A 43,324-nucleotide genomic window follows, 5' to 3' on the forward strand; every position below is an offset into this window, starting at 1 on the left:
GACCGCGACCACCGCGCGGCCGTGCCTGCCAAGGCTGTGTGAAGAAAGGTCCGGCAGCGGCAGGCTGAAATACGCCGCGATGTCGTCCAGCCGCGGCTCGAACTCGGCCTCCAGCCCGGGATGGACGAAGACCAGCCGGTGTCCGGGATCGGCGAGCAGGGGGCGAGGGCTGAACCAGACGTCGTCGCGACCTCGCCATGCGACGCCACTACGCACGGCCTTGCGCGCGGCGGCGAGTTTGCGCTCGGTGGGCTCGACCACGGCCAGCTTGATGCCGTGGCCGGTGGGCACCGGGTCCGGCTGGTCGAGCAGTTCGGCCAGCCGCTCCGGGCTCTCGGCGGACAACCGCAGCACCCGGATCGGCTCGCGAACCACCACGGGTGTGGCATGAGCGTCCTGTTCGAGGATCACGTGCGCGCTGATCCCGCCGAAGCCGAACGCGTTGACCGCCGCGCGCCGCGGACTCCGCCCCTGCCAGGGCCGGGCGGTGCCGATGGTGCGGAAGCGGGTTCCGGCCAAGGCCGGATGCGGGTTGTCGCAGTGCAAGGTCGGTGGGAGGACACCGTGGTGTACCGCCAACGCCGCCTTGACCAGCCCGGCCATTCCGGATGCGGGCATGGTGTGGCCGATCATCGACTTCACCGAGCCGATCACCGTGTGCTCACCGTTCGGCGAGCCGAAGACCTCCCGCAGGGTTTCCAGTTCGGCCGCGTCTCCGGTCGGGGTGGCGGTGGCGTGGGCCTCCAGCAGCCCCAGCGCGCCCGGCTCGGCCGGGTCCAGACCGGCCGCGGCCCAGGCCCGGCGGACCGCGCGGATCTGGCCCACCGACGCCGGGTGCATCAAGCTGACTCCTCCGCCATCGCTGGCCACGCCGGTACCCCGGATCACCGCGTAGACCCGGTTGCCGTCCGCCCGGGCGTCGGCGAGGCGCTTCAACGCGACGACCGCGGTACCTTCGCCGATGAGCAGGCCGTCGGCGTCACGGTCCAGCGGCCTGCTGCGTGCCGTGCGGCTGAGCGCACCCAAGCCGTTGAAGACGTTCCACAACGTCGCGTGGTGGCCGTGGTGCACCCCGCCTGCCAGCACGAAGTCGCAGCGGCCGCTGGTCAGTTCGGTGACCGCGTGGTCGACCGCGATCAATGAGGACGCGCAGGCCGCGTCGACGGTGTAGGCCGGGCCGCCGAGGCCGAGCCGGTTGGCCACCCGCGAGGCGGCGAGATTGGCCACCAGTCCGATGCGATCGCCCAAGGACTCCGGGCCGAGCCGGTCGAGATAGGCCGAACGCACCCGGGCCAGGTCAGCTGGGGACACATCGGGGAGCAGCTCGCCGAGCGTGTGCACGAGCTGGTCCGCGACGGCGGTGCGCTGGTCGATGCGGGCAAGTCCGGGGGTGAGGTAGCCGCCCCTCCCGAGGATCACCCCGGCCCGTCCGGGGTCGCCGATGGTGCGCTCGCCACCCGCGTCGGTCACCGCGGCCGTGGCGACGCGCAGGGCGATGAGCTGGTCCGGCTCCGTGCTGTCGAGCGCGGCGGGCATCACGCCCAGCGCGGCCGCGTCGACCGTGGCCAGCTCGCCGAGGAAACCACCCCGCGAACCTCGGAACTCCGGCATGCCGTAGCCGTCGGGCAGTTCGGTGATGGCGTCGACGCCGTGGGTCAGGTTGTGCCAGTAGGTGTCCAGGTCGGGTGAGCCGGGCAGCAGGACGGACATGCCGACCACGGCCACGTCGTTTCCGGTGCTCACCGGTGGCCCGCCGTGTAGAAGACAGACCGGATCGAACGGTCGCCCCAAGCGAGTTCGCGCAGCAGGGAGGCGGCGCCTTCTTCGGGGTCGATCAGGTCGACGCCCTGGCGGGCGTAATCGGCGGCCAGCTCCGGAGAGACCATCCCACCGAAGTCGGGATCGGGCGCCCACGGTCCCCAATGGACGGTGAGGACGCGTGTGCCGTGCTCCTCGGCCCAGCGTGAGCCGAGGAGCTCGATGGCGTCATTGGCGGCGGCGTAGTCGATCTGTCCCCGGTTGCCCAAGGAGGCGATGCTGCCGAACAGCACCACGAATCCGGGCGCGGTCGGCAGAGTGCCCAGGGAGTCCAGCAGGGTACGCGCGCCGTCGACCTTGGTGGAGAAGACCCGGCGGAAGGAATCGATTCCCTTGTCCGCCAGCAACTTGTCCTCGATCACGCCGGCGGCGAAGACCACGCCGTCGATCCGGCCGTACTCGGCGTGGGTCTGTTTGGCGAGGCCGGACAGGGATTCGTGGTCGGTGACGTCGACCGAGACGTATTTCGCCTCGCTGCCGTGCGCGCGGAGTCGCCGCAGCGTCGTCCGGATCTGTTGTCGTGCCAGGAACCGGCGTGCGGCCTGATCGATGCCGGCGGGGTCCCGGAGCCCCGTTGTCGCCAGTGCGGCCCGCGCGCCGGCGAGGTCGGTGGCGGTGAAGCCCACCGGTTCGCTTTCGGCGGTGAGCTCAGTGCGACCTGCCAGCACGAACCTGCACCCGCTCGATGCGGCGACGGTGTCGGCGAGCCTGGCGGCGATCCCGCGTCCGCCGCCGATCAGCAGGAGCACTGAGTCCGGGCCGAGGCCGGCGGTGTCCGGCTGACCACCCGTCTGGCCCATCCCGACGGCTCCGAGGCCGGCCGGTGAGAGGACGCGGGTGGTACGCCGGGCACCGACCCGGGCCACCGGACGTCCGTCGTCGACACGCAGTTCGGTGACGACGTGCTCGGCGAGCGCCGCGTCCGTCTCCGCCGGGTCGGTCTCGACCAGCCGGGTCAGCGAGGACGGGGCCTCCAGCGCCAGCGAACGCATGAACCCGCGAAGACCCAAGGCAGCGGGCCTGTCCGGAGCCGCGACGGCCACCACCCAGCGCAGGTTCGCCGCCGCCCGCATGAGCGGGAACTGCTCCGGCAGCACGGGATCGTCGGCGGCGAGGGACAAACCGCCGAGGTGGATCAGCCCATCGACGTCATCCAGGCTGTCGGTGACGGCCTGGGCTTTCGCGCCCTCGGCGGCCAGCCGGTCGCTGAGCGCCGTCAGCTGCCCTGGTGTGCCACCCGCGATACCGAAGGTGTGGCCGGACAAGGCGACGACGGGTTCCGCCGGTGCGTCGGCCTCGGTGAGCACGAACCGGCGCGGCGCCGCCTTGTGTGGTGCCGGTGTGTCGAGTGCGGAGGCGGGAGTCGCCGCCGCATCGCCGCCGATCCGGTCGTCCAGCCACCGGGCGATGGCGGACGCGGTGCGATTACCCGTCAGTTCTTCGACCGCGGACGAGTCGAACGGACCGTGGTCGGCATACCGGTTGGTCAGCTCGCCGATGAGCTCGGTGCGCTTGATCGAGTCGATCGACAGATCCGCCTCCAGATCCAGATCCGGCTCGATCATCTCCACCGGGTAGCCCGTGCGCTCACTGATCAGCGTCGTCACGGCGGCGAGTGTGTCGCCATCGTGGGCGGCGACGGTGCTTGCCGGATCCTCGGTCACAACCGGTGCCGAGGGTTCAGTCAGCGGTGGATGAGCGGAATCCTCCGGGACCGCCCCGAAGTAGGCGAGCATCGCGTCGCGCGGGCCGGTGACCAACTCGCGAACCGTGCGCAGATAGTCGGTGACCACCTCGTCCCGTGACAAGCCACCGGTCCGGTGTGCCGGGCCATGGAGCCGGACCCGCTTCGGCGGTACCGGCCCGCCCGCGACGAATTCACCGTCGGCCGTGCGCACCGCTTGCCCGTCCACAGTCCACTGAGGACGTTTCGCCGGTTGGTCGCCTGGTTCGGTGGCGCCACGCCCGCGCAGCAACGCACGCGCGTCCACTGGCACGCCGCAGACCGCCAGCCGGGCCAGAGCGATCAGCGCGCCGGTCAGGCCACCACCGGCTCGTTCGAAGTGGACTGTCTCATGTGGACGATCGTCGAGGGTGGCCGCGACGAGGCTGCTGAGCACCGTGCCTGGGCCCGTCTCGACGAATATCCTGGCGCCGTCGGCGTACATCGCCTCGATCTGCTCGGAGAAGCGCACCGGAGCGCCGAGCTGGGCGCCCAGTTCTGTCCGGATGGCCACCGCATCGCCCGCATAAGGTGCCGCCGTGCGGTTCGACCACACCGGCACTTCGGGGCGCCGCAACGGATACCCGGCCAGCATCTCCTCGAACGCCGGACCGGCGGCCGCGACCAGAGGGCTGTGGAAGGCGCACGCCACCGGCAGGGGCTTGGCCTGGATCCCGGACCGCTTCAGCGAAGCCATCGCCTCGGCGATCGCTGCCGTGCCGCCGGAGATCACCACCTGCCTGGGGGAGTTGTGGTTGGCGATCACCACGCCGGTGCCCGCCAGCAGTTCGGCCACCTCGGCCGCGTCGGCGGTCACCGCCGCCATAGCGCCGGGATCGGCTCCCGCGGAGCTCAGGATGGCGTTCGCGCGTGCCAAGCTGAGCTCGGACAACTCACGTGGGCTGAAGACTCCTGCCACCGCCAACGCGATGAGTTCGCCGTAGCTGTGTCCGGCGAGCATGTCCGCCGCGACCCCGGCCTTGGCCAGAAGTGCGTGTACCGCCAGGCCCGCGATGCCGAGCGCGGGCTGGGCAACGCGGGTGTCGCGTAGCCGTTCCCGCTGCCGCCGCGCTTCTCCCTCGGTGAACGCGGTTCCCGGATACATCGCCGCGGCGACGTCGGCGGCGTCTCGCAACAGCTCTTGCGACTCGGGGAACGCGACGAACAGGTCGGCCGCCATCCCCACTCGCTGGCTACCCTGCCCTGGGAACAACAGTGCGACCTTGCCGCCTGGCCGCTCGAAGAACACCTGGTCGCCGCCGCGTCCTGCCTCGGCGTCGTCGAGTAGCCTGGCCAGCTCGGTCACGTCACGGGCGACCACGGCGATCGCCGCGCGGCCGCGGAACCGGCCGGCCGCCGCGGTGGCCAGGTCACGCATCAGGGCGCCGTCGGACCGTTCGAGCAGCTTTCGCAGAGCGACTACATCGTCCTTGCCTGCGAACAGAAAGAGCTCCGTGGACCACTGGTCGGCGCCGTGACGAGGGTCCGGCCCGGCGTGCCCGGCCAGCACCGCGTGGTAGTTCGTGCCGCCGAAACCGAACCCGCTCAGGCCGGCGACCCGGGTTTCGGCAGGTGCGGCCCACGGCAGCGGTTCGGCGGTGAACGCCAGTGGCCCGGACGGCCCGGTCCACGCGTCGTTCGGCTCGGACAGCAGCGAAGTCGGCGGCCGGGTCCCGGTGTGCACCGCCAGCGCCACCTTGATCAGCCCGGCGATCCCCGCGGCGCATTTGGTGTGCCCGATCTGCGACTTCACCGAACCCAGCACGGCGGATCCAGGGGACGCGCCCGCCTCCGCGAACACAGTCTCCAAAGTGGACAGTTCGGTCCGGTCGCCGACCGCGGTCCCGGTGCCGTGCGCCTCCACCAGACCCACCTGCGCGGGCGAGAGCCTCGCGTTCGCGTAGGCACGCTGGAGCGCGCGGCGCTGCCCGTCCGGCCGTGGCGCGGTCAGCCCGAGGGAGCGGCCGTCGCTGGACCGGCCGATCCCCTTGATCACCGCGTACACCCGGTCGCCGTCGCGCGCGGCGTCATCGAGGCGCTTGAGCACCACGCACCCGACGCCCTCCCCGAGAGCGATCCCGTCGGCGGAGGCGTCGAACGCCTTGGACCTGCCGGTCGGTGACAGAGCGCCGACTCCGTCGAACAAACGGTAGTCGTAGACGCCGTTGTGGGTGTCCGCGCCGCCGCACAGGACGAGATCGGCGACGCCAGTGGTCAGTTCGCGGCAGGCGGCGTCCAGCGCGGCGAGCGATGACGCGCAGGCCGCGTCGACGGTGAAGTTCGCGCCGCCGAGGTCTAGCCGGTTGGCGATCCTACCGGAGATCACGTTGGCCAGGACGCCGGGGAAGGTGTCCTCGGTGAAGTGGGGCAGCTGGGTGTCCAGCTCGGTGGGTACGTCGGACAGATAGGACGGCAACATCGAGCGCAGCAGGACCGCGTTGGACAGCTCGCCGCCGGACTCGGCACCGAAGATCACCGCGGTCCGCTCGCGGGGGAAGGCGCGCCGGTCATAGCCCGCGTCGGCCAGTGCCAGCCGCGCCATCTCCAGCGCCAGCAGTTGCACCGGTTCTATCCGGCCCAGCGATGCCGGCGGGATCCCGAATCGCAGCGGATCGAACGGGATCCGCGGCAGGAAGCCGCCCCACTTGGACGTGACGTCCTGGTGGACGGTGCTGTCCCAGCGCTCTGTGGGCACCTCGGTCACCGAGTCGGTGCCTGTGAGGATGTTCCGCCAGTATCCGGCCAGATCGACGGCGCCGGCGAAGACCCCGGACATGCCGATGATCGCGATGTCCAGTGGCGGCGGCGCCTGCTCCCGCGTTTCGGCAGCCGTGACCTGTCCGGCAGCCCGATCACGGAGCAGGGTCATCGCTCCGCTGGTCACCTCGGCGTGCAGATCCGCGATGGTGGTGACGGCCTCGCGCAGGACCGCGACCTGCCCGGCCATGAACAGCCCCTGGCCGAGCTGTTCGACCTCGTCGACCTTGACCAGCTCTCGGCCGTCACGTCGCAAACCCTTGCTGGCCACCCGGAGCCTGCCGATGTTCAGCTCCTCCAAGCGCTGCCACACTTGGCGCTCCGGAACGCCCTCGCCGCTCAGTTCCGTGCGAACACGGTCGAATTCGGTGGTGAACGGACTCGGCACACACCGGGTCAGGTGCCCGGGCGCCGTCTCCAGCACCGCCGTCCGCCCCGCTGAGACGACCTGCCGCTGGAAGGCCGGACCCACTGCCCCGGTGGCGACCGCCTCCGCGGTGAACAGATATGCGGTGCCCATCAGGACACCGATGGCGACTCCACGGGCGGCCACCGGGGCGGCCATGGCCGCGACCATCGCCGCCGATCGGGCGTCATGCACGCCGCCTGCGAAAAGCACCTCGATCCCGTCGCCGGGATTCCCGTCGAGGTGGTCCAGCAGAGTCGTGATCTGGCTTTGCCACAGGCAAAAACTCGACCTCGGGCCGGTGTGGCCGCCGCACTCCGCGCCTTCGAAGACGAACCGGCGCGCACCCGCCGACAGAAACTGCGCCAGCAGCCGTGGTGAAGGTACGTGCAGGAATGTGGCGATGCCGTCCGATTCCAGCTCGGCAGCCTGTGCCGGACGGCCACCGGCGATGATCACCGCGCGCGGGCGCAGTTCACGGATGACGGCGAGCTGGGCCGCCCGGGTCTCTTCCGGAGCGAAACCGAGAATGCCCGCGCCCCAAGGCCGATCGCCGAGCAGGTCCGCCGCCGAGGTCATCATCTCGCGGCTGCGTTCTCCGTCGGCCAGCGCCAGTGCCAGGAAAGGCAGACCGCCGGCGTCCGCGACCGCCGCCGCGAAACCGGGGACGTCACTGACCCGGCTCATCGGGCCCTGGACGACGGGGACCGTGATCCCCAGCCGTGCGGCCAACGGCGAGCCGGGCGCCAGGATGCCCGCTGGATCGGCGTTCGCCATGTCGTCCATTGCTGTGTGCAACGCACGTACCAATGCACCTGCCGAGCCGTAGCGGCGGGCGAAGTCCGCGGCGAGCGAGCCGTCCTGTCCGAGGGGAACGAGACCGTCGCCGAGGCGGGTCGCCACGTCCTGCTCGTCGGTCAAGGCCAGCAGCTCCGCCGGGACGGGTGCGAGACGTGACGACAACACGCGATGTCCGCCGAGCACGATGGTCTCGGACCCGTCCATCACCCGGACCGCCTCGGCCACCGCGGTCTCAGGCTCGGCGTCGTCCAGCAGCACGAGCTGGCTGTCGAGCACGACTCCAGCGGCACCCCCGCTCAGGGCGGCCACCGCCGTGTGCGGGCCGATACCGCCTGCCGCGTACACCGGCACATCCACCGCCGCGACGAGTTGCTGTAGAAGCACGAACGTGCTCAGATCACTTATCCGGCCACAGGATTCATTGCCCCTGGCCACCAGTCCGGCCGCGCCGGCGTCGATCGCGGCCCGGGCGTCGTCAAATCCGGTCACCTCGACCAGCACCCGTTTGCCCAGCGCTGCGGCCTCGTAGACCGCGCTCAACTGAAACCAATCCAGCACGACGGTCGTGACCTGCTCAGGAAGCTCACTGATCGGGAACGCGCACCGTGCGCCGATCCGGACGCCGAACGGGGCGGTCGTCCACCGCTGGACCCGGTCCAGTTCCGCTCGGGCGGGGCGATCCCCGCTCACGAGATCGAGCACTCCCGTCGCGCCGGCCGCGGCGAACGCCGAGACCAGCCGCGCACCCGGCCTGCCCGGCGGGGAGATGCCGATCACGGAACTCGGCGAACGGAAAACGGACACGCGGAACCTCCACGACCAGAAAGGACCAGGGGAACAGGAGAGTCGATAGCCCACCCACAGCGGGTAATGAGGACGTGCTCGGTCATGTCCGTTTCACGGGACAGTTCCGGCCGACGCGTAGAGAACTAACAGTCCAGTCACGTCCTGTCAATTCGATCGACCTCGACCGAGGGCAAGATCACGCTGAGCCGCGACTGTTATTCCATTGTGGACAGTGGGGCCTGTTGGCAAACGAGGGAATGCAAGGGTTTCGCTAGCGCGAAGTTCTTCTGTGTGCGTGGAGGTGCATCGGATCTCGCCCTGTATCGCATTGGCGGAAAGTGTGAAAGAGGCGCGTGGCGATCTTGCCTCAAATACTTCCCATTCCTGTCCTTTTGGTCTCGAACGTCGAGGCTTGTGGCGTGTTCGGGATTTCTGTTGCGCCATTCAGGGAATGCCGGCCGGAACGTGGGCATACTCTCGGTAGTCCGCTCCCTATCAGGTGACCCTTGTTCAGTTGATCTTGGCGTCGCTTGGCGCCGCGAGCCGCGATGCTCTCTGTCGATCATCCGGTCAAGTTCAGACGAGGAGCGACCATAGATGCACCGTGGGAAGATCACTTCGGCAGTCGCTGTCGCCGTGCTCAGTGTGGTGGCCTGTGTGACGGCGCCGGCGGCCGCGGCCGCCGACGTGGCGTGGGCACCCTGTGCCGAGGAATGGCTCGGCGGCTTGGAGTGCGCCACCGTCGAGGTCCCGAAGGACTACGGCGACCCGGCGGCGGGCACCATCACGATCGCGATCAGCAGGCACAAGGCGACCGATCCGGACCGTCGCCGTGGCGTCCTGTTCACCAACCCGGGTGGGCCGGGCGGGGCAGGCCGCTGGCTGGCCGCCGACTACGCGAGCCAGCCGATCGCCGCGGTGTACGACATCATCGGCATCGACCCGCGCGGCACCGGGGCCTCCACGCCTCTGCGTTGCGACGCCACCCGGCCGACCGGTTCGGTGATGCTGCTGAGCCGTCCGACGGACGACGAGCTGGGACTGTTCTCTTCGGTCGCGCACGACCGGGAAGTGGCCTGTGAGAAGGGCGGCGGCGACTTCCGCAGGTTCGTCACCACCGCCGGCACCGCGCGGGACATGGACGGGATCCGTGCGGCGCTGTCCGAGGAAAAGATCAGTTACCTCGGTGTTTCGTACGGCACATGGCTGGGCGCGGTGTATGGGCAGCTGTTCCCCGGCCGGCTGGACCGCAGCGTGCTCGATTCCTCGGTCGACCCGACGAAGACCTGGTACGAACAGTACGACGACAACAACAAGTCAGTCGAGTTCAACTTCACCCAATGGGCGCAATGGGTCGCCAAACGCAACAGCGCCTTCGGACTGGGCAAGACGCCCGAGGACGTGCGCGCCGCAGTCGACGCGATCTCCGCGCACGTCGCCGCCAACCCTGGCTTCGCGGGCATCATCAACCGTGATGACTTCGACGCGGCAGTCGGCAAGTTCACCCGATACCGGCCCTACTGGGCGGCCTTCGCCGAGAACATCAGCGCCGTCACCGCCCAACGGAACGGCGCTCCCGCCGACCCGGACCTCGCCACCGCCAACACCGCGACCGGCCGGATGATCGAGAACGAGGCGAACGAACCCGACGAGAACGGCGTGTTCGCGACCGCGACCTGCGACTGGGAGACCCCCACGGATCAGGAGACGTACTACGCGGGCATGCGCCGGTGGCGCGACTCATTCCCTTACGGCGGAACCGTGGCGTCGATGGCACCGACCACCTGCGCGTACTACCCGCACCAAGGCGAGGCGGAGGTGAACATCGGGGCGCGGCAGTACCCGACCGGTCTCGTTCTCAACGCCGACGGCGACCCGCAGACTTCGCTGGTGTCGGCCAAGAGGATGGCGACCACACTGGACGAACCACTGATCACGGTAACCAACGAAGGCGCCCACGGCGTCTACGGAATGACCGATGTCCGCGACGACAGCGTCGCGCGGCCGAATACCTGCGTCGACAACCTGGTCAACGCCTACCTGATCGACGGCACTCTGCCGGACGGCGATCAGGTATGTGCGACAAGCAATCCTGCCGCCCACATCCCGGCCGACGGCACGCCGATCACCGGCACTCCCGCGGACGAACCGGATCTCGCCGCGCTCGCCAAGCGACCGGCCGAACATCCCCGGTACGGTCACTGACCGCGACGCCGCCGTCGCGGACGACCTCGCAGTCGGCAAGAGGCACCAAACCCTCTCTGACGAGTTCGTCGAAGGTCGGAGACGAAGGCCGAATGCGGTTCTCGTGATCGACGTTGGCGACCGGCAGATCCTCAGTCTGCGGCGACGACGCCGCGGATCACGCTCGCGCCGGCGAGCCCTGCTTCGTGGTGTGGCGGACGACCTCTCTGTAGAGCGGCCGGTGATGCACGATGCCGGTGTCCCCGACGAAGATCGTCGCCCGTAGACCCGGCCCGCCGAACTGAAGAACACCGGACGACCACGAACCGGACAACACGGTGGGGACTTCCCGGCGGCACGGAGGAATGGGGATCCGGAGTTCCGCGATGTCCGGTTCGGGTGCGGTGATCATCCGGTCTCGAGGAGACGCTCCTTCACTCAGATGACCGCGCATCTGCGGTCCGCCGTGTGGCGGAGCAGATCATCGTGGTAGGCGCTCGGCGAGGCCAATTGCGTATGGCCTCGCCGAGCTACGGCTTCCGAAGGGATCTCCGGGAGTCACACACTACGGGGAGATCCATATGACCATAACGGAAGGTCTTACCTTCGAGTCGAAATTGAGTAAGCCTGCCCGGGTGAGAATTCCTGGGCAGGCCGAGGATCGACAAAGTCTTCTTCCGGGAAGTGCAACTGCCGCGAGGCATGGTGGTCCTTGACGGCCGGGGTGTCATTCGCTCGGTGATATGATCGTCGATTATTCCGGAGGTCTATCGCTCCGTCGTTTGCGTCGATGCTTGCGGTTCACCTGTGGTGGTTCAGCTGAGGGTGTGCTGTCAGGAGGGGGTCCCGGGTTCCGCTGGGAAACCTCAGAGGTCCGTACATCGTGCAGGATCTCCAAGACCCGACATGCGCGTTCGAAGTCCGCTTTGGTTTTGGCTTTGAGCGCCCGCCGGACTGCGTTTCGCTCGCTTCCTGCCCGCATCAGACTGGGTAAGATTGGCGCCAAAAGGCGAATCAGCTGGGCAACTACGCCCACTGCGACGGCGATGGTCGCGGGAACGGTTCCCGACTCGATGATTGTTCGAAAAACATCTTGCACGGCCGGCTCCTGCCGCTTTGGGCGGGGAGCACGCGTAGGCCTATGTTGGCGCGAGAACTCCTCCGCGAATGACTGGGGAATTAGTCATTCGCGCAGTGTTCGGTCCCCGAGGCGTGTGTCCCGAGAACAGCAAGAGATCATCTGGAGTCCGTGCGGCCGCCGAGGGCTTTGGTCGACGCGCTAGCTGCAACAGCCCACGTCTTATCTGGCTGGCAGGGTTGGCGCGTTGCCAGAGGCGAATCAACCGTTGCAAGAACAAGCGCAACGCCTCGAACTGCCTTAACCGCCGTCGTGCCGCGCTCACCGTCAGCACAGCCAGTGCGGGAGACGTCGCAGCCTCCGTGCCGCTCGAATCCCTGACGGCAGGGAAGGCGAGTTGGAAAAAGATCCACATCTTTAGCGAGCGAAGGCGTTTCTCCGCGTTGGGCCGAAGTGGCCCGCTATCCGGATCCCAAGCGCGATTGAAAAAGTCCGAGTGGAAGTGCTCAAGGTGAGCAGCTTTCTCCGGGGGCGCTGAGGCGATGTCGACGTCAAGGTCGACGATAGGGCGAGCAGGCGTCCCGAACTTTCGGATAATTGACCTGGGTGTGAAATGTGCACGCAGGCACGACTCGACGAAATTTGCCGTCTTTCCGGTGCCTGTGCCGCTGTTGAGCAGCGCCCTGTGGGATGGGTGCTCGGATGCGGCCATGCGCCAAGTATGCCAGACACGATCGGCAACTCGCTGGTCGCGATCGGCGAGCTTCCCTGGCGTATGCACCCCGCGTTCCCTGCTCAACGGGAACACCGGGCGGGCGCGGACTCTTCGAACTGCTGGCCTCTCGCCTTGTGGAGGAAAGCCCGGGCCGGTGTCGAACAAGTGCTAAAGGCGACTCCGCCATTTGGCGAGGCTGTCCCGCACAGCGTTCGTGTGCGGGTGAGCGGGTCCCAGGACGCGATGGTAGTCCGCGAGTAGTTCGTCGAGCTCCGTGACAGCGTCCGAGATGTCGCCCGCTTTGGCGCGCCAGTATGCGAGGTTGTGGCGTACTGCGAAGGTATGCGGGTGTTCGGGGCCGGATATGCGTACCCGGTCTTCGAGTAGTTCTTGGAATCCGGCCACAGCCTTTGAGACCTCGCCCCCTTGGCCTTGCCAGTAGGCCAGGTTATGACGTGTGGCCAAAGTGCGGGCGTCGTCGGGTCCGGATACCTGGGTTCGGCTGGGCAGCAGCTCCAGCAGTGCGGCTGCGGCGCCCTGAGGGTCGCCTGCGTGGCCTCGCCAGTACGCGAGGTTGTGGCGAATGGTGAGCGTACTGGGATGTTCGGGCCCGAGGATGCGGATGTAGTCAGAGAGCAAGGTGCTGAAGGCTCTCTCGGCGCCGTAGGGATCGCCTGCTCTTCCGCGGCGGAATGCGAGGTTGTCTCGAGTGCTGAGCGTGTCGGGATGTTCCGGTCCCAGAACGCGCAGACGATCCTCGAGCAGCGTGCGGAAAGCGGTGACCGCCCCAGGCTGGTCACCTGCTTCGCCCTGCCAGAACGCCAGCTGATGGCGGGCCGTAAGACTGTCGGGATGATCGGGGCCGAGCCGCTCTGTCGTGGCTGTGATCAGCGTGCGGTGGTAGTCGATCGCGCTGACGACCTGTCCGGCTTCACCGATGCTGCGCCCCATGCGAAACAGGACGGGGTGTGCTTCCCCGACAATGAGACAGTCTCCAGCCGCCACAATGAGCTGATCAGTGTTGTCGCGCAGAACGGTGGCGAGCCCGGTGTCGCGATCGACCTCCGGCCACGTTTGTGTGAGCGCGTCGGCCAGGGCTCGGCTGACTATGCTCAGCTGAGCGGCTGCGAGGGTTTCGCGGACAGCCCGCTGGACAAGGGCGTGAACGCGCACGCTGGCGTGGGGCTGCCGCTGATCGAGAGCGAGCAGACTGAACCTGTGCAGGGCCTCCAGCCCGCCCGCCACGGTCTCGGCGGTGATGTCCTGTTCCAGCAGGGCGGAAACGTAGCTCGTGACGGCGTCGGTGGTGAAGACCATGATCGGGATACCGGCCGGGTCCAGCAACGACGCCAACTCCAGGACCGGCAGGGCGAGGCCGGCGGGGTCAAGCTGGTCGGCGGCCTCGATCGACAACGACCAGGTCACGGCCACGGTCTTTTCGTGTTCGTCAGGCAGGTCCCGGTCGGTCGGGAGGACGTCCTGCAGCGTGCCCCGTCGGTCAGCGAGCCGTGCACGGTAGGCCGCGCAGGCCAGCAAGGGTTTGTTGATCAGGTAGGCAGCGGCCTGGGCCAGCGCCAGCGGTAAATACCCCAGGTCGTCGGCGAGACCCGCGAGGTCTTCGGCCCCGGTGCGGGCGTGGTCGGGGAGTTTGTCCGTGAGGTAGTCCATGGCTTCATCGGGGGTGAACAGGTCGACGTCGAGGACCTCGCGGCGGTCACCACGCAACGCGGCGTCGCGGCAGCGGGTGGTCACCACAACCTGCCCGGCCGCCGAGTGCGGTGGCCACAAGCCGGTCAGATGGGAGGGGTCCTGCACGTCATCGAGGACGACCAGCCACGGATCGGAGGTTTCGGCCAGCCATTCCAGCAATCGCCGACATGCCTGATCGGGCGCGATCGGGTCCTGGCCGAGCAACTCGACGGCGACATCGGTGTAGCCGGCGGTGATGGCATCTCTGGTGCGGGCGGAAATCCACACCAGCAGATCCACCTCCTGGTTGTCCCACACAGTGTGGGCATGGTCCGCGGCCAGCTGGGTCTTGCCCACCCCGCCCAGCCCCGTGAGCACACTGGCCGGCGTCGTGGTGGCGGCGCCGGTGAGCACCGTGGTACCCCCACCTTCGATCGAGCGGGTCAACGCCGCCGCGACGGTGCGGCGCTGGAACGCGCCGGCCCGCGGCGGCACCGCGCCAAAACGTCGTCGCCGCCGCTGTTCAGGCGGGGCGGCAGTGCCTTCGACAGGCGGGCACGAATCACCAGGTGAGCCCTGCTCCAGCGCGAAGACCAGCGCCTCGTGCCGGTGGCGCCACTGTCCGAGCAGCATGTCCTGCGGCGGCATCGTCAACTTCTTGGTGTGCCCCACGTGGACGCACGCGGTTACGAACGCCGCGACCCGCTCCCACGGCGGAACCCGGGTGAAGTTCCCGGCCAGCAACCTCGACACCGTCGTCTGCCTGAGCTGCTCCGGGTCTTGCCTCTGCAGATCGGCCTGGGTCGCACCAGCCAGAGCGAGCAGCTGCTTGAGCTCGTCGACGAACCGAACCCGCGGATCCACCGTCACCCGTGTTGCCCCCTTTCTGAAATCTCACCACGATCCACCCGCGTGCGACTCGGAAGAATGGCTCTGACCAGCGAAAACATTCGGGTTTGTCCCGCCTTCAACCGGAACGCCTTCCCACCCAGTCCGGCAGTCCATGGTGGTCACCAGCAGGCCTGCCCACACCCTCGACCACAAAGGAGCACATCATGCCCCGCATCCGCTACCACCGACCTCGCCCGTTGGTCCACGCCGTTCTCGGCGGTGCCCTCTCCGGGATCACCCGCGCCGTGCTCGACTGGATCCTGCGCACTTTCACTCCCTAAGCAGGGGGACGCGGCCGGCCGGGCCGCCGTTACAGCAGTTCGGCCGGTCCCTGCCACCCGGGACCACGGGCCAACGGGGACCGTCGGCCCGCGGTGAACGCGCAGCAGAAGGCCATCACCTGCCGCGCCACAGTCCACCAAGACACCCGCGGTTCGGCAGGCCCCACGAAGCATGCCGGGCCGGGCGGCCGCATGCGATGGCTGTCTTGAAGCGGCGAGGGTTCCCCGGCGCCACGGGAAGTCGCCGGACAGAAACAGCGACCTCCCGTGGTGAGGTGCTCCGGGCGCGATCTCCGTCGCGAGGTGTGGCGTATGCGCTTCGCCAGCCGGCAAAATGTTGCAGCCAAGTGCAGGCGAGCGGAGCAGGACATGGACGGAGAAAGCTGGGCGGGGCAAGGCCACTTCCCTGCTGGGAAAGGCACAGCGCAGCTTGACGAGCGCATGACGGCACCGGGGGAAGGGCCTCCGCTCGGCGGCATCGACCGGCCGCGTAATGGACACGTCGGCGCCGATCTTGCCAGGTCGGCCATGGAGGACTTCGTGGTCGAACGGCAGCTCCTCGTGTGTGAGGTCTGCTGGCTGGTCGGGCGGGAAGTACGGGGTCGGCCGCACGTGGCTTCCCTGGTTACTGCGGCCACACGACGATGCGCGGCTCTGATATCTGCTCGGCGGACTGTGGTCAGGGAACGAGCCGATCAGGAAGTTCGGCGAGCGACTCGATCACCCAGTCAGCGTTCTTGCGGACGATCGGGTCGTTCGCCCATAAGTATCCATACGGGCCGCGGCGGATCAGTGCCGTCCGCAAACCAGCCATGCTGGCCGGGACTACGTCGTTGTCGCGGTGATCGCCGACGTAGAGAATCTCGTGTGGCTCGCCCGGCGCGAACTCGGTAACCCTTTGGAAGAATCGTGTGTCCGGTTTCGCGACTCCCCACTCGCCCGACGTCGCGAGAGCATCGACGGGTAAAGCAAGTCGTCGAAGGAGCTCAGCGGCACGGTCGGTTTGATTGCCCGCGACCCCGATCCAGTAGCCCGCATTTTTCAAGGCCGTCAGTGCGGACCGCACGTCGGGGTACAGATCCGACTCCTCGATCCGTTCGCCAACCCCGGCCTCTTCCCGCAATTGGCGCTCGACGGCTAGATCGAACCCAGGGCGAATGAGCTCGAACGCCTCAGCGTTGTTCCGACCGGTTGCCGTGAGCGCGCCGACGAGGCCGGACAACGTGTTCAACGGAACGCCTACCCAATCGGCCCAGGCACCCCACTCCCGGTCGTCTTTGATCAACGTCTCCCCGACGTCAAGCACCACGGAGCGGATCACACTGCTCCTACCTTCCGCTGATCGATCGTCCACCATCGACTACCGGCTCGCCACCTGCCCTCGACGCTGCGTGTCACAAGGCATGGCAGGATGCCAGCCGTACCTATGCTCGACCCTCTATCCGGCGCGTCGTCGCAAGGCTGCGGACGCGGATGGCTGCCGTACAGCGACCAACAGGACTCAGTCGGCACCCAGCCCGACGATTACGCCGGATAGTCGAGAATCCGCCGGACGCGCACCCGCTATTTTCGACTGGTCAAGGGACTCTTCCATACGGTTCGAGAGCTGTTCGTGGTGTGCCTGGCATGGGACGGCGGCGATTCGCAGGTCATCGGATTCGGCGTGGAGCCGACCGCGATGCAGGCCCGGTTTCAGGGTTGGCTATGATCTTCGACGAGTCAAGGCGCGTACGTTCTCCGTCGCTGTCACCGCTGACCACGCCAGCTGTGTGACGATGTCGACCAAAGGTCCCTGCGGTCCCGCGTAGTAGTGGTTGAACACATCTGATGCCGGTATGTCTCTTCACGCCGGGGTGTGCGTGGTAAACCCCGCGGAATAGGTGAAGACCATGCCCAAGGACAGTCACTCCGCGCGCCGCCAGGACGCCAAGCTGCTGAGCCTGCTCGCGGACGTGTCCTACAGCGAAGCGGTGCAACGTCTCGACGGGGCCCGCGGTGCTGAACTCGCCGATGAGTCCCGCTGTCTCGTTGAGGAGCTACACCAGGCCGCGCGCGCCCGTGCGGACGTCAGCGGCCAGTCCGTGCGGTCTGCCAAGAGCACCCTGTTGTGCGAACGTGGGTTGCTGCCGGCCGACAGCGCGTTCCCCGTCCTGCATGCCGATACCTACGAATGGTCGGAGCTGCATGGCGCCCACGTGAAGTGTGAACGCCAGCTCGCCGATGTGACACGGGCGCTGACGGGGGTCGTGCTGCCGCCGCAAGCCGGACAGCCGGAATACCGGCTGCGTTGCGTGCTGACCTCGCCAGCGCGTGGACGCCAACTCGGTGAGGTCGTGACCTTGGACGGTCGCCGGTGGAGTTTCGACCTCAGCCCTATGCAGGTCGGAGCACCTCGACGCGCCCGGTGCAGCGCCGATCGTCCCGTGTACACCAGCCTGACTCTCCCCACGGACATTCTTGTGCCGGTCTCGACGTTGCGACGTCGGCGGCTGATTCCCGCGCGCACTCAGGCCCCGATCGCGACGCTGCGATCTCTGGCCGGCAGGACCATGCCCTTGTACGCCGCCACGGATGCTGTCCCGATTCCCGCAACGACGCCGCAGCAGGCAAAGGCGATTCTCCGTTCACGTACCTGTTCGACCTGTGGCATTACCTCCAGTGAGCCCTTCCGGATAGCGCGCGACGGCAGGCACTACTGCACGGCGCACTTCGACGCCGCGATGAAATGTGTGGAGAACGCCGAGCGTGCTCGTGGACGGGCGGTGAGCACGTTGTGGGCACAGCAGGTCCGGCGGGATCCGTCTGCCGTTCTGCTCATGCTGTGTACCAACGACGGCAGCCTCACTGTTCGCATGGAGGCCATAGAAGGCGCGGTGATCATCAACGAAGTCGTACCTCTCGCGGACATACCGAGTCAGATGGATGTGCTCTTCGACGAAGTGCGACCTGACCAGCTTCCCGCTTGGGTGGGGGCGGCGGTGGACAACGGTTGGCTCGGTCGTCGACTCATCGCGGCGGTGACCAGGGGCGCCGACGAGAAGTTAGTTCTCTTGATGAACGGCTTCGACCGCGGCCGGAGGCGGAGTTCTTGCGGCAGGTCGGACTGGCAAGATCAGTTGTACCGGCGCTACGGCATCTGGAACGGTGACGTCCGGCCCGAGCCGGGTCGATTCGAATTCCTGGAGCCCGAGTATCTCGACTCCGGAATCCGGCGTAGGAAACGAACCAAAGAGTTCGACCCGGCCGGGGTCATCGCTGAAATGCGCGCGATGCTGGCTGCGATGGCCGACGAGACGTTGACCGAGGCGGAAACCGACCACGCTGAACGGTACCTGGCGAAAGAGCGTGGTCCGGGCCGTTCCCCGTTCGATCGTCGGTCCGACCGCGCCCCGCTCGCGTCGGGGCTGATGCGGGTATTCGGTGCCAAGAGGGCCACCAGCGACTAGCGCCGATACAGGGACGGGTCGGCGCGGTTCTGCGCGTTCCTGTATATCGGAACTGCTGCCGCTGCTTGCTTGGGCTATTCGCGTTAATCGGTTTACCCGCTAGCGGAGGTGCATTCATTCGAGTCGTGGTATATGACGTGTCGAGTAGCAGCCTCCAGGAAATACCTTGGCCGTCCGTCGGTGGCGTTCTTCGCTGCTGTGGCTTCGATGTCACGGAGCCACAGCAGCGAGCCTTCAATGCGGAGGTCGCCGGCTTCGGTCAAAATCTCGATCGCTTGGCGCAAGGCTTGCGCCGCGCGTTCCCGCTGGCCGGAGAGTCCAGTGACTCGACCATCATTTCGAGGGGCTGGACGAGGTGGTGGTCGGAGAATTCGCGGGCGACGTAGAGATCGGCCGCGTTGTTCGAGGTCGATCGCTACGGCGTGCTCACCCAGTTTCTGCCGTGCCTCCGCCGCGCTGTGGAGCGCGGCGGCTTCTGCCGTCGTCTCGCCGGTTTCGCGCCGCAGCACCAGCTGGTGGCTGGCATGTTCCAGCGCCTCGTGATAGCGGTGTCGCGACTCGCGAAAATTGGCGAACCGTTGACACGGCACCTTGAGTTCTAGCGGTAGGTCATGATCGGTGGCGGTTCTCGGTGCGGAGCGCATCGTCGATGCGGTGTTGTGCGCGGAAGAGTTCGATGGCGTGGGCTCGTACTCGGCTTGCTTCGGGGGTGTTGCCGCTCGAGTCGAGAGCGTCGGACAGTCTGGCCGGCACGACCATGTCACCCAGTGTTCGTGGATGCGTGCCGATGTCTCGTAAGGCCGTTTTCGGGTGAACGGTTTCGACTCGACCGATGCCCGCATGGGCGACCACAGGTGTGCTGGGACCAGCCCTGGCCAACGAGCTCATTGATCTCGTCGGCTGTGTCGCTCAGGGGCCGACGGTATGCGACAGATCCTCGCTGACGCTGAGCGCCCGGCCGCGCGCTGAGATCGATCGGTACCTGGTCGCGCCACCCACTGCGCGGCCAGATCCTGTGGGTGCTGCTATACGCAGGCTGCCTCCTGCGCCGGAGAGATACGTCAGACCCGGCTGATAGGGGCGGCTGTTCTCCTTAGGCGGTCCCGATTTCGGCGGCCAGGGCGGTGAGGTTGGCGCGGGTTCCGGGTTCGAGCGTGCGGGCAAGGGCGAAGATGTCGCGGCGTAGCTCTGCGCGTCCGGTGGGATCGGGTTCGCCCCGCTCCCAAGCAGCGCGATGATAGTGGCACTGCTTGGCCAGTGCGCTGGTTCCGGAATCGGCGCTGGCGGCCGTGACTGTGCTGGTGAGTGTCGATGGGATGTAGAGCGTGATTGCGCTGATGGGCGCGTCTGTGAGTCGGCGCAGGCGTTCACCGCAGGCTGCTGGGGCGGCGATCTGCGTCGCGAAGGCGGTCTGGGAGAGCCCGACGCCGTTGACGTTCAGGCGTTGGTGGAGCTTCTGGAGGATCCGCTTGCCGTGGAAGCGTTCCTGCTGCTTTCCAGCAGCGACGATGGCCTCGACGTCGTTGCGGGCTCGGTCGGTAATGCTGTCGGCGTTACCGACGCCGAGTTCGCGCAGGCGCGCGGCCCATGTGGCGCTTTTCCTGCTGACCAGGGCATCGAGGTCGGTGCTGTCGAGGAGTTCGTGCGGCTCGATCTCAAGACGGCCGATGGGCAGTTGTTGCTTGATACGCAGCCGCACTTCGTCTTCGATGCGTTCATCGGCGATCTGGGAGAGCAGCGTTCGCACGTCGTCGGGGGTGCGCGCGGGCGTGGATGTGCCGAACGGCTTCAAGACCTCGTGAATTGCGTCAGGGTCGAGCAGCAGGTTCTCGATCATCGCGACCACCACAGGCGATGACGTGGTCGTCGCCTGTGGTGGTGGAGCGGTCAGCTGTCAGTGTATTGGTCCTGGACATAGTGGACGTGGTGGCGCCGGGAGATGTTTGACAGGTTCCGGACATCGTTGACCTGAACGGCCTTGCGACGGTCCATCATCGCCCGGTGACCAAGGCGACGGATGATGACTTCGATGATCGGGCTTGGCGGGTCGAGCACCGACGGCGGGCGGTGATGGAGGTCCGTGACGGTGTTCCGATGGCGCAGGTCGCTCGGCAGTTCGGAGCGTCGCGGCAGTCGGTGCACTCGTGGGTCAAGCGGTACGAACTCGAGGGCGTTGAGGGGCTGGTCGAGCGGTCACGCAGGCCGAAGAGCTCGCCGACGCGGCTGGCGGCCGAGGTCGAAGCCCTGGTCTGCGAGCTGCGTCGGTCCCATCCGCGGTGGGGCCCGCGGCGTATCGTGTACGAGCTGGGCAAACGTGGCGTCTCGCCCGTTCCGGGGCGCACCACGGTGTACCGGGTCCTGACCCGCAACGCGCTGGTCGAGCCGCAAGAGCAACGTCATCAACGCAAGTACCGGCGTTGGCAACGAGACGCCCCCATGCAGCTGTGGCAGCTCGACATTATGGGCGGGGTCTTCCTGGCCGACGGCCGCGAATGCAAGCTGGTGACCGGTATCGACGATCACTCACGATTCATGGTGATCACCCAAGTCGTCGTCGAGCCGTCCGGCCGGGCTGTGTGCCAGGCGTTCACCGACGCGATGGGCCGATACGGAGTCCCGTCGGAGGTATTGACGGACAACGGAAAACAGTTCACCGGACGGTTCACCAAGCCGTTCCCCGCGGAAGTGCTGTTCGAGAAGATTTGCCGAGAGAACGGCATCACCGCCCGTCTCACCAAACCGCGGTCCCCGACGACGACGGGCAAGATCGAGCGGTGGCATCAAAGCCTGCGCCGGGAGCTGCTCGACAACTGCGGGCCGTTCGATTCGCTGCAAGCGGCCCAATCCGCGATCGAGGCGTGGGTCTATGCCTACAACCACGACCGACCGCACCAGTCCTTGGACATGGCCACGCCCGCCACGTTGTTCCGCCCCGCTCAGACGCTCACCACCGTCGTGGCCCCGGACACGGTCGTGCCGCCGGAAACCGCGCGTGCTTCCGCTGCCGGCGAGCCGGATGCGGCGGCGGTGGAGTTCGAGATGGTCATCTCGCCGGGTGGCCGGTTGTGTTTGCCCGGCAACCAGCAGGTCAAGTTCAGCCAGTCGCTCGCCGGACGTCCGGTGACCGTCTGGGCTGATCACCGCAGCATCCACGTGGTCCTCGACGGTGAACTGATCCGCACCCGCCCGTCACGACTGTCGACCGGCGACCTCACGACTCTCCGCTTGCGCAGCGCCCGGCCAGCCGGGCCGGAACCCGGCACCGCCGCGGCTTCCACCAGGACAGCAGCGAGTGAGTCTGTCATCGAACTCGAGCGGACCGTCGGCCGTGACGGCTATGTCAACGTCGGCGGGCAACGCATCCTGCTCGCCGCGCACCTGGCTGGTCAGCAGGTCACCCTGCGCCTGGACGGCCACCTCCTACACGTGGTGGCCGCGGGCAAGCTCGCCAAGACGTTGCCGTCACCCATTCCGGCCGAAACTCGCAGCTCTCTGCAGGGAGCACGCGTGGCGTCCTCGCCGCTGCCTCCGCCGCCGGCGCCGCCGCTTCGCGCGGTTCGGAAGGTCCCCGCGGACGGCATCACCATGGTCGCTGGACAGCGTCTGCGCGTCGGCCGCCCGCACGCGGGAAAGACCGTCACGATCGTCATCGAGGACACCGTGTTCCGGGTACTGCACAACGACATCGAGCTGTCCACTCATACCCGCAAGAGCGCAAAACCGATCGGAAAACTCCGATCCCACTCCAACGGCGTCGCTACCTAAACTCCACCGTCAAAGAACTTGTGGAACCGTCAAGCATGTCCCGGAGCCAGTCAACCATTTCCTGGAGCCAACCTGTCAAAGAACTCCTGGGACCTCACATTGACACACTGCTGTGCCGATTGCCTGCATATGGCGGCTGGAGGTGCCGCGGCAGCACAGTGGTCACCCGGTAGCGCTGAGACGATCACTTGCTTGAGGCCGCAAGCTGCAGCACGTGAGGGTCGAGATCGGTCAGGTACCGATAGCTCTGAGGAGGCCTGAAGCCGGTCTCGGCACGCATCGTGGCTAGGCCGGAGGTTTGCGAAGTAGATGTCGAATTCGGTCCTGTCGAGGGTGACCGCGAGACGATGCCGTTGCCAGATCCGGTTCGGTGACGCTGTCTCTACCCCAGCCAACGTTGCGACACCGACCACCGCCATCACGGGGGAAGCGGCGTACAGCACCAAGCTGGTACCTGTCGGTGCCTGGAGGCGAGTCCGGCGAAGCTCGATCGTTTTCGAGCCATCCAGAATAGCTTCAGCAAATCGCGGTCTTAAGGACAACACCAGCGGCCGCGGCCCGGCGTCTCCTGTCGCCGTCGTGCGGGTCGTCCTGCGTTCGCTCACGGGGCGGGAGACTCTCGGAGAGGTCAGACAGAAGGGGTCGGTGGCGCCCGTGTTGCAAAACGGCTTCGTGTTAGTCGCGCTGTGGCCGTTGGCGCTGGCCTAATGGCGTTGCCCCAGCGAGTAGAGCCCGGCGAACAGGTCATTGTCGATGCGAGTCGGTGCCAGCGGAATCCGTGGGCCGCCAAGGGTTGCTCGCAGCTGCTCTGACTGGTGCCGGCACAACCGGGGGAAGCTCAGTTCGACTGCGGTGACCAGTGTGTGAAGGGGGCTGGCCGCGAACACCGCGGTGGCGACGAGCGGGATGGTGCCGCTGAACACGGCAGCCCACTCATCCCGAGAAAGAGGCGGTCAGTCCGAACCTGCAACTTGGCGAGGTCGACGAGAATCGAGCGCGTACCACGCCGTGCGCGCACAGGCCGAGGCCCTGGATCCAGAGGTCTGGCTCGGTACTGTTTGTCTGCCGGGTTCCGTCCGGCACCGGATACCGTCGACCTCGACGGCGGAGCGTCGCCGGACCCGGCTGAGCCGGGTGGCATCGAGGTGCCGAAGATCAGCTTCATGGGCGTTCGAACGGTTTGGCCGCTCCAGTCGCTGGAAGCGCGCCTTTCGTCATGACGGCCGGTCGGGCGGAGTGGCGGTTATGCCCTTGCCTGAATTTCCGTGCGCAGTGCGGTGACTACTGCCGTCGCGACGACGAGGTGCATGAGCATGAGACCGACGACGTTCGCGATGGTCGCGCCCAGGGTGAGAAGCAGTACGTCCGGGATCCATGTCAGGGCGAGTGCTGCTGGGACGACCACGCGCAGCGCTTTCGGTGCGCGCCGGGCGATGAGGGTCCAGCCGAGGGTGCCGGCGACGATTCCAACGACGGTCGCGGGAAGGTAGATGGCGGGGGAGAGGCCCATTGCGACGCCGCCGTCGTCGAGCCGGGCGGCGATCAACGCGATCACGGTGTTCGCGACGGCGGCCGCGAGCGTGGCCAGGCCGAGCCGGAGGGCTCGGGACGAGGTATGGATGGTTTCGGTGATCATGGCAGGCTCCTTTGGGTTGCGTGTGCAACTCAAAGTGTAGATTGAGTTGCGTGTTGAAGTCAACGATCGTTTGAGGAAGGCTGTCGGGGTGGTGAATGCGAATGGTGACCCGGTGCGCTGGCTCGACGACGACCAGCGAGGGGCGTGGATCAACCTGGTCAAGGTCCTGCTTACGCTGCCTGGCGTGCTCGAAAGCCAGCTCCTGCGTGACTCCGACCTGACGCTGCTCGGGTACATGATCCTGGCCCGCCTGGCGGTGGTCCCCGAGGAGAGCCTGCGCATGAGCGAGATCGCCGAGATGGCCAATGGGTCCCTCCCGCGCATCTCGCATGCTGTGGCGCGGCTCGAGGAGCGCGGGTGGGTCACGCGGACCGTCTGTACCGGCCAAGGGCGGCGCTTTACGGTCGCGACCTTGACCGAGGCCGGCCGGGCGCACCTCGAAGCCTCCGCGCCCGAGCATGTCACTACCGTGCGCCGCCTGATCGTCGACCCGCTGGGGGACGACTTCGTACCGGTCGGCGCCGCTGTCGAACGTATCGTCGAGGTCCTCGGATTGCCCGTCGGGTCGCTCAGGTCGTGAAACGTCGTAGCGACGTTCCGCCTTGACAGCGCTTGGAGGCGGGGTCGGTGCTCGCCGAGCCGCTCGCCTCCGGCAGTGGCGATCGATATGCTCGGTAATGCGATCAAACGAGCAGTCAAGGTGGCGTGCAAATGCGGGAGTCGGGTGCGGGTCGGCGGCAGCGGGTTCTGGCCGTGGTCGAGGCGCGAGGAGAGGTGCGGGTCACCGAGCTCGCCGCCGAGCTCGAGGTCTCGGTGATCACGGCCCGCCGGGACGTCGAGGGCCTCGCCCGGGAGGGCAGGCTCCGGCGGGGTCACGGGGTGGCGCGGTCGCTGGTACCGGTGCGGCCGCCGCCGGTTCCGGGGGAACGAGGTGGAGACGTCGTCGCGCTGGTCGTTCCCGAGCGGCACGCCTACCTTAACGAGGTGGTGCACGGTGCGCGCGCCGCGTTGGAGGAGGCCGGCGTCCAGATCGTGCTCCACCCGGCGCCGCAGGTCGCGGGTGCCGAGCAGCCGATCGTGGACCGCGTGCTCGCCGGCGGCGACGTGCGCGGCCTGCTGATCGCGCCGCGCTGGCGCACCGCCGCGGCGCAGGACACCGACGATTGCTGGCTGGCCGGGCTCGAGATACCGCTGGTCCTGATGGAACGCCGGCCGCGACCGGGCAGCGCACTGCGCGGGCGGGACTCCGTGTGCACCGACCACGGGTACGGCGTCGACCTCGCGGTGGAGCATTTGGTGGCGCTGGGGCACCGGCGGCTGGTGCTCGCCGCGCGTGACGACAGCCCGACCGCGCGGGCGCTGCGCGCCGCGTTCGCCGAGGCCTGCGCCGCGCGGCCGGAGGTCGCGGCCGCGACGATCGTGCTCAGCGCGCCGGACGCGGGCGCGGATCCGGCCGTCGCCCCGGACGAGCCCTCGCTCGCCGACCTGGTGTGCGAGCGCGGCGCCACGGGCGTGGTCATGCACGGCGACATCGACGCTTTGATGCTGGTGCGCCAGCTGGCCGAGGCCGGTATCGCCGTACCGCGGGACTGCTCGGTCGTGGCCTACGACGACGTCGTCGCGGCATTGGGCAGCCCGCCGCTGACCGCGGTCGCGCCGGCCAAGGCGGAGGTGGGCCGGCTCGCGGCCGGGCTGCTGCTCGAACGGCTGGCGCGGGGCCCGGCCGTTGGGCAGCCCCGCCGGGTCGCCGTGCTGCCAGAGCTGAAGATCCGGGCGTCCACCGCACGGGTGAGCGTTTGACCGAGTTGGCGCCTCATATTGACCGAAATTCGTTCATGCAGTCAGACTGTGGGTATTCCGTTGTGACTCGCAGGAGGCGACGATGCCCGCAAGCCGCCGGTCCGTGCTCGCCGCGAGCCTGGCCCTGCCACTGGCAGCGGCATGCTCGCCGGGCGGCCCGGGGATGTCCGGAAGTGTCACCCGGATCACCTTCTGGTCTGCGCTGCGCGGCAGCCAGCAGGTCGTCGATGCGTTCAACCGCGGCCAGAACCGCATCCGCGTGGACTTCCAGCAGATTCCGTCCGGCGACCAGGGTGGCTACGCGAAGCTGAGCAACGCCGCTCGCGCGGGCAACGCGCCTGACGTGGCCACGATCGAGTATCCCCAGGTGCCCGGTTTCGCCATCGACGGCGTCGCGCGGGACATCACCGATCTGGTCAGTGACCGGCTCCGGGTGAAACTGCTGCCGCAGGCGCTGCGGCTGACGACGTTCGCCGGGCGGCTGTTCACCGTGCCGCTCGACTTTGAGCCGATGGTGCTGCACTACCGCACCGACCTATTCGCCGAGGCCGGCCTGACGGTCCCTCGGACGTGGGACGAGTTCGCCGCGGCTGCCCGCGTGATCCGGGACGGTGGGAGCCGGATCGCGATCTTCCCGACCGACGGCGCGCTGCAATTCGCCGCGTTCGCCTGGCAGGCTGGCGGGCGCTGGTTCGACACTTCCGGCGGCGCGTGGAACGTCTCGCTCGCCGATGGTCCGACCCGCCGCGTCGCCGAGTTCTGGCAGCAGCTGATCGACGACGGCCTGGTCTTCGCCAACGCTTCCCTGAGCCGGCAAAACGACGCGCAGATCGGGCAAGGTCTTGTCCTGGCGAGGCTCAGTGGCGCCTGGGACGCGGGCGCGCAGATGAAGGCGCGCCCCGGGCAGAAAGGCAAGTGGGCCATCGCGCCGCTGCCGCAGTGGGACCCGGCGCGCCCGGCGGTCGGCACGCACGGGGGCTCGACCTTCGCGGTCACCCAGGACAGCGCCAATCCCGAAGCGGCGATGGAGTTCATCGAGTGGCAGGTCACCCATCCCGACGCGCTGCGTGCCCGGCTCTCGAGCGGCACCAGCAGCCAGTATCCGGCCGCGCCCGCGCTGGTCGACGTCGGCCGTCAGGCGTTCGACCGGTCCTACTACGGCGGCCAGGACATCTACCGGCTCTTCGAGCAGGAGGCGGCGAAGATCCGCGACGGCTGGACGTGGGGGCCGCGGATGAGCGCGACCCAGCGTGTGCTGCAGGACGGCTTCGCCCGGGCCGGCGCCGGGCAGGCCACCCTGACCGAGGCCGTCCGCGACGCGCAGCGCGCCACCATGCCGGACCTGGCCGCCCTCGGCCTGGCCACCACCGAGCACAGCAGCTGAAGGGAGGTCACCGATGACAACCAGGCTGTCCGGCTCCGCGACCCGCCCATCGCCGGTGGCTACGCCGCGCAAACGCGGCCGCCGCCGGGAACACGCGGCCTGCGCTGTGCTGATGGCACCGTTCTTTCTGTTGCTGGTGGCGGTGTTCCTCGTCCCGGTCGGCACCGCGGTGTGGCTGAGCTTCTTCGGCGCCGACGAGCCGGGTCTCGGCTTCGGTCCGGAGCACACCGTATTCGTGGGGTTGCGCAGCTATCTCGCCGTACTGTCGGACCCGACGTTCCTCAGCGGACTCGGGGTCATCGCGCTCTACTGCCTGCTCTATCTGCCGTTGCTGGTCGTCGTGTCGCTCGGTCTCGCTCTGCTGCTGGATTCCGGGGCCGCGCGGCTGCGGTCGGTCGCCCGGCTCGGGCTGTTCCTTCCGCACGCCGTGCCCGGGATCATCGCCGCGATCATCTGGCTCTATCTGTATACCCCCGGCCTCAGCCCGGTGGTCGAACTCCTGGGCAAGGCCGGGATCACGGTGGACTTTCTGGGGTTCCACGCGGTGCTGCCGGCGATCGTGAACATCGCGCTGTGGAGCAACCTCGGCTACAACGTGGTCATCTTCTACGCGGCGCTGCAGGCGGTGCCGCGCGAAGTGCTCGAAGCCGCGGTGGTCGACGGCGCCGGACCGGTCCGGGCGGCGCTGCGGATCAAGACCCCGCTGATCCGCTCGTCGGTCGTGATGGTCGTGCTGTTCACCCTGATCTGGTCGCTGCAGTTGTTCACCGAGCCGATGCTGCTCTCCCAGTCCACGCCGATGATCACCGCTCGGTTCTCGCCGAGCATGTACATCTACGACGCCGCGTTCACCCGCAACAACTACGGCCTCGCCGCGGCGGCGTCGGTGATCCTGCTCGCCTGCACGATCGCGTTGTCCTACGGCGTGACGCGCTGGACCAACCGCACCCGGGAGGCGAACCGGTGAAGCTGCTCAGCCGCACGGCCGTCAACACCGTCGTCGGGATCGCCGTGCTGTACACGCTGCTGCCGGTGCTGTGGCTCGTGCTCGCTGCGGCGAAGAACGGCGACGCGCTCTTCGGTAGCGATCTCCTTTCCTTGCACGGGTTCTCGCCGCTGCAGAACCTGCGCGACCTGTTCGCCATGGACAAGGGGATCTACGGCCGGTGGTACACCAACAGCCTGCTCTACGCCGTCGTCGGCGGCGCGATCAGCGCGCTGGTGAGCATCGCCTGCGGGTACGCCTTCGACAAGTACCACTTCCGGCACAAGGAAAAGCTCTTCGGGCTCGTCCTCGCGGCGGTGATGGTGCCGCAGACCGTGCTCGCGTTGCCGCTGTACCTGATGGCGTCCGGCACCGGGCTCGTCGGCACCGTGTGGGCGGTGTTCGTGCCGGTGCTTTTCAACCCCTTCGGCGTCTACCTCGGCCGGGTGTTCAGCCAGGGCTACGTGCCGGACGAGGTGCTGGAAGCCGCGCGGATCGACGGCGCGGGCGAGCTCGCGACGTACTTCCGGGTGGCGCTGCGGATGCTCACCCCCGGGGTGGTCACGGTGTTCCTGTTCCAGCTCACCGCGATCTGGAACAACTTCTTCCTGCCCATGGTGATGCTGTCGGACCAGAAGCTGTACCCGGTCAGCCTCGGCCTCTACAGCTGGAACAGCTCCGCCACCGTGTCCCCGGAGTACTATCCGGTGGTCGTCATGGGCGCATTGCTGGCGATCATCCCGCTGCTGGTGGCGTTCGTCCTCCTGCAACGCTTCTGGCGGTCCGGGCTCACCGCGGGAGCGGTCAAGTGAGCCGCCCCCGCGCCGCGCTCGCGATGGGGCCGGACGCTGCCGCGGCCGTCTTGGACAAGGACGCGCTGACCGCGTTAGGTCGCGTCTGTGACCTCGCCGACGGCATCCTCGACGACTTCACGACTGTCCATGCCCGCGAAACCCTGACTGACGTCGAACTGCTGGTCACCGGCTGGGGCTGTCCGCCGTTGGACGCCGCCGTGCTCGCCACCGCACCCCGGCTGCGGGCGGTGGTGCACACTGCCGGATCGGTCCGCGCGCACGTCACCGAGGCGTGCTGGGAGCGGGGGATCGAGGTGACCTCCGCAGCGGCCGCGAACGCGGTGCCGGTGGCCGAGTACACGGTGGCGATGATCCTGCTGTCCGGCAAGCGCGTGCTCGAACGGGCCAGGGACTACCGCGTGGACCGCGTCCGCGACGACTGGCTCGCGGTCCCGCGTGACGTCGGCAATTACCATCGTACGGTCGGCATCCTGTCCGCGTCGATGATCGGCCGCCGGGTGATCGAGCTGCTGCAGCCGTACGACCTGCGCGTTCTGGTGCATGATCCGTATGTGAGCGCAACGGAGATCGACCGGCTCGGGGCCGAGGCGGTCGATCTGGCAGACCTCTTCGCAGGCAGTGACGTCGTCAGCGTCCACACGCCGCTGCTGCCCGAGACCCACGGGCTGGTCGGGCGGGAGCTGATCGCGTCGATGCGCCCGGACGCCGTGCTCATCAACACCGCGCGCGGTGCCGTGCTCGACCAGGACGCCGTCTCTGCGGCCACCGCGGCCGGGCGGATCCGCGCGGTCCTCGATGTCACCGAGCCGGAGGTCCTGCCGCGGTCGCACCCGTTGTGGACTGACGGCAACGTTCTGATCACCCCGCACCTGGCGGGTTCGCAGGGCAACGAATGGGGACGACTGGCCGAGCTGGCCGTCGCAGAGGTGGCTCGTTGGGCGGCCGGGGACGGCTTCGCCCACCCGGTGCACCGCGACCGGATGGGGCTGATCGCGTGAGACTGCCGCCCGAGGACCGCGAGCTGAGCCCGCGCACCGGCTACACCAGGGAGCACTGGGTCGCCGCCGCGGACGGCCTGCTCGAAGCCGCGTGGCGGTGGGCGAGCCCACGGGGGGCCCGGCTGGACCTGCCCGGGCCCGCGTCGGCCAACGGTGTCCGCTCGGATGGCCTTGAAGGCTTCGCCCGCACCTTTCTCGCCGCGGGGTTCCGCGTCGCCGGTGAAGGCGGCAAAGACCCGCACGGGTGGCTCGGCCAGTACGCCGAAGGCCTCGACGCGGGCACCCGTACGCCCGGGCGCGACGATGCCGAGTCGTGGCCGGTGATCCTCGACCACGACGTCGCCGGGCAGCCGATGGTCGAGGCCGCCTCCGTCGCGCTCGGACTCCGGCTGACCCGCCCGTGGCTGTGGGACGGTCTCGACTCGCGGGTGCGTGACCGCGTCGAGGACTGGCTGCGTGGCGCGTTGCGGCACGTCCCTTCGCCGAACAACTGGTACCTGTTCCCCTACACCGTGGCCGGATTCCTCGAGTCCGTTGGCCGCGGTGACGCCGAGACCGCGCGGGCCCGCGACCGGGCGCTGGAACTGCTCGAAGGCTGGTACCGCGGGGACGGCTGGTACGCCGATGGCGACGGGCGGGCCTTCGACCACTACAACGGCTGGGCGCTGCACCTGTATCCGGTGTTGGACGCCTACCTCGCCGGAACGCCGACGCCGTTGGGTGAGCGGCTGCTTGAGCACTTGGAAAGTTTCGCCCTGTGGTTCGGCGGCGACGGCGCGCCGGTCCACTTCGGACGGTCGCTGATCTACCGGTTCGCCGCCGCGTCGGCGGTCGGACTCGGCGCGGTCACCGGCGACACCCCACTGCGGCCCGGGGTGTCGCGCCGCGTGCTCAGCGGCGCCCTGCGGTACTTCCTCGACCGCGGCGCCACCGGTGAGGACGGCTTGCTGAGTCTCGGCTGGCACGGCCCGCACGCGCCGACGGCGCAGTTCTACTCCGGGCCGGGTTCCCCTTACTGGGCGTCGAAAGCCTTCGTCTGCCTGCTCGCGCCGGCCGGGCATCCACTGTGGACAGAGGTCGAGGAACCCGCGCCGAGCGAAGGCCCCGGCGCAGTGCTCGCCCAGCCCGTACCGGGGTTCCTCCTGCAGTCGACTCCCGACGGGATCGTCCGGCTGCACAACCACGGCAGCGATCACCTCCGGCCACACGAAGCCGAGTCGGCAGACGGCGACGACCCGCACTACGGTCGCTTCGCCTACTCGACTGGCACCGGCCCGACAGCGCGGGACAACCCGTCGGACAACCACTTCGCGGTGGTCGTCGGGGGCGTGCGCAGTGTGCGCCGCCGGATCCACCCGCTCGGCGCGGGCGCGGGCGACAGCTGGGGCTGGGCTGCGTCTTGGCACCGCCCGGTCTTCGGGCGAGGCCCGGCGACCGTGCCGGGGCTGCGCGTCGAGAGCGTCACCGTAGCCCGCGGCCGCGACGACGTGCGGGTGCACCGCGTGGCAGGTGCACCGCCGGGCGCGGGCGCCGAGCAGACGGGCTGGGCGACCCGGCTCGGCGAGTCCGTGCTCCGTCCCCTGCTCGGCTGGACCGGCCTGGACGAGGTGCGAGCTCCACAAGGCACCGCGTACGTCCCGTGGGTAGTGCTCCCGCGTCTCACCGGCGACGTCCACGGCACGACGGTCTTCGCCGCACTGGCGGTGCTGGGCACGGAGCCTCGCGATCCGGTGGCCTCGGCGACCGCGGACGGCGTCGAGATCTGCTGGCCGGACGGGTTCGTGGTGCGGATCCGGTTCGGCCGCCTGGAGGTGAGCGCCGGGTGAGCGGCTCAGGCGGACTCGCGGACCACCAGCTCGGTCGGCAGGATCAGCGAAGTCGGGCGGTCGCCGTCGATCAGCCGCACCAGCATCCGCGTCATTTCCCGGCCGAGCGCTTCGATCGGCTGGCGGACGGTGGTCAGCGCGGGGTGCGTGTGCTGTGCGGTGACGATGTCGTTGAACCCGACCACTGCGACGTCGCCGGGCACGGAGCGGCCGCGCTCGCGCAGGACCTTCAGCGCCCCGGCCGCCATCGCGTCCGAGGCGACGAACACGGCGTCGAGGTCCGGGTGTTCGTCGAGCAGCTGCGCCATTCCCGCGGCCCCGCTGGCCTCGCTGAAGTCGCCGTGCGAGATGCGGTGGTCGGCCAGCCCTGCCAGTGCGAGCGCCTCCCGGAACCCCAGGTACCGGTTGACCCCGACGTGCATGTCGGTCTGCCCGGTGATCGTGGCGATCCGCTGCCGCCCGAGCGAGACGAGATACTCCACGGCCTGGCGCGCGCCGCCGCGGTTGTCGGCGTCGACGTAGTACTGAGGCGTGCGGTCGAGCGAGCGCCCGCCGTGCACGACGGGCACCTGGCCCTCGTCGGCGATCTTCGACAGCGGGTCGTTCTCCCGCAGTGCCAGCAGCATCACGCCGTCCGCGGCTCGCGACTGCAGGATCCGCGTCAGCCTCGAGTGGCCGCGGTCGGAGGCGGCGAGCACCAGCATCAACTGGAGGTCGGTCTCCTCGATGACGGCGTTGACCCCGGAGATCACCTCGGCGAAGAACTGGTTGGCGAACAGCACCGGGTCGTCGCTGGAGATCGCGAGCGCTACGGCGCCACGCCGCGCGGTGGCCAGCGATCGGGCGGCGGTGTTCGGCACGTAGCCGAGTTCTTCGATCGCCCGCTGCACGGCTTCGCGCGACTTCTTGCTGACGTGCGGGGCGTTGTTGATCACGCGCGATACAGTGCCGGTGGACACGCCGGAGAGACGTGCCACCTCCTCGAGTGTCGACGGCCGGTTCCTCATCGTCGTCCCCCTGGTCGATCGGTCGGCAAGAGTCAGCCTAGCAAGTTGTAAGCGCTCACAGTGCCTTTCGGGCGATGACGCCGGCGTACCAGCGGGCGCTGTCCTTCAGGGTGCGTTCCTGGGTCTCGTAGTCGACGTGGAGGAGCCCGAACCTTTGCGCGTAGCCGTAGGACCATTCGAAGTTGTCCAGCAGCGACCACGCGAAGTATCCCTTGAGCGGGACGCCCTGCGCGATCGCGGCCGCGCAGGCGCGCAGGTGGCCGTCCAGGTAGGCGATCCGCGCCTTGTCGTGCACGGGTGGCTCGAATGCCGCGCCGTTTTCGGTGACGTACAGCGCTGTCGCCGGATAGTCCCGTTTGAGCCGCCTCAGCAGGTTCAGGAGACCTCGTTCGTCGATCTCCCAGCCGATCGATGTCCGGGGGCGGCCCCCGTCGACCTGGGCTACCCGGTCCGACCCGACATACGCCGACGGCGTGGGTGCTGCGGCTCCGGCGACGAGCATGGGCGAGTAGTAGTTGATCCCGAGGAAGTCCAGCGGTGCGGCGATGGTCTTCAGGTCCCCTGGCCGCACGTGGTCGAACGACGTGACCCCGGCCAGATCTGCCCGTACGTCGGCGGGGTATTCGCCGAGCAGCACCGGATCGAGGAACAACCGGTTCTGCATGCCGTCGATCCGCCGTGCCGCGTCGAGGTCGGGTTCGCCGCGGGTAGCGGGGGAGACGTCGGTCAGGTTCAGGGAGATGCCGACCGTGCTGTCCGACATCGCTTCCGCGGCGAGGCCGTGTCCCAGCAGCAGGTGGTGGGCGGCGCGCACGGCGGCCGCGGGTTCGCGCCGGCCTGGGGCGTGCCGTCCGGTGGCGTAGCCGAGGAACGCCGAGCACCACGGCTCGTTGAGCGTCGTCCAGTGGGCGACGCGGTCGGAGAGGGCGTCGTGCACGATCGCCGCGTAGTCGGCGAACCGTTCTGCGGTGTCCCGCGACGGCCAGCCGCCGGTGTCCTCGAGCGGCTGCGGCAGGTCCCAGTGGTAGAGCGTCGGCCACGGCTGGATGTCGTGTTCGAGCAGCGCGTCGACCAGCTTCCGGTAGAAGTCCAGGCCGCGCTGCTCGACCGCACCGGACCCGTCCGGCTGGATCCGCGGCCAGGCGATGGAGAACCGATAGGCGCCGAGACCCAGTTCCGCCATGAGCGCGACGTCGTCACGGTAGCGGTGGTAGTGGTCGGCGGCGACGGCGCCGGTGTCCCCGTTGTCGACGGCGCCCGGGCTCGCGGCGAAGGTGTCCCAGATGGACGGTCCGCGACCGTCCTCGGCGACCGCACCTTCGATCTGATAGCTCGAAGTGGCAGCGCCCCAGAGGAAACCGGGTTTGAACGTGCTCACGCCTTGACCGCTCCTTCCATGATGCCGCCGATGATCTGCTTGCCGAACGCCAGGAAGACGAGCAGCAGCGGAACGCAGGCGACCAGCGCGCCGGCGAACATCAGCGTGTAGTCGGTGTAGTAGCTGGTGGACAGCTGGCTCAGCGAGAACTGCACGGTCGGGTTGTCGGCTTCCAGCACCGCGATCGGCCAGAGGAACTCGTTCCAGGTGCTCATGAACGTGAATAGGGCGAGCACCGATGCTCCGGGGCGCAGGGCGGGCAGCACGACCGTGCGGTAGATCCGGAATGTCGTGCAGCCGTCGATCCGGGCGGCTTCGATCAGCTCGTCCGGGACCGAGCGTTCGGCGTACTGGCGCATCAGGAAAACACCGAACGCCGAGACGAGGAACGGCACGATGACCGCCTGCAGCCGGTCTTGCCAGCCAAGCTGCACCATGATCATGTACAGCGGGATGATGCCCATCTGCACCGGGATCATCATTGTCGCCAGGATGACCAGCAGCAGCCCGTTGCGGCCGCGGAAGCGCAGCTTGGCGAAGGCGAAGCCGGCCAGCGTGCTGAAGAACACCACGGAGACGGTGACGACCACCGACGCGATGGCCGAGTTGACCATGCCCTTGAGGAAGTTCGCGTCCTCGGCCGAGAACAGCCGCTTGACGTTGTCGAAGAGGTTGCCGCCGGGCAGCAGCGGCGGCGGCCAGTCGCCGACGACGTCGTTCGTGCGGGTCGCGACGACGAACAGCCAGTAGAGCGGGAACGCCGAGAGAGCGATCGCGACCACGAGAGTGAGGTAGGTGAGGGGCGAGGTCTTGCGCATCTACTTCGACCTCCGGGTGATCAGGAAATTGACCACGGCGAGGATCGTGATCAGCAGGAAGATCATCCACGCGACGGCGGAGCCGTAGCCGAGGTCGTAGTCGCGGAATGCCTTCTCGAACATGTACATCGACACTGTCTGGAACTGGCGCAGCGAGCCGCCTGAGATGGCGTAGGTGCCCTGACCGAAGATGAGGGGCTCGGTGAACAGCTGCATTCCGGCGATGGTCGAGACGATCACGGTGAACACGATCGCCGGCCGGATCATCGGCACGGTGATACTCCAGAACTGCCGGACCTTCGACGCACCGTCCACAGTGGCCGCTTCATAGAGCTCGCGCGGGATCGACTGCATCGCGGCCAGGTAGATCAGCGAGTTGTACCCTGTCCAGCGCCAGTCGACCATGGACGAGATGGCGACCCAGGATGACCATTTGTCTGCGCGCCAGTCGATCGGCGCCACGCCGAAGAGGTGAAGCAGGCCGTTGGCCATGCCCGCGTCACGGTCGAAGATCTGGCTGAAGACGATGCCGACCGCGGCGACCGAGGTGACGATCGGCAGCAGCACACCCATCCGCAGCAGGAGACGCCCGCGCAGCTTCTGGTTCAGCAACGCGGCCAGGACCAGCGCGAACAGCAGCTGCGGGACCGTGGACAGCACCAGCATGCCGAGGGTATTGACCACGGAGTTCCAGAAGTCCGGGTCGTCGAAGAGAGTGGCGTAGTTGCCGAGGCCGACGAAGCCGCCGTCCCCGCCCAGGTCCCACTTGTGCAGCGAGACCCACGCCGTGTAGAGCAGCGGGAACAGCCCGAATACGGCGAAGATCACGAAAAACGGTGCGATGAACAGGTATGGCGAGGCCTTGATGTCCCACCGGGACAGCGTGCTGTCGCGTTCGGCCGGGCCGGATGTACGCCCGCGGCCCGGTGCAGAGGGGCGAGGAGGTGATTCGGCCTGGCGGGGGCGTTGATGGATGACCACTGTGACGTCCTTTGTGGAGGCCGGGCGGGACGCGCGTCAGGGGGCGCGGCGCGCCCCGCCCGGCTGGCTACTTGACCAGGCGCTTGGCTTCGTCGACGGCCTTGGCCCAGGCTTCGTCGGGCTGGAGCTTGCCTTGTTCGACTGCCAGCAGCGCGTTGGTGACCCGGTCGCCGATCGCTACGTTGGCCGGGCCGAGGTAGACGGGCTTGATCGCCTTCGCGCTGGAGCCGAAGATCTTCCCTACCGGAGCGTTGCCGAAGTAGGCGTTGGCGAACCCCTGGACCGCGGGATCGTCGATGGCCTGAGGCGCGGACGGGAAGTTGCCCTTCGCTTTGAACGCGCCGATCTGTCCCTTGGCGCTGGTCAGGAACTTCACCAGGTCGGCGGAGGCGTCCTGGTGCTTGCCCTGCTTCGGGACGGCGAGGAACGACCCGCCGCGCACTGCGCCGTCGCCGGGAACTCGTGCCACGTCCCACTTCCCGGCGTTCTCGGGGCCGGCCTGCTTCTGGATGGTGGCGAGCATCCACGACGGGCATGCGATGGTGGCGAACGTGCCGTTCTTGAACCCGGCGTTCCACGGCGGACTGTACTGGTCGACGTTCGCCGACAGCCCGGCCCGGATCATCTCGACGGTCTTGTCGAATGCGGCCTTCACTGCGGGATTGCTGTCGATGACGAGGTTGTTCGCGGTGTCGTAGTATGTGTGGTCGCTCTGCTGCATCAGGATGTTCTGGTACATCCCGCCAGAGGAGTCGTAGAAGTGAGCTCCGGTGCCGCCGGAAAGAAAGCGCTTTCCTGTGGCGAGATAAGCATCCCAGGTCGGCCAGAGGGCGCTCACCTGGTCGCGATCGGTGGGCAGGCCGGCCTTCGCGAACAGGTCCGTGCGATAACACACGCCCTGGGCGCCGATGTCGGTGCCGAGCCCGATCAGCGATTTGCCGTCCGCGGTAAGTGCCTGTTTCCACTTCCACGACAGGAAGTCCTGCTCGAGCGGACCCGCGCCGTGGTCGAGGAGATTGACGAACTTGTCCGGCTTGGCGATGTATTGGCTGATGATGCCCTCTTCGAGCGCGACGACGTCGCCCGCGCCGGAGCCCGCGGCCATCCACTGCTGCAGCTTGGGCGTGTAGTCGCCCAGTTTGCCGATGTTCTCCTCCTTGATGGTGACACCGGGGTGGGCGGCCTCGTACTCCTTGTACAAGCCGTCATAGCCGAACTGGCCGAATGTCTTCACCACCAGGGTGAACGGGCCGGAACCGCTTTCCGAAGCAGTTGTGCCACCGCACGCGGTGGCTGCGGCCAGCGTGCAGGCCACTGCGGTGGCCAGCACTGTCCGCCTCAGTAGAGCAGGCATGAAAACCTCCACTTACGGGCCATCTCCGGAACCGCTAACAGGCCGGGAGACCCTCTTCACGACTTTGCGAAACATCGTTCACCTGCTGCGACGCTGCGGCTGTGCCGGTGTTGCGCTTCGCTAAAACTGGAAGATTCTGTGAGCGCTTACAGGAGCGTAACCCGGGAGACACGTCGTTGGGAAGAGACATCCGTCAAGGGGGTGGCTCTCGATGAGACGGTTGACACACCCGCCGTTCGGAGAGAACATTCCGCACTGACGCTGTGGCCTGCCGAACCTCCTTCGATCCCCAGGAGATCCGGTATGTCTTTCAGAACCAGGCTGCTCATAGCCTGTATGCCCCCGCTGCTCCTCGTGTCGTTCGCGCCCGTCGCGCACGCCGAGGCCTACGAGCGCGTGCTCAACGGCACCTTCGACGGTGGAAAGGCCCCATGGTGGGTCAGCGGCAACACACCGTCGCGTGTGGACGCCGGCAGGCTGTGCGCCGACGAGCCCGCCGGGACGGTCAACACGTGGGACTCGATGATCGGCGAGAACGACATCCCCTTGGAGGCGGGCCAGCCCTACACGCTGCGGTTCACCGCGACGGCGACCGCGGACGTCACGATTCGCGCCGGGCTCGGCCTTGCGGTCGCGCCGAACACGTCGATGTTCGTCAAGGGCGCCGCGGTCACGAGCACCCCGAAGACGTTCGTGTTCACCGGCACCTCGAGCTTGTCCACGTTGCGCGGCCAAGTGGGCTTCCATCTGGGCGCCACCGGGAAGAGCTTCACATTCTGTGTCGACGACGTCTCGCTCACCGGCGGGGTGATCCCGCCCGGTGGCGGCCGCGACTTCGGCTCACCGGTGCGGGTCAACCAGCTCGGATACGCAGGGTCCGGGCCGAAACAGGCGTCCATAGTGGACCCTTCGGCCACACCGGTGCAGTGGCAGCTGCGCAACGGCGCCGGTGCCGTGGTCACGACGGGTCTGACCCGGGTGCAGGGTGACGACGCCGCTTCGGGTGACCACGTGCATATCGCCGACTTCACCGATTTCCGCACCGAGGGCACCGGGTATACCGTCGCCGTCGGCTCCGCGGTCAGCGAACCGTTCGACGTCCTGCGCAACCCCTACGACGGCCTGCGCCGGGACGCGCTGGAGTACTTCTACCTCCAGCGCAGCGGTACCCCGATCGAGACCGCCTACGTGGGTGACGCCTACGCCAGGCCCGCCGGTCACCTCGGCGTCGCACCCAACAAGGGCGACACCTCCGTACCCTGCCTGCCCGGGACCTGCGACTATTCCCTCGACGTCAGCGGTGGCTGGTACGACGCGGGCGACCAGGGCAAGTACGTCGTCAACGGCGCGCTGGCCGCTTGGCAGCTCATGGACACCTACGAGCGGTCGCTCTACACCGGCGGCTGGGCCGGCCTCGGCGACGGCCTGCTGAAGATCCCGGAGGCGGGCAACCACGTTCCCGACGTGCTCGACGAATCGCGCTGGGAGATGGAGTTCCTGCTGAAGATGCAGGTCCCGGCCGGACAGCCGCTGGCAGGCATGGCGCACCACAAGGTCCACGACCTCGCTTGGACCGCGCTGCCGACCCGGCCCGACGCCGACGCGCAGCCGCGCTACCTCCACCCGCCGTCCACCGCGGCGACGCTCAACCTGGCCGCCGCGGCCGCCCAGTGCGCCCGCGTCTGGCAGCTCTGGGACCGCGCCTTCTCCGCGAAGTGCCTGGCGGCGGCCAAGACGGCGTGGCAGGCAGCGCTCGCCCACCCAGCGATGTATGCACCGCGCGAGGACAGCGTCGGCGGAGGCCCCTACGACGACACGAACGTCACCGACGAGTTCTCATGGGCCGGGGCGGAGCTCTACGCGACCACCGGGGACCAGGGCTACCTGAAGTCGATCACCGCCCGGATCACCGCGGACGGGTTCTCCTGGAAGGACACCGGCGCGCTGACGGATCTCACCATCACGCGGCTGCCGTGGCGTTTCCCGCTCGCCCGGGTGCTCGCCGCGCGGCAGCGGGTCCTGGCCGTTGCCGACCAGTACGTTCGCAACGTGCGGAACCAGGGCTATCCGAACCCGTTCGAATCCGCCGACGGTAGCTATCCGTGGGGCTCGACCAGCGCCACCACCAACAATGCACTGGTGATCGCGACCGCATACGACCTCACGCACCGGCGGGACTACCGGGACGCCGTCCTCGAGTCGATGGACTACCTGCTCGGCCGCAATGCGCTGAACCAGTCGTTCGTCACCGGCTACGGCGAGCGGGCCAGCACCAACGAGCACAGCCGGATCTGGGCGCACCAGCTCGACCAGAAGCTACCGAGCCCGCCGCCCGGCTCGCTGGCAGGCGGCCCGAACAGCGCGCTGCAGGATCCGGTGGCCCAGCAGAACTTGCCCGGCTGCGAGCCGGCGAAGTGCTACATCGACGACATCTTCTCCTACTCCACCAACGAGACGGCGATCAACTGGAACTCGTCGCTCGCCTGGATCACGGCCTTCGCCGCCGGTAGCTGACCCACCCGCCGTGGCACCGCCGCCCCCGCGTGGGGTGCGGCGGCGCCGAACCCTGGGCTACGGCAGCCCGCCCCTAGAGAAAAGGAGATCCACAGTGTGGTGGAAAGCCCGCCTCATCGCGTTGCTCGCACTTCTGCTCCTCGGAACCGCAGTGCCCGCAAGCGCCGCAAGCCCTCTCGATCTGACGAGCGGGTTCTACGTCAACCCGAATTCGGCGCCCGCTCAGTGGGTCGCGGCCAATCCGGGTGACTCCCGGGCCGCGAAGATCAACGCTTCGATCGCGACGAATCCGATCGCTCGCTGGTTCGGCAACGACGGCGACATAGGCAGCACCGTCGCTGACTACGCCGGTGCCGCCGACAGCCACGACCTGCTCCCGGTGCTGGTGGCGTACAACCTGCCCGGCCGTGACGCGTGCGGCGGCGAGTCCGCCGGGGGCGCCGGAAGCGTCAGCGCTTACAAGACGTGGATCTCCGGTTTCGCCGCCGGCGTCGGCACCCATCCGGCCGTCGTGATCATCGAGCCGGACGCGCTCGGCGACTTCGACTGCATGACCGACGCGCAGATTGCCGACCGGAACACCATGCTCGTCTACGCGACGCAGATGTTCCAGCAGAAGGCGCCCAACACCTACGCCTACCTGGACGGTGGTCATACCAACTGGGTCGATGCGCCGATCATGGCGAGCAGGCTGAGCGCCGCCGGCGTGGGCAACGTTCGCGGGTTCTCGGTCAACGTGTCCAACTTCTACACCACCAGCTCTTCGGTCGGCTACGCCAACTCTGTCAACTCATCGCTGGGCGGCGGCGCGAAGTTCGTCGTCGACACCAGTCGCAACGGCAACGGTTCCAACGGTGAATGGTGCAATCCCGCCGGTCGCAAACTCGGTGTCACCGCCCAGACCGGCGGCGGCGCCGAGCTGCTCCTGTGGGTCAAGACGCCAGGTGTGTCCGATGGAAAGTGCGGGATCGCACCGACCGTGCCCGCCGGGACCTTCAGCCCGGATCTGGCCGTCCGGCTGATCGACGGCACCTGACCGTCGGGCGTGGGGCGCCGGGCTCGCGGCGTCCCACGCCCCGGGCGGCAGAGCAGTGCGTCAGGGACGCCGCCCTGGTTCGATTTCCAGGTGTAGGCGACTTCTGCCACGTATTCGGTGTCCGCGCATTGGCCTTGTAGTGGCCGATGGCCCAGTCGCTGCCGGTTGAGCCGGCTCTGACTGGGCGGTTGTCGCCGCGGTCGAACCAGACGACATGGCCTGTGGCAGGCAGCGGCGTGCTCGTTCGTGCGCGGAGCAGCGCGGACATGGCGTTGCTGCGCACGCTGTAGCCGACCGCGAGATAGCCTTGCGGGTACCGGCGTCCCAGTCGGGCAACGCGAGCATCCGGGCGGACACGGTGTCGTCGGCGTGGTCCAGATCGAGCATGCTCCAGCGTGGCGTGACCGGCACCGGGCCGGTCAGCGCGGGGGCGTCGATCAGCTTGTGCCAGTCGGCCACGCGCCAGTCGCCGGGGTCGTTCACACCGGCGCGGTGGAGTGCTGTCCGGCTGTGGTGACGAACAGCGCCTCGTCGTCGACCACCTTGGCGAGCTGGTCGGGGGTGAAGTCCTGACAGCGCGGATCGTTGGTTACGCCCTGCGTCGTACCAGCCCCAGTTCGGGTCGTCCCAGGTGTCGCGACGGACCTCGTTGCGCAGGTCGGCGCCGATCACTCTGCTTGGCACGAGCATGAATTCAGCTCCTTTGAGGATGGTGATGCGTCGCAGGAGGTGTGCTCGCATCGCCAGTGCGGCAGTCAATCGGCTGCGACCGGGCATCCGGCTCGGTGCACACGATGTTCGGGGAGGAATGTGGCCATCGACATCCATCGATGTTCCCCAGGGTGCGGGTCTGCCGTCCGGACCGAGGTGAGCTCGTCGACACGATCTTGCGAACACCCGGTGTTGTCTGGGTCTGTCAGCGCTTACAGGAACTGGTCGCGACCAGCGTGTGCCGCTCTGAAGCCGGCGGGGTGGCAGGCAACGGCTACGGATCCTTCGGCAGGCGGAAGGCCTCATCGGCCGAATTCGGTCGCCTAGGCTGCCAAGGCAAGCTTGACAGAAAGACTGTAAGCGCTTACAAATATCAGCTGTGTCAAGCGAGCGGAAGTCGTCGGTGGGGTGGCGGTTCGCGATGAGCACGCTGGGCCTGCCCGGAGTGCCTGTACGTGAGGCTGCCCGTACTGCGCAGGCGCACGGGTGCGATGGCCTGGAGTTGCGGGTGCACCCCGGTGAGGAGCTCCACCTCGGGCTCCCCGGCGGCGACGTCGACCGGATCCGGTCGCAGCTGGCGGAGGAAGGCCTTGCGGTGGCCTGTCTCGCGGGCTACGCGAAGGTCTGCGCGCCGGGGCGGGACCAGCCCGTGATCGACGAGTTGAAGGCGCTGATCGAGCTGGCACAGCGTGTCGGAGCACCGGCCGTCCGCGTCTTCCCAGGCGGGGACGAGAACGCGGATCGGCGGATCACCCCGGTCGTGGACGAGTTGCGCTCAAGCGGCGTGCGGCTGCTGATCGAAACCCACGACTCGCATCCCACCGGTGCCGCGGCTGTGGGCCTGGCTGCCCGGTTCTCCGCGCCGGAACTGGTGGCGGTGTTGTGGGATGCGGTGCACCCGTGGCGGGCCGGCGAGCAACCCGCTCTCACGCGGCAGGCGCTCGGTGACTACCTCGGCTACTTTCAGGTCAAGGACATCCGGAGCTGCCAAGATCCGACCCCGGTGCCGCCGGGAGACGGCGCGGTTCCGCTCACTCAATGCGGTGAGCTGCTGCGCTCCTGGTCCGGCTGGGTTTCGCTGGAGTGGGAGAAGGCTTGGTACCCGGGGATCGCACCGGTCGAAGCGCCTTTGCGTGCGGCCGCAGCCTGGGTCGGCCGATACGCGCCCGCGAAGAGCGGCCGATGAGGACCCACCCGATCGTCGTGACGCTTGACGATGTCGCGAAGGCCGGTGGAGTATCCCGCGCGACCGCGTCCCGGGTACTCAACGGGGGTGCCCGGCAGCACGTGCGGCCCGCGCTGCGTGCGCCGGCTGCTGGCCACAGCAGACGGGTGGCCGGGCGCATGGTGCGGCACCCCTATCGCATCTCTTAGTTATCTGCTGGTCCGCCCCGGCACCTGCGACGAGGTGCAGCTCAAGATGCGGAGCAACGTCGCCGCCGAGCTGCATCCCGGTGACGTCCTTCGATCCGTCAGCGGCGGAGGAGGTGGGTGGGGCGCCTGATGGGTTCGTGGCCACCGTCATTCGCGGTGGCCACGGATGCCCGATCTTTTCGGCGAGGCGGAGGTTCGGGCAGGTCGACGGCGGGCGGATTGACGATCGGCCGCGCCTGTTGCGAGGGTCGCCCCAGCGACGTGGGAGGTAGCGATGTGCGGAATCGCAGGGTGGGTCTCCTTCGGCACGGACCTGACACAACGCCGTGAAGTCATCGACGCGATGACCGCGACCATGGCGTGCCGC

29 protein-coding genes (1 of these 29 only partly in view) are annotated in these 43,324 nt (G+C 68.1%); 15 read left to right on the forward strand and 14 right to left on the reverse strand.

Annotated elements, in window-relative coordinates; translation table 11 throughout:
- Positions 1 to 1,743, reverse strand: the 5' portion of a protein-coding gene (locus ACFOSH_RS24960; protein WP_378241467.1) for a beta-ketoacyl synthase N-terminal-like domain-containing protein. 2,241 nt of this gene lie to the left of the window's left edge; the window shows 1,743 of its 3,984 coding nt (coding positions 1-1,743); it begins with the start codon at positions 1,741 to 1,743; its stop codon lies off the left edge, out of view.
- Positions 1,740 to 8,309, reverse strand: coding sequence for an SDR family NAD(P)-dependent oxidoreductase (locus tag ACFOSH_RS24965; protein WP_378241468.1), 6,570 nt, complete (start codon positions 8,307 to 8,309; stop codon positions 1,740 to 1,742). The genes ACFOSH_RS24960 and ACFOSH_RS24965 overlap by 4 nt, the downstream gene beginning before the upstream one ends.
- Before the next feature lie 579 nt (positions 8,310 to 8,888).
- Here ACFOSH_RS24965 and ACFOSH_RS24970 point away from each other — a divergent pair.
- The gene (locus ACFOSH_RS24970; RefSeq protein WP_378241469.1) at positions 8,889 to 10,496 is read left to right on the forward strand and encodes an alpha/beta fold hydrolase; all 1,608 of its coding nucleotides are present in this window, start codon (positions 8,889 to 8,891) and stop codon (positions 10,494 to 10,496) included.
- A gap of 157 nt (positions 10,497 to 10,653) precedes the next feature.
- Here the strand turns inward: ACFOSH_RS24970 and ACFOSH_RS24975 are convergent, their stop codons facing one another.
- The 3 genes from ACFOSH_RS24975 to ACFOSH_RS24985 form a co-directional block, all read right to left on the reverse strand.
- Complete coding sequence (locus ACFOSH_RS24975) at positions 10,654 to 10,887, reverse strand: hypothetical protein (protein WP_378241470.1); 234 nt, start codon at positions 10,885 to 10,887, stop codon at positions 10,654 to 10,656.
- Between the two features lie 1,549 nt (positions 10,888 to 12,436).
- Positions 12,437 to 14,827 carry an FxSxx-COOH system tetratricopeptide repeat protein gene (fxsT, locus tag ACFOSH_RS24980; RefSeq protein ID WP_378241471.1) on the reverse strand — a complete coding sequence of 797 codons (2,391 nt, stop codon included), beginning with the start codon at positions 14,825 to 14,827 and terminating at the stop codon, positions 12,437 to 12,439.
- Positions 14,828 to 15,808: 981 nt separating this feature from the next.
- Positions 15,809 to 16,450: an HAD family hydrolase gene (locus ACFOSH_RS24985; RefSeq protein ID WP_378241472.1), complete on the reverse strand. Its 642-nt coding sequence runs from the start codon at positions 16,448 to 16,450 to the stop codon at positions 15,809 to 15,811.
- 568 nt (positions 16,451 to 17,018) lie between these two features.
- Here ACFOSH_RS24985 and ACFOSH_RS24990 point away from each other — a divergent pair.
- Together ACFOSH_RS24990 and ACFOSH_RS24995 are read left to right on the forward strand one after the other, a co-directional pair.
- Positions 17,019 to 18,575 carry a hypothetical protein gene (locus tag ACFOSH_RS24990; RefSeq protein ID WP_378241473.1) on the forward strand — a complete coding sequence of 519 codons (1,557 nt, stop codon included), beginning with the start codon at positions 17,019 to 17,021 and terminating at the stop codon, positions 18,573 to 18,575.
- A 398-nt stretch (positions 18,576 to 18,973) separates the two neighbouring features.
- A complete protein-coding gene (locus ACFOSH_RS24995; protein WP_378241474.1) occupies positions 18,974 to 19,177 on the forward strand; it encodes a hypothetical protein in 204 nt (67 codons plus the stop codon).
- A 491-nt stretch (positions 19,178 to 19,668) separates the two neighbouring features.
- Here ACFOSH_RS24995 and ACFOSH_RS25000 read toward each other — a convergent pair whose 3' ends face one another.
- Positions 19,669 to 20,412: a hypothetical protein gene (locus tag ACFOSH_RS25000; protein WP_378241475.1), complete on the reverse strand. Its 744-nt coding sequence runs from the start codon at positions 20,410 to 20,412 to the stop codon at positions 19,669 to 19,671.
- A 164-nt stretch (positions 20,413 to 20,576) separates the two neighbouring features.
- Here ACFOSH_RS25000 and ACFOSH_RS25005 point away from each other — a divergent pair, with 164 nt between their 5' ends.
- Complete coding sequence (locus ACFOSH_RS25005) at positions 20,577 to 22,340, forward strand: IS481 family transposase (protein WP_378241476.1); 1,764 nt, start codon at positions 20,577 to 20,579, stop codon at positions 22,338 to 22,340.
- A gap of 50 nt (positions 22,341 to 22,390) precedes the next feature.
- Here the strand turns inward: ACFOSH_RS25005 and ACFOSH_RS25010 are convergent, their stop codons facing one another.
- The 3 genes from ACFOSH_RS25010 to ACFOSH_RS25020 all read right to left on the reverse strand — a co-directional run bounded on the left by ACFOSH_RS25010 (position 22,391) and on the right by ACFOSH_RS25020 (position 23,976).
- Positions 22,391 to 22,945, reverse strand: a complete 555-nt coding sequence (locus ACFOSH_RS25010; RefSeq protein ID WP_378241477.1) for an ASCH domain-containing protein — start codon at positions 22,943 to 22,945, stop codon at positions 22,391 to 22,393.
- A 99-nt stretch (positions 22,946 to 23,044) separates the two neighbouring features.
- The gene (locus ACFOSH_RS25015; RefSeq protein ID WP_378241478.1) at positions 23,045 to 23,263 is read right to left on the reverse strand and encodes a hypothetical protein; all 219 of its coding nucleotides are present in this window, start codon (positions 23,261 to 23,263) and stop codon (positions 23,045 to 23,047) included.
- Positions 23,264 to 23,583: 320 nt separating this feature from the next.
- Positions 23,584 to 23,976, reverse strand: coding sequence for a DUF6069 family protein (locus ACFOSH_RS25020; RefSeq protein WP_378241479.1), 393 nt, complete (start codon positions 23,974 to 23,976; stop codon positions 23,584 to 23,586).
- Between the two features lie 112 nt (positions 23,977 to 24,088).
- Here ACFOSH_RS25020 and ACFOSH_RS25025 point away from each other — a divergent pair, with 112 nt between their 5' ends.
- From ACFOSH_RS25025 to ACFOSH_RS25055, 7 genes are all read left to right on the forward strand, one after another.
- Positions 24,089 to 24,556, forward strand: a complete 468-nt coding sequence (locus ACFOSH_RS25025; RefSeq protein ID WP_378241480.1) for a MarR family winged helix-turn-helix transcriptional regulator — start codon at positions 24,089 to 24,091, stop codon at positions 24,554 to 24,556.
- Between the two features lie 131 nt (positions 24,557 to 24,687).
- A complete protein-coding gene (locus ACFOSH_RS25030; protein WP_378241481.1) occupies positions 24,688 to 25,776 on the forward strand; it encodes a substrate-binding domain-containing protein in 1,089 nt (362 codons plus the stop codon).
- 82 nt (positions 25,777 to 25,858) lie between these two features.
- Positions 25,859 to 27,160 carry an ABC transporter substrate-binding protein gene (locus tag ACFOSH_RS25035; RefSeq protein ID WP_378241482.1) on the forward strand — a complete coding sequence of 434 codons (1,302 nt, stop codon included), beginning with the start codon at positions 25,859 to 25,861 and terminating at the stop codon, positions 27,158 to 27,160.
- A 13-nt stretch (positions 27,161 to 27,173) separates the two neighbouring features.
- Positions 27,174 to 28,127, forward strand: coding sequence for a carbohydrate ABC transporter permease (locus tag ACFOSH_RS25040; RefSeq protein WP_378241483.1), 954 nt, complete (start codon positions 27,174 to 27,176; stop codon positions 28,125 to 28,127).
- Positions 28,124 to 28,957, forward strand: coding sequence for a carbohydrate ABC transporter permease (locus ACFOSH_RS25045; protein WP_378241484.1), 834 nt, complete (start codon positions 28,124 to 28,126; stop codon positions 28,955 to 28,957). The genes ACFOSH_RS25040 and ACFOSH_RS25045 overlap by 4 nt, the downstream gene beginning before the upstream one ends.
- On the forward strand, positions 28,954 to 29,958 hold the full coding sequence (locus tag ACFOSH_RS25050; protein WP_378241485.1) for a hydroxyacid dehydrogenase: 1,005 nt from the start codon (positions 28,954 to 28,956) through the stop codon (positions 29,956 to 29,958). The genes ACFOSH_RS25045 and ACFOSH_RS25050 overlap by 4 nt, the downstream gene beginning before the upstream one ends.
- Positions 29,955 to 31,784 carry a DUF2264 domain-containing protein gene (locus ACFOSH_RS25055; RefSeq protein ID WP_378241486.1) on the forward strand — a complete coding sequence of 610 codons (1,830 nt, stop codon included), beginning with the start codon at positions 29,955 to 29,957 and terminating at the stop codon, positions 31,782 to 31,784. Before ACFOSH_RS25050 ends, ACFOSH_RS25055 begins: the two co-directional genes overlap by 4 nt.
- Positions 31,785 to 31,789: 5 nt before the next feature.
- Here ACFOSH_RS25055 and ACFOSH_RS25060 read toward each other — a convergent pair whose 3' ends face one another.
- From ACFOSH_RS25060 to ACFOSH_RS25080, 5 genes are all read right to left on the reverse strand, one after another.
- A complete protein-coding gene (locus ACFOSH_RS25060; RefSeq protein ID WP_378241487.1) occupies positions 31,790 to 32,791 on the reverse strand; it encodes a LacI family DNA-binding transcriptional regulator in 1,002 nt (333 codons plus the stop codon).
- Between the two features lie 55 nt (positions 32,792 to 32,846).
- Complete coding sequence (locus ACFOSH_RS25065) at positions 32,847 to 34,169, reverse strand: GH1 family beta-glucosidase (RefSeq protein ID WP_378241488.1); 1,323 nt, start codon at positions 34,167 to 34,169, stop codon at positions 32,847 to 32,849.
- Positions 34,166 to 34,987 carry a carbohydrate ABC transporter permease gene (locus tag ACFOSH_RS25070; RefSeq protein ID WP_378241489.1) on the reverse strand — a complete coding sequence of 274 codons (822 nt, stop codon included), beginning with the start codon at positions 34,985 to 34,987 and terminating at the stop codon, positions 34,166 to 34,168. The genes ACFOSH_RS25065 and ACFOSH_RS25070 overlap by 4 nt, the downstream gene beginning before the upstream one ends.
- A complete protein-coding gene (locus ACFOSH_RS25075; protein WP_378241504.1) occupies positions 34,988 to 35,869 on the reverse strand; it encodes a carbohydrate ABC transporter permease in 882 nt (293 codons plus the stop codon).
- A 166-nt stretch (positions 35,870 to 36,035) separates the two neighbouring features.
- Positions 36,036 to 37,322, reverse strand: a complete 1,287-nt coding sequence (locus ACFOSH_RS25080) for an ABC transporter substrate-binding protein (protein WP_378241490.1) — start codon at positions 37,320 to 37,322, stop codon at positions 36,036 to 36,038.
- Between the two features lie 303 nt (positions 37,323 to 37,625).
- Between ACFOSH_RS25080 and ACFOSH_RS25085 the strand changes: the two genes are divergently transcribed.
- The 4 genes from ACFOSH_RS25085 (at position 37,626) to ACFOSH_RS25100 (ending at position 42,957) form a co-directional block, all read left to right on the forward strand.
- On the forward strand, positions 37,626 to 39,836 hold the full coding sequence (locus ACFOSH_RS25085; protein WP_378241491.1) for a glycoside hydrolase family 9 protein: 2,211 nt from the start codon (positions 37,626 to 37,628) through the stop codon (positions 39,834 to 39,836).
- A 94-nt stretch (positions 39,837 to 39,930) separates the two neighbouring features.
- The gene (locus ACFOSH_RS25090; protein WP_378241492.1) at positions 39,931 to 40,872 is read left to right on the forward strand and encodes a glycoside hydrolase family 6 protein; all 942 of its coding nucleotides are present in this window, start codon (positions 39,931 to 39,933) and stop codon (positions 40,870 to 40,872) included.
- Between the two features lie 1,132 nt (positions 40,873 to 42,004).
- A complete protein-coding gene (locus tag ACFOSH_RS25095) occupies positions 42,005 to 42,769 on the forward strand; it encodes a sugar phosphate isomerase/epimerase family protein (RefSeq protein ID WP_378241493.1) in 765 nt (254 codons plus the stop codon).
- Positions 42,766 to 42,957, forward strand: coding sequence for a LacI family DNA-binding transcriptional regulator (locus tag ACFOSH_RS25100; protein WP_378241494.1), 192 nt, complete (start codon positions 42,766 to 42,768; stop codon positions 42,955 to 42,957). The genes ACFOSH_RS25095 and ACFOSH_RS25100 overlap by 4 nt, the downstream gene beginning before the upstream one ends.
- The last annotated feature ends 367 nt before the right edge of the window (positions 42,958 to 43,324 follow it).

It is taken from the genome of Amycolatopsis speibonae, assembly GCF_042647925.1.
GTDB lineage: Bacteria > Actinomycetota > Actinomycetes > Mycobacteriales > Pseudonocardiaceae > Amycolatopsis > Amycolatopsis speibonae.

Bases quoted from the DNA above. Each gene is read 5' to 3' on its own strand.
- ACFOSH_RS25085 (WP_378241491.1), top strand. From the start codon at position 37,626: ATGTCTTTCAGAACCAGGCTGCTCATAGCCTGTATGCCCCCGCTGCTC.
- ACFOSH_RS24970 (WP_378241469.1), top strand. From the start codon at position 8,889: ATGCACCGTGGGAAGATCACTTCGGCAGTCGCTGTCGCCGTGCTCAGT.
- ACFOSH_RS25070 (WP_378241489.1), bottom strand. From the start codon at position 34,987: ATGCGCAAGACCTCGCCCCTCACCTACCTCACTCTCGTGGTCGCGATC.
- ACFOSH_RS25100 (WP_378241494.1), top strand. From the start codon at position 42,766: ATGAGGACCCACCCGATCGTCGTGACGCTTGACGATGTCGCGAAGGCC.
- ACFOSH_RS25035 (WP_378241482.1), top strand. From the start codon at position 25,859: ATGCCCGCAAGCCGCCGGTCCGTGCTCGCCGCGAGCCTGGCCCTGCCA.
- ACFOSH_RS24975 (WP_378241470.1), bottom strand. From the start codon at position 10,887: ATGATCACCGCACCCGAACCGGACATCGCGGAACTCCGGATCCCCATT.
- ACFOSH_RS24990 (WP_378241473.1), top strand. From the start codon at position 17,019: ATGCCCAAGGACAGTCACTCCGCGCGCCGCCAGGACGCCAAGCTGCTG.
- ACFOSH_RS25020 (WP_378241479.1), bottom strand. From the start codon at position 23,976: ATGATCACCGAAACCATCCATACCTCGTCCCGAGCCCTCCGGCTCGGC.
- ACFOSH_RS25030 (WP_378241481.1), top strand. From the start codon at position 24,688: ATGCGGGAGTCGGGTGCGGGTCGGCGGCAGCGGGTTCTGGCCGTGGTC.
- ACFOSH_RS25060 (WP_378241487.1), bottom strand. From the start codon at position 32,791: ATGAGGAACCGGCCGTCGACACTCGAGGAGGTGGCACGTCTCTCCGGC.
- ACFOSH_RS25040 (WP_378241483.1), top strand. From the start codon at position 27,174: ATGACAACCAGGCTGTCCGGCTCCGCGACCCGCCCATCGCCGGTGGCT.
- ACFOSH_RS25080 (WP_378241490.1), bottom strand. From the start codon at position 37,322: ATGCCTGCTCTACTGAGGCGGACAGTGCTGGCCACCGCAGTGGCCTGC.
- ACFOSH_RS25095 (WP_378241493.1), top strand. From the start codon at position 42,005: ATGAGCACGCTGGGCCTGCCCGGAGTGCCTGTACGTGAGGCTGCCCGT.
- ACFOSH_RS25000 (WP_378241475.1), bottom strand. From the start codon at position 20,412: ATGATCGAGAACCTGCTGCTCGACCCTGACGCAATTCACGAGGTCTTG.